Origin of the sequence: Fodinibius sp. (assembly GCF_034521915.1) — a bacterium.
Taxonomy (GTDB): domain Bacteria; phylum Bacteroidota; class Rhodothermia; order Balneolales; family Balneolaceae; genus Fodinibius.
Window position 1 is genome coordinate 57,672 of sequence record NZ_JAXHLU010000016.1, and the last position, 57,671, is coordinate 115,342.

The 57,671-nt window shown below is 42.6% G+C and carries 58 protein-coding genes, 1 tRNA gene and 1 other RNA gene (2 of these 60 cut by a window edge); 32 read left to right on the top strand and 28 right to left on the bottom strand.

The window, feature by feature from the left end:
• The 6 genes from U5J89_RS11455 to U5J89_RS11480 all read right to left on the bottom strand — a co-directional run.
• A protein-coding gene (locus U5J89_RS11455) for a hypothetical protein (protein ID WP_322575768.1) crosses the window boundary here: on the bottom strand, window positions 1-319 show its 5' end (the start). The gene continues 875 nt to the left of window position 1, outside the view; the window shows 319 of its 1,194 coding nt (coding positions 1-319); it begins with the start codon at window positions 317-319; its stop codon lies beyond the left edge, outside the window.
• A 16-nt stretch (window positions 320-335) separates the two neighbouring features.
• Window positions 336-1,004: a hypothetical protein gene (locus U5J89_RS11460; RefSeq protein ID WP_322575769.1), complete on the bottom strand. Its 669-nt coding sequence runs from the start codon at window positions 1,002-1,004 to the stop codon at window positions 336-338.
• Window positions 997-1,569 carry an RNA polymerase sigma factor gene (locus tag U5J89_RS11465; RefSeq protein ID WP_322575770.1) on the bottom strand — a complete coding sequence of 191 codons (573 nt, stop codon included), beginning with the start codon at window positions 1,567-1,569 and terminating at the stop codon, window positions 997-999. The genes U5J89_RS11460 and U5J89_RS11465 overlap by 8 nt, the downstream gene beginning before the upstream one ends.
• An 810-nt stretch (window positions 1,570-2,379) precedes the next feature.
• Window positions 2,380-4,302, bottom strand: a complete 1,923-nt coding sequence (dxs, locus tag U5J89_RS11470) for a 1-deoxy-D-xylulose-5-phosphate synthase (protein WP_322575771.1) — start codon at window positions 4,300-4,302, stop codon at window positions 2,380-2,382.
• Window positions 4,303-4,308: 6 nt separating this feature from the next.
• Entirely contained in the window at window positions 4,309-4,527 is a 219-nt protein-coding gene (gene xseB, locus U5J89_RS11475) for an exodeoxyribonuclease VII small subunit (RefSeq protein WP_322575772.1), read from the bottom strand.
• A 130-nt stretch (window positions 4,528-4,657) separates the two neighbouring features.
• The gene (locus U5J89_RS11480; protein WP_322575773.1) at window positions 4,658-7,069 is read right to left on the bottom strand and encodes a DNA internalization-related competence protein ComEC/Rec2; all 2,412 of its coding nucleotides are present in this window, start codon (window positions 7,067-7,069) and stop codon (window positions 4,658-4,660) included.
• Between the two features lie 134 nt (window positions 7,070-7,203).
• Between U5J89_RS11480 and U5J89_RS11485 the strand changes: the two genes are divergently transcribed.
• On the top strand, window positions 7,204-8,244 hold the full coding sequence (locus tag U5J89_RS11485) for an isoaspartyl peptidase/L-asparaginase (protein WP_322575774.1): 1,041 nt from the start codon (window positions 7,204-7,206) through the stop codon (window positions 8,242-8,244).
• Between the two features lie 70 nt (window positions 8,245-8,314).
• Here the strand turns inward: U5J89_RS11485 and U5J89_RS11490 are convergent, their stop codons facing one another.
• From U5J89_RS11490 to U5J89_RS11520, 7 genes are all read right to left on the bottom strand, one after another.
• Window positions 8,315-9,091 (bottom strand): hypothetical protein, encoded by a 777-nt coding sequence (locus U5J89_RS11490; protein ID WP_322575775.1) that lies wholly within the window; start codon window positions 9,089-9,091, stop codon window positions 8,315-8,317.
• Window positions 9,092-9,245: 154 nt separating this feature from the next.
• Window positions 9,246-9,650, bottom strand: coding sequence for a TonB family protein (locus tag U5J89_RS11495; protein WP_322575776.1), 405 nt, complete (start codon window positions 9,648-9,650; stop codon window positions 9,246-9,248).
• A 26-nt stretch (window positions 9,651-9,676) separates the two neighbouring features.
• Window positions 9,677-10,513, bottom strand: coding sequence for a purine-nucleoside phosphorylase (locus U5J89_RS11500; RefSeq protein WP_322575777.1), 837 nt, complete (start codon window positions 10,511-10,513; stop codon window positions 9,677-9,679).
• A gap of 120 nt (window positions 10,514-10,633) precedes the next feature.
• On the bottom strand, window positions 10,634-11,260 hold the full coding sequence (locus tag U5J89_RS11505; RefSeq protein WP_322575778.1) for a DivIVA domain-containing protein: 627 nt from the start codon (window positions 11,258-11,260) through the stop codon (window positions 10,634-10,636).
• 45 nt (window positions 11,261-11,305) lie between these two features.
• Entirely contained in the window at window positions 11,306-11,677 is a 372-nt protein-coding gene (locus U5J89_RS11510; protein WP_322575779.1) for a hypothetical protein, read from the bottom strand.
• Between the two features lie 203 nt (window positions 11,678-11,880).
• Window positions 11,881-12,198: a hypothetical protein gene (locus U5J89_RS11515; RefSeq protein ID WP_322575780.1), complete on the bottom strand. Its 318-nt coding sequence runs from the start codon at window positions 12,196-12,198 to the stop codon at window positions 11,881-11,883.
• Between the two features lie 80 nt (window positions 12,199-12,278).
• Window positions 12,279-12,983: a YggS family pyridoxal phosphate-dependent enzyme gene (locus U5J89_RS11520; protein ID WP_322575781.1), complete on the bottom strand. Its 705-nt coding sequence runs from the start codon at window positions 12,981-12,983 to the stop codon at window positions 12,279-12,281.
• 249 nt (window positions 12,984-13,232) lie between these two features.
• Between U5J89_RS11520 and U5J89_RS11525 the strand changes: the two genes are divergently transcribed.
• The 5 genes from U5J89_RS11525 to U5J89_RS11545 all read left to right on the top strand — a co-directional run bounded on the left by U5J89_RS11525 (window position 13,233) and on the right by U5J89_RS11545 (window position 16,869).
• Window positions 13,233-14,288, top strand: coding sequence for a Nif3-like dinuclear metal center hexameric protein (locus tag U5J89_RS11525; protein WP_322575782.1), 1,056 nt, complete (start codon window positions 13,233-13,235; stop codon window positions 14,286-14,288).
• Between the two features lie 17 nt (window positions 14,289-14,305).
• Window positions 14,306-15,040: a hypothetical protein gene (locus U5J89_RS11530; protein WP_322575783.1), complete on the top strand. Its 735-nt coding sequence runs from the start codon at window positions 14,306-14,308 to the stop codon at window positions 15,038-15,040.
• A 111-nt stretch (window positions 15,041-15,151) separates the two neighbouring features.
• Window positions 15,152-15,585, top strand: an RNA gene (rnpB, locus tag U5J89_RS11535) — RNase P RNA component class A.
• A gap of 185 nt (window positions 15,586-15,770) precedes the next feature.
• Entirely contained in the window at window positions 15,771-16,289 is a 519-nt protein-coding gene (locus tag U5J89_RS11540) for a c-type cytochrome (protein WP_322575784.1), read from the top strand.
• Between the two features lie 76 nt (window positions 16,290-16,365).
• Complete coding sequence (locus U5J89_RS11545; RefSeq protein WP_322575785.1) at window positions 16,366-16,869, top strand: OsmC family protein; 504 nt, start codon at window positions 16,366-16,368, stop codon at window positions 16,867-16,869.
• On the opposite strand, the gene U5J89_RS11550 is transcribed toward U5J89_RS11545, so the two are convergent.
• Window positions 16,859-17,635, bottom strand: coding sequence for a M90 family metallopeptidase (locus U5J89_RS11550; protein ID WP_322575786.1), 777 nt, complete (start codon window positions 17,633-17,635; stop codon window positions 16,859-16,861). The two genes, U5J89_RS11545 and U5J89_RS11550, sit on opposite strands and share 11 nt — an antisense overlap.
• A gap of 11 nt (window positions 17,636-17,646) precedes the next feature.
• On the bottom strand, window positions 17,647-18,117 hold the full coding sequence (smpB, locus tag U5J89_RS11555; RefSeq protein ID WP_322575787.1) for an SsrA-binding protein SmpB: 471 nt from the start codon (window positions 18,115-18,117) through the stop codon (window positions 17,647-17,649).
• 102 nt (window positions 18,118-18,219) lie between these two features.
• On the opposite strand from smpB, the gene U5J89_RS11560 reads away from it, so the two are divergent.
• On the top strand, window positions 18,220-18,579 hold the full coding sequence (locus U5J89_RS11560) for a four helix bundle protein (protein WP_322575788.1): 360 nt from the start codon (window positions 18,220-18,222) through the stop codon (window positions 18,577-18,579).
• A 17-nt stretch (window positions 18,580-18,596) separates the two neighbouring features.
• Here the strand turns inward: U5J89_RS11560 and U5J89_RS11565 are convergent, their stop codons facing one another.
• Genes U5J89_RS11565 through U5J89_RS11575 form a run of 3 tightly spaced genes read right to left on the bottom strand, consistent with a single transcriptional unit; the run spans window position 18,597 to window position 21,536 of the window.
• Window positions 18,597-19,016 (bottom strand): hypothetical protein, encoded by a 420-nt coding sequence (locus U5J89_RS11565; RefSeq protein WP_322575789.1) that lies wholly within the window; start codon window positions 19,014-19,016, stop codon window positions 18,597-18,599.
• Window positions 19,017-19,067: 51 nt separating this feature from the next.
• Complete coding sequence (locus U5J89_RS11570) at window positions 19,068-20,297, bottom strand: site-2 protease family protein (RefSeq protein WP_322575790.1); 1,230 nt, start codon at window positions 20,295-20,297, stop codon at window positions 19,068-19,070.
• Window positions 20,298-20,312: 15 nt separating this feature from the next.
• Window positions 20,313-21,536, bottom strand: a complete 1,224-nt coding sequence (locus tag U5J89_RS11575) for an arginine deiminase family protein (RefSeq protein ID WP_322575791.1) — start codon at window positions 21,534-21,536, stop codon at window positions 20,313-20,315.
• Between the two features lie 200 nt (window positions 21,537-21,736).
• Here U5J89_RS11575 and U5J89_RS11580 point away from each other — a divergent pair, with 200 nt between their 5' ends.
• Window positions 21,737-22,594 carry a transglutaminase-like domain-containing protein gene (locus U5J89_RS11580; protein WP_322575792.1) on the top strand — a complete coding sequence of 286 codons (858 nt, stop codon included), beginning with the start codon at window positions 21,737-21,739 and terminating at the stop codon, window positions 22,592-22,594.
• A 167-nt stretch (window positions 22,595-22,761) separates the two neighbouring features.
• Here the strand turns inward: U5J89_RS11580 and U5J89_RS11585 are convergent, their stop codons facing one another.
• Window positions 22,762-25,059 (bottom strand): glycosyltransferase, encoded by a 2,298-nt coding sequence (locus tag U5J89_RS11585; RefSeq protein ID WP_322575793.1) that lies wholly within the window; start codon window positions 25,057-25,059, stop codon window positions 22,762-22,764.
• Between the two features lie 228 nt (window positions 25,060-25,287).
• Between U5J89_RS11585 and U5J89_RS11590 the strand changes: the two genes are divergently transcribed.
• The 8 genes from U5J89_RS11590 (at window position 25,288) to U5J89_RS11625 (ending at window position 34,613) form a co-directional block, all read left to right on the top strand.
• The gene (locus tag U5J89_RS11590) at window positions 25,288-25,659 is read left to right on the top strand and encodes a hypothetical protein (RefSeq protein WP_322575794.1); all 372 of its coding nucleotides are present in this window, start codon (window positions 25,288-25,290) and stop codon (window positions 25,657-25,659) included.
• Between the two features lie 154 nt (window positions 25,660-25,813).
• Window positions 25,814-27,103, top strand: coding sequence for an efflux RND transporter periplasmic adaptor subunit (locus U5J89_RS11595; RefSeq protein WP_322575795.1), 1,290 nt, complete (start codon window positions 25,814-25,816; stop codon window positions 27,101-27,103).
• A 36-nt stretch (window positions 27,104-27,139) separates the two neighbouring features.
• Window positions 27,140-27,829, top strand: coding sequence for an ABC transporter ATP-binding protein (locus tag U5J89_RS11600; RefSeq protein ID WP_322575796.1), 690 nt, complete (start codon window positions 27,140-27,142; stop codon window positions 27,827-27,829).
• A gap of 112 nt (window positions 27,830-27,941) precedes the next feature.
• Complete coding sequence (locus U5J89_RS11605; protein ID WP_322575797.1) at window positions 27,942-28,982, top strand: serine hydrolase; 1,041 nt, start codon at window positions 27,942-27,944, stop codon at window positions 28,980-28,982.
• A gap of 119 nt (window positions 28,983-29,101) precedes the next feature.
• Complete coding sequence (locus U5J89_RS11610) at window positions 29,102-31,555, top strand: ABC transporter permease (protein WP_322575798.1); 2,454 nt, start codon at window positions 29,102-29,104, stop codon at window positions 31,553-31,555.
• 98 nt (window positions 31,556-31,653) lie between these two features.
• Window positions 31,654-31,764 carry a sterol desaturase family protein gene (locus tag U5J89_RS11615; RefSeq protein WP_322575799.1) on the top strand — a complete coding sequence of 37 codons (111 nt, stop codon included), beginning with the start codon at window positions 31,654-31,656 and terminating at the stop codon, window positions 31,762-31,764.
• A 75-nt stretch (window positions 31,765-31,839) separates the two neighbouring features.
• Window positions 31,840-32,706 (top strand): DUF72 domain-containing protein, encoded by an 867-nt coding sequence (locus tag U5J89_RS11620; RefSeq protein WP_322575800.1) that lies wholly within the window; start codon window positions 31,840-31,842, stop codon window positions 32,704-32,706.
• 290 nt (window positions 32,707-32,996) lie between these two features.
• Window positions 32,997-34,613, top strand: coding sequence for a peptide chain release factor 3 (locus tag U5J89_RS11625; protein ID WP_322575801.1), 1,617 nt, complete (start codon window positions 32,997-32,999; stop codon window positions 34,611-34,613).
• Between the two features lie 90 nt (window positions 34,614-34,703).
• Here U5J89_RS11625 and U5J89_RS11630 read toward each other — a convergent pair whose 3' ends face one another.
• From U5J89_RS11630 to U5J89_RS11640, 3 genes are all read right to left on the bottom strand, one after another.
• On the bottom strand, window positions 34,704-35,003 hold the full coding sequence (locus U5J89_RS11630) for a hypothetical protein (protein WP_322575802.1): 300 nt from the start codon (window positions 35,001-35,003) through the stop codon (window positions 34,704-34,706).
• A gap of 31 nt (window positions 35,004-35,034) precedes the next feature.
• Window positions 35,035-35,184, bottom strand: coding sequence for a hypothetical protein (locus tag U5J89_RS11635; protein WP_322575803.1), 150 nt, complete (start codon window positions 35,182-35,184; stop codon window positions 35,035-35,037).
• A gap of 387 nt (window positions 35,185-35,571) precedes the next feature.
• Window positions 35,572-36,348: a M12 family metallo-peptidase gene (locus U5J89_RS11640; protein WP_416208527.1), complete on the bottom strand. Its 777-nt coding sequence runs from the start codon at window positions 36,346-36,348 to the stop codon at window positions 35,572-35,574.
• A gap of 82 nt (window positions 36,349-36,430) precedes the next feature.
• Between U5J89_RS11640 and U5J89_RS11645 the strand changes: the two genes are divergently transcribed.
• From U5J89_RS11645 to U5J89_RS11680, 8 genes are all read left to right on the top strand, one after another.
• A complete protein-coding gene (locus tag U5J89_RS11645; protein WP_322575805.1) occupies window positions 36,431-36,910 on the top strand; it encodes a cupin domain-containing protein in 480 nt (159 codons plus the stop codon).
• A 197-nt stretch (window positions 36,911-37,107) separates the two neighbouring features.
• On the top strand, window positions 37,108-38,514 hold the full coding sequence (lpdA, locus tag U5J89_RS11650) for a dihydrolipoyl dehydrogenase (RefSeq protein ID WP_322575806.1): 1,407 nt from the start codon (window positions 37,108-37,110) through the stop codon (window positions 38,512-38,514).
• A 123-nt stretch (window positions 38,515-38,637) separates the two neighbouring features.
• Window positions 38,638-39,402, top strand: coding sequence for a lipoyl(octanoyl) transferase LipB (lipB, locus tag U5J89_RS11655; protein ID WP_322575807.1), 765 nt, complete (start codon window positions 38,638-38,640; stop codon window positions 39,400-39,402).
• A gap of 18 nt (window positions 39,403-39,420) precedes the next feature.
• Window positions 39,421-40,299: a lipoyl synthase gene (gene lipA, locus U5J89_RS11660; protein ID WP_322575808.1), complete on the top strand. Its 879-nt coding sequence runs from the start codon at window positions 39,421-39,423 to the stop codon at window positions 40,297-40,299.
• A gap of 92 nt (window positions 40,300-40,391) precedes the next feature.
• Complete coding sequence (gene plsY, locus U5J89_RS11665) at window positions 40,392-41,096, top strand: glycerol-3-phosphate 1-O-acyltransferase PlsY (RefSeq protein ID WP_322575809.1); 705 nt, start codon at window positions 40,392-40,394, stop codon at window positions 41,094-41,096.
• Window positions 41,097-41,101: 5 nt separating this feature from the next.
• A complete protein-coding gene (locus tag U5J89_RS11670; protein WP_322575810.1) occupies window positions 41,102-42,112 on the top strand; it encodes an NAD(P)H-dependent glycerol-3-phosphate dehydrogenase in 1,011 nt (336 codons plus the stop codon).
• A gap of 95 nt (window positions 42,113-42,207) precedes the next feature.
• Entirely contained in the window at window positions 42,208-42,879 is a 672-nt protein-coding gene (locus tag U5J89_RS11675; protein WP_322575811.1) for an ATP-binding protein, read from the top strand.
• Window positions 42,880-42,909: 30 nt separating this feature from the next.
• Window positions 42,910-43,374: an iron-sulfur cluster assembly accessory protein gene (locus U5J89_RS11680; protein WP_322575812.1), complete on the top strand. Its 465-nt coding sequence runs from the start codon at window positions 42,910-42,912 to the stop codon at window positions 43,372-43,374.
• A gap of 47 nt (window positions 43,375-43,421) precedes the next feature.
• Here the strand turns inward: U5J89_RS11680 and U5J89_RS11685 are convergent, their stop codons facing one another.
• From U5J89_RS11685 to U5J89_RS11695, 3 genes are all read right to left on the bottom strand, one after another.
• On the bottom strand, window positions 43,422-44,555 hold the full coding sequence (locus U5J89_RS11685; RefSeq protein ID WP_322575813.1) for a P1 family peptidase: 1,134 nt from the start codon (window positions 44,553-44,555) through the stop codon (window positions 43,422-43,424).
• A 163-nt stretch (window positions 44,556-44,718) separates the two neighbouring features.
• Window positions 44,719-45,621, bottom strand: coding sequence for an Hsp33 family molecular chaperone HslO (gene hslO / locus U5J89_RS11690; RefSeq protein ID WP_322575814.1), 903 nt, complete (start codon window positions 45,619-45,621; stop codon window positions 44,719-44,721).
• Between the two features lie 95 nt (window positions 45,622-45,716).
• Window positions 45,717-46,889: a Glu/Leu/Phe/Val dehydrogenase dimerization domain-containing protein gene (locus U5J89_RS11695; RefSeq protein ID WP_322575815.1), complete on the bottom strand. Its 1,173-nt coding sequence runs from the start codon at window positions 46,887-46,889 to the stop codon at window positions 45,717-45,719.
• A gap of 379 nt (window positions 46,890-47,268) precedes the next feature.
• Between U5J89_RS11695 and recJ the strand changes: the two genes are divergently transcribed.
• The 3 genes from recJ to U5J89_RS11710 all read left to right on the top strand — a co-directional run bounded on the left by recJ (window position 47,269) and on the right by U5J89_RS11710 (window position 49,774).
• Window positions 47,269-48,978, top strand: a complete 1,710-nt coding sequence (gene recJ / locus U5J89_RS11700) for a single-stranded-DNA-specific exonuclease RecJ (protein WP_322575816.1) — start codon at window positions 47,269-47,271, stop codon at window positions 48,976-48,978.
• 77 nt (window positions 48,979-49,055) lie between these two features.
• Window positions 49,056-49,128 (top strand) — tRNA-Phe (locus U5J89_RS11705).
• Between the two features lie 223 nt (window positions 49,129-49,351).
• On the top strand, window positions 49,352-49,774 hold the full coding sequence (locus U5J89_RS11710; protein WP_322575817.1) for a response regulator: 423 nt from the start codon (window positions 49,352-49,354) through the stop codon (window positions 49,772-49,774).
• Here the strand turns inward: U5J89_RS11710 and U5J89_RS11715 are convergent.
• The 3 genes from U5J89_RS11715 to U5J89_RS11725 are packed head-to-tail and all read right to left on the bottom strand — an operon-like array spanning window position 49,771 to window position 52,960.
• On the bottom strand, window positions 49,771-50,766 hold the full coding sequence (locus tag U5J89_RS11715) for a YhdH/YhfP family quinone oxidoreductase (RefSeq protein WP_322575818.1): 996 nt from the start codon (window positions 50,764-50,766) through the stop codon (window positions 49,771-49,773). The genes U5J89_RS11710 and U5J89_RS11715 overlap by 4 nt on opposite strands.
• On the bottom strand, window positions 50,763-52,130 hold the full coding sequence (locus U5J89_RS11720) for an aldehyde dehydrogenase (protein ID WP_322575819.1): 1,368 nt from the start codon (window positions 52,128-52,130) through the stop codon (window positions 50,763-50,765). The genes U5J89_RS11715 and U5J89_RS11720 overlap by 4 nt, the downstream gene beginning before the upstream one ends.
• Before the next feature lie 17 nt (window positions 52,131-52,147).
• The gene (locus U5J89_RS11725) at window positions 52,148-52,960 is read right to left on the bottom strand and encodes an SDR family oxidoreductase (protein WP_322575820.1); all 813 of its coding nucleotides are present in this window, start codon (window positions 52,958-52,960) and stop codon (window positions 52,148-52,150) included.
• A gap of 98 nt (window positions 52,961-53,058) precedes the next feature.
• On the opposite strand from U5J89_RS11725, the gene U5J89_RS11730 reads away from it, so the two are divergent.
• The 5 genes from U5J89_RS11730 to U5J89_RS11750 form a co-directional block, all read left to right on the top strand.
• Window positions 53,059-54,747 carry a DUF2339 domain-containing protein gene (locus U5J89_RS11730; RefSeq protein ID WP_322575821.1) on the top strand — a complete coding sequence of 563 codons (1,689 nt, stop codon included), beginning with the start codon at window positions 53,059-53,061 and terminating at the stop codon, window positions 54,745-54,747.
• A gap of 83 nt (window positions 54,748-54,830) precedes the next feature.
• Window positions 54,831-55,136, top strand: coding sequence for a hypothetical protein (locus tag U5J89_RS11735; RefSeq protein WP_322575822.1), 306 nt, complete (start codon window positions 54,831-54,833; stop codon window positions 55,134-55,136).
• Complete coding sequence (locus tag U5J89_RS11740) at window positions 55,081-56,490, top strand: M20/M25/M40 family metallo-hydrolase (protein ID WP_322575823.1); 1,410 nt, start codon at window positions 55,081-55,083, stop codon at window positions 56,488-56,490. Before U5J89_RS11735 ends, U5J89_RS11740 begins: the two co-directional genes overlap by 56 nt.
• A gap of 72 nt (window positions 56,491-56,562) precedes the next feature.
• Window positions 56,563-57,144, top strand: coding sequence for a DsbA family protein (locus tag U5J89_RS11745; protein ID WP_322575824.1), 582 nt, complete (start codon window positions 56,563-56,565; stop codon window positions 57,142-57,144).
• A 21-nt stretch (window positions 57,145-57,165) separates the two neighbouring features.
• A protein-coding gene (locus U5J89_RS11750; RefSeq protein WP_322575825.1) for a gamma carbonic anhydrase family protein crosses the window boundary here: on the top strand, window positions 57,166-57,671 show its 5' portion. Its footprint extends 43 nt past the window's final position; only the first 506 of its 549 coding nucleotides appear in the window; it begins with the start codon at window positions 57,166-57,168; its stop codon lies beyond the right edge, outside the window.

Here is a 57,671-nt window from a genome sequence, read left to right on the forward strand (position 1 = left end):
AATCTTTGCCTTTAGCATCGCTGGTCATTACAAAACCGGGAGGTCCTCCGGGAATTGTAAAAATAATGCCGTAATCTGCCAGATAAGTCCCGTTGATATCGTTACCTCGTCCAAATGAAAAAGAACCGGTGTTAACTTGTACATTGTTGCCGTGTGCGGACCAGCTTGTTTTAAACAGTTCTTCCAGCACATTTTCCATGATGTTGATATCACGGTTCATCCGATTAGTATCGATATCGGATTGGGCTGCTGTGGGTTGAAAGGTGATTATTAGCAGCAGAACCGTCGTTATTGAGAGTGTTTTTAAAACGTTTTTCATAATTTATTCCTCGGGTTTAGTTTTCGTTTTGATAACTGACGGTTTGTAACACTTGTCCCAGGTATTCGTTAGTGCGATTGATGCGGTAGTTGGTATTTTCTTGCAGTTCGTTTAGTGTTTGATTAACTAGCTTCAAATCCTGCATGCGCTGTTCCTCAAAATATGTGATTACCTGTTGTAGTTGTTCTTTGTTTTGTTGATTTATGGCCTCAGCATAATCAGCAAACATTGCAGCATTTTCTTCTTTTATTTGAGCAACAAGGGCGTTCGCCTCCTCCTGTGATAACCCCTGGTTGGCCGTAGGTGAATATCCCAGGCTTAGGGCAACGCCGTCATTTGAGGTATCAATGTGGAGTTGGGCAAGAGATCCCAAGAAAAAGAATAAAATGAGTCCCGCTGCGGCCGCAAAAACCGTTTTACCAAGCAGGGAATGCGGAAGCAAACTTTTTGCTTGGGTCCACCACTGAGTTAGCGAGCGTTCATGTGGTTCCATCACCAGCAGTTGTTGGGCAGGGTCGGGTTCCGGCATTTGCTGTAGCAGTGAACGTGTTTGATCGAGCTTGGATAGTTCTTCTTTTAATTCAGGATTTTTATCTAAATATGCTTTCAGTTTTGTTTTATCGCTTTCAGAAATCTCATCATAGAGATAATCCATAAAGAGCGATCGGGCCAGTTGATCATTCATAGCGTAATGCCTCCAGTTCAATATTCCATTGGTCAAAAAGTGTTCTTAGTTTGGTCAATCCGTAGTACATGCGTGACTTCACAGTGTTTTCTGATTCGTCAAGGATTTCTGCGATTTCGCGAAATTTAAGTCCTTGGTATTCTTTCATGATTACAACAATGCGTTGGTCAGGCGGAATTTGATTAAGCGCCAGTTGCAATATGGATTCGAGTTCTTCTTGCTGAACCTGCCGGTCTGGGTTAGCTGCAAAATCTTTTGTGGCAAGATGGTTAGGCAGTGCCTCCATAGGAGCGGACCGCCTTCTGCCAGCTCGCTTAGCTTCGTCCAGACAGAGATTGTTGGCAATACGATATATCCACGATGAAAATTTTTCAGCATCTTCAAGGGTGTTTAGTTTTTTGTATGCCCTGATAAACGTCTTCTGGGTAATTTCGGTGGCCTCATCGTGACTAGAAAAGTAACGATACGCAAAGCGATGAATGCGTTTCTGCCATCGATTAACGAGGGCGTTAAAGGCCTCGATATCGCCATTTCGAAAATTTTGTATTAGTTGTGCATCAGTCATTTAAAAGACTCCCGGGAGTTACCAACTTAGGACTGCCTTTCGACAGCATGTTACGAACCGTACATTTTAATGACGAGGCAGAGAGCAAAAAAGTTTTAAAAAACTAAAAATACTCATACCGCGACTCTGAGTCGTGGCATGAGTTGTCGAAATAATCTGTAAGTTTTTATTTAGAGAAAGATCTTACTTTAAAAACTTCTTATGAAAGTAAGGGCTAATAAGCTTTATCATTTTTATAATCAGGGGAATAATAGTGAAACTATTTTTCTACCAAACTTCTAATTATTATTACTTCCTTCGGAAGATTCGAAAATACTTGTTACCTCAAGTAGATATTCTGGCTTATTGCTTGATGCCGAATCATTTTCACTTTCTAATATATCCTAAGAAAAAGTTTAAGTCGGTTACTTTTTCGGAAAATATCAGGATTTTTCTAAGCTCATATACCAGAGGTATTAATAAGCAAGAAGGCCGATCGGGCTCTTTATTTCGCCAAAATTCGAAAGCAAAACTCGTAGATGAAATGAAGTATGCCTTGACGTGCTTTCATTATATCCATAGAAACCCAATTAGTCATGGATTCACGAATAGTATTGAAGAATGGAAGTTTGCTTCTACCAGAGATTATCTGGGATTACGTAATGGCACTTTATGTAATAGGGAATTGGCTTTGGAGCTATTGAAATTGCCAAGCAATAGAAAATTGTTGAGAAAATTTCTGGATCAAGAAATAGATCCAAATAAGTTAAAAAAGATATTTTAGTCTAATTTATCGAGATTACCTTTCACTCGTGCCACGAGTGATAAGCATTAAGCTTTTAATGATGCAGCTTCATGCACTTCGCGGATCTTCTTTTTGATACCCTCGGGATCAAGGCCAACTTCGTGTTGGAGTTCTTCCTGGGTACCATGTTCCACAATGTGGTCGGGAACGCCCATGATAGTAGTAGGAATGTGATGGGGTTTGTCAGCTAAGTATTCGGCTACAGCACTTCCGAATCCGCCCAACTTGGTACCGTCTTCGATGGTGATAATGCGTTTGTAAGTGTGACAGATTTCATCAATTAGATCCGTATCCAGCGGTTTGGCAAAGCGCATGTTAAAATGGCCCACGTTTATGCCTTCTTCAGCCAGATCATCAGCGGCTTCCATAACGTAGTTGCCAAAAGGACCAAAGCTGAGAATGGCGATCTCGTCACCATCACGCAGTTTCTGGCCTTTTCCAATATCCATTGATTTGAAGCCTTCGGGATAATCCATGCCGGTTGCTCGTCCACGCGGGTAGCGAATAGCCCAAGCGCATTCATCATATTTTGATGCCGTGTACATCATATCGCGGAGCTCCTCTTCGTTCATCGGAGAAGAAACGATCATATTTGGGACATTACGTAAATACGAAATGTCATACAAACCGTGATGTGTAGGTCCGTCAGCACCAACTAATCCTGCTCGATCAATACAAAAGACAACCGGTAACTTTTGAATGGCTACATCATGAATTACCTGGTCATAGGCACGCTGTAGGAAAGTGGAATAAATAGCAGCGAAAGCTTTTTTGCCTTCTGCTGCCAAGCCCGCTGCAAAAGTTATAGAGTGCTGCTCGGCTATTCCCACATCAAAAGCACGATCGGGATATTTATTCATGAGAGGCCATAAGCTCGATCCGCTGGGCATGGCCGGAGTAATGCCTACGATATCCTCGTCTTCATCAGCAAGCTCAACAATCGCCTCACCAAAAACATGTTGGTATTTTGGGGGCTTTGTAGTAGTATCAGGATCGATCTGCTTGCCGGTGATTTTATCGAATGGACTACTTTGCGCGTGCCATTTTGTCTGCTCGCGTTCGGCGGGTGCAAATCCTTTTCCTTTAACCGTGACGGCATGCAAGAGTTTTGGTCCGGGAATATCTTTGAGGTCTTCCAGATGTCGACGCATGGCATCCACATTGTGTCCGTCAACAGGTCCGTAATATTTAAAACCTAATGCCTGGAAAAGCCCTCCGGGCGTGATAGCTGTAGAAATGGCTTTTTCCAGTTTTGATGCAACCTTACGCATCTTTTCGCCGGCCGATTTAAAATGACCGAGCATATCGTAAATCTCGTCGCGCAGCTTATTAAATGTTTTGCTGGTGGTGATTTCTGTTAGGTACTCCTTCATTGCGCCCACATTGGGGTCGATCGACATGTTATTGTCGTTAAGGATGACCAGGATATCGGAATTCATAACGCCCGCATTGTTCATAGCTTCGTAGGCAAGTCCGCCGGTCATAGCTCCATCGCCAATAACGGAAACCACCTTTTTATCGGATTGATCAAGGTCTCGGGCAACGGCCATACCCAATCCCGCTGAGATAGAAGTGCTTGAATGGCCTACACCAAACGTATCGTATTTACTTTCGCTCCGTTTGGGAAAGCCCGAAAGTCCGCCATATTTGCGGTTGGTATGGAAGTTATCACGCCGACCGGTTAGAATCTTGTGTCCATATGCTTGGTGACCTACATCCCAAAGCAATAGATCTTTAGGTGTATCATACACATAATGAAGAGCAACCGTCATTTCTACCACACCCAAGCTTGCTCCGAAGTGTCCACCGTGAATAGATACGATATCAATAATAAAATCCCGGAGCTCATCACATACGTCAACAAGCTGTTCTGGATCCAGTTTTTTTAGGTCATCAGGCGAATCAATCTCTGCTAAAAGAGGACCAGGAGTTACTTTTTCAAATTCCATACTTGGTTATTCTTTTTCGTTATCATCGTCATGTTGATCCGCTACTTTCTTGATGCGAAGCTCTGCTTCTTCCAGTGTTTCTGTGCAAATTTTGGATAGTTTGATTCCTTCTTCGTAGAGATCAATAGACTTTTCCAGTGAAATAGACTCGTCTTCAAGTTGATTAACGATGTCTTCCAGTCTTTGTAAAGCCTCTTCGAAGCTTGGTCGTTCCTTTTTGGACATAAAAATTGCCTAAAAAGTAAATATATGTTCACTCAAACCATATAAATAAAAAGTTTTAGCGGTCAGATTCCAACTCTTTTTCCTGTATGACAGAAGTATAATTTGAAGTTACAGAAAGTTTTGAGAGGATTTACTGTTTGTAGATGTTTTCTCCATCGGAATAAAATTGCACTGCCCCTTCCAGGCTGGTAAAATAAAGGTTCGGAATATATTTATGTAATAGCCTGGTTGCCTGGCGATGCGGGTGTCCAAACCGGTTCCTTTTTGCCAGCGAAACAACACCTGCCTGAGGAGTTGTCGATTGCAGGAGTAAAGAACTTGAACTGGTTTTGCTGCCGTGATGCCCAACTTTAAGGAAGTCGGTGTCTATCATTTCAGGATAGTGTTTCAAGAGGTTCTCTTCTTGTCGGTGTTCGGCATCACCCATAAAAAGAAATTCCGTATCTCCATAGATTAGTTCTATAACCAGCGATCGATTATTGACATTTGATTGAGCGACAGATTCCTGCGGACCATAAACAAATATTGGTATTGCGGGATCGATATAAATTTTATCACCGGCCTTCAGAGGTTTGATAGGGATATTATTTTCAACGGCTTTTTTGTTGTACGTTTTAAAAAGCTGAGAATCATAGTCTGTACCCGAATTATAAATCGTATCCACGGGAATAGAATCAATAATTTCGAGAATGCCACCGATATGATCTGCATGGGGATGAGATAAAAATATCGCATCCAGTTTCTCAATTCCCTGTTCTTTTAGATGAGGTATGATGATGTACTTTGCGCTATTGTAATCGGGTTGCCAGCGGCCTGCATCAATCAGGAAATGCTTATTGTTTGGAGTGGTTACGAGTGCCGCATCACCCTGTCCCACATCAAAAAACGTAAGGTTAAGCGTAGCAGGAGAAAGTTTTTGAATAACTCTGTTTCCCTGATGAAGGCAGCTGACCAGTAAAAGCAAGGCTAAAAACTTCCACCGAAGTTTGGGGATGGGGAGGGAGGCAATTAAAAATATGATGGCAATCCAGATTCCAAAGAACAACAGGCTGTCAACGTGAACTTGAATCCAGCTCCAGGGGAGGCTCGCTGCAAAGTCAACAAAGTAGTGTAACCACTTTAAGAAAATATCGACGGGATAATTCAGTGTTTGTGCTAAATCTGATGCAAAGGGCGCTATTAAAAGTAGGGCCAGTCCCAAAGGTACAGCGATTCCCAGAAAGGGAATCACAAAGGCATTTGCCAAGGGACCTACGAGAGAAAACTCTCCAAAGTAATAGGCAAGCAATGGGAAAAGACCAATCTGAACGATAAAAGAAATAATGATGATCATGATGGGCTTGCCGTACCATCGGAAACGAATCCAGGCGGGTAGCCAGCGCTGAATAACGGGAGCGGTTAACAGAATAATGTAAACGGCCCCAAATGAGAGCTGGAACCCGATGGAAAACAGATCGGATGGATTTATTAAAAGAATGATTAGCGCGGCAACGGCGGTTAGGTTTTTAGAATCGCGGACCTTATGAAATAGCTTGCCATAAGCTAATAATATCCCTACTAACGAAGCCCTGGTTACGGAGGGAGAAAAATTCGTAAGACCGGCGTAAATAAATAGCATGATGATAAGCAGTGTAATCCCTATTTGCTTTCCATATTTGAGGGTCCAGAAGAATGGAATTACCAGCCAAAACGGAAACAGTAAAAACCCGACATGCAAGCCTGATACCGCCATTATATGGGAGAGTCCGGCGCGCGAAAATGAAATCTTTTCTTCCCGCGCCAGCTCGTTTTTATACCCGATTAAAAGTGCTTTGGCCAGAGAGGCACTTTCTTTACTGAAATTGGTATCGATGGCATTGAGCACCTGTTTTCTGAAATAGCTCCACCGCCAAATGTTGTTGACGGGAGTGATTGAGATAATTTGCTGTATGCCTACTTGAGTGTAGATGTCCTGAGAGGCAAGATACTGTTTGTAGTTAAATTGGGAGGGATTTCGTTTGTCTTCGAGTGGATATACGGTGGCCTCGAATGTAATGTTGTTTCCCAGGTTTAAGTCGGTAGGGATATCATGATCAGCAGGATTTAATACAGCGCGTAATTTAAATGATTTATGCCAGATAAGATCATCAGGAAAAATGGTGGTATCTACATCGACATCAACCTGATATTTACCGGTACTTGTTTGTTGGATCTGCTGGATGCTTCCGCTGAATATAAGTTCTTCCCAAGTGTAGGTATTAATAACCTGAGCCTCATGAGGAAGATCACGATAATCCCAAAGAGAGTGCCAAGTACCGCCAAAACTGATAATTATTCCTAAATAAGACAGGATAAGAATCGTATAGACCCTGCTATGCAATGATTTGTGATAGCTGATTTCTGAAATCAGATATAAGATCGTAGCGCATACGAAAATAAATGCCCAAACTGATAGGGTAGGATCGACCTGATAATCCACGATGATTCCCGCCGCCAGCAGTAATACTATTCTAACTGCAGGATAGGATGCGAAAGGAAATTGATATGTTTGATGAATGCTCACATAAGTATGACCGATAAGCAGGCTAAACCTTACAGCTATTAAATGTTGTTATAACTGATTTGGCAACTTTGAAATGAGGGCTGTGGTGCTTATTATTTTGCAAACGCAAAATAATAACTAAAAGATATAGTGATATGGGATTTGGGAAAAAGCTTATTGGTCTGTTGGCTGTGTTGATTGTAGTTGGATGCACACAATCTGATGCCCAGCAGGAAAATCAACAGAAAGAGTGGGCGCTGGCATTACATGGAGGGGCGGGAGCTATTTCTGAAGATCGTCCCGATTCGGTTAAACAAGCTTATTTTGATGATTTGGATGAAGCGTTGACTATTGGAGAAGATATTTTATCCAATGGGGGTTCTGCAGCAGATGCCGTGGAAAAAGTTATCAACTATCTGGAAGACAATCCTCGTTTTAATGCTGGGAAAGGTGCTGTATTTACCCATGATGGAGAACACGAGCTGGATGCTGCGTTTATGATTGGAAATACGCGCGAAGCCGGGGCGGTTACCGGAGTTAAAACTGTGAAGAATCCTATTACCCTTGCCCGAAAGGTGATGGAGACTTCTAAGCATGTGATGTTTGCCACGGAAGGAGCGGAACGGTATGCTGATAAAGTAGGTGTTGAACGAGTAGATCAAGATTATTTTTATACCGAATCCCGATATAAAGCATTGCAGCGAGCTTTAGAGGAAGAGAAAGAAGGAGATGGCAAACAGTCGAGTCTTATTCCCAAAGAAGATAAAACCGCACTATACGCCGATGGAGAAAAATACGGGACCGTTGGTGCTGTAGCTGTTGATAAGGATGGACAAATTGTTGCGGGGACATCTACGGGTGGTATGACGAACAAGAAGTTTGGTCGGGTTGGCGATGTGCCTATTATCGGAAGCGGTACCTATGCCAGCGATGTCGTGGCTGTTTCGATGACGGGATGGGGCGAAAAAATTATGCGAGCTGTGTCGGGACATACAGTAAGTGCATACATGAAATATAAGCCGGCATCGTTAGAGGAGGCTGGGGACTATTTACTCCAGGATGTTCTGAATCCCGGTGAGGCCGGAATGATAGCGGTGGATAAATATGGCAATATCTACACGAATATGAATACCAATGGAATGTTCCGTGGCAGCTCGGATTCAGAAGGGAACCGGGAGGTAGCCATTTGGGATTAGATTTTCGAAGTGTTGAAGTGCTTAAGTACTATAACTCTAATACTTCATCACTTTTGAACTTCAGTACTTATTAAATCCCATTGTGAAATTCTTCGCGCAACTCCTGTATATAAATGCCGATATCATTACGGAGGCTAAAGAGCTGTTCATGAAAGTAGAAATATTGCTTCTTGGTGATGTAAGAGCTTCCTTTCAGATCTCGCTGTAAAATCATAAGCGCATCATTAGAACAGTACAGGGCTTTTTTGGTGTAAGCGATATTGCCGCCCAGAAAGTCGCGATCAAAACCAAAGCTGTATCCGCCGGCAATTTTGGCTCCTATTTTTAAAATGTTGCCGACAAACTCATTAAAATCAGGAGTAATATTTTGGGGGCTGATGGTTTCGGCCCATTGTAAAACGGCTGCTGCGAGGGTTCGAGAAGTATTATATATGTATAGCGTATCTATGGAACCCATATTCGACATTGCAAAGTCGTCGCTGAGTTCTTTCCATTCTTCGCCGGCATCAAAGTCATCTTCTTCATCTTCGAAAAAGAAATCGTCTTCAAAATCATCGAATAAAAAATCTTCCCACTCCTCTTCGCCCTCGTCGTCATCGTCAATCTCTTCGTCATCTTCGCCCGGGAAATAGGCTTCGTCAATGAGCAGTTCTTCCTCAATAAAGGCGTCTACAGCATCAAACTCGTCTGAGCTTTCCTGCAGAAGCTTGAGCCAACGGGGAATATTGCCGGAGTGGTCGGGAATGATGAACTTTCTCAGGCGGGAACTTTGTCGTTCTATTTCATTCAGGTGAGATTCCCATTGATGCTCATCCCAAATATCATCATTAAAATCGCCGTTAAACATATGATTAAGATTGGGTGATATGGTTTATTGCTCGCTTATATCTTCTTAAAAGTAAAAAAGCTTCCGTAAATTAACGCTTTTCAAATTAAAATTGATATAATTTTTTATCCCTAGCCGATAAAATTTTCGGAGTGAAAAGTAAGTCCCCATTGTTTTATCGGGCATTGAACTGGATCGGAATAGTAATGAACATATCCACGGCTTCGCCATTGCGTTTGCCCGGCACAAATTTAACTGCATATATGGCTTCCCGGGCGGCTTGTTTATACTTGGGATATTTATCCTGATCGAAGGAAACTTGTGTTACCTTTCCATCGCTGCTAACCAGTATATTGGCTTGTAACGTAATGCTTGATGTTTGTTGTGACCTATTTGAGGGATAGGTCAACTGCTGATAAAGAGCTTCAAATCCGCCAATTATAGCAGGGGTGGTTTCCGTTACCACTTTAACATTCTCTTTAGATACTTCCGGCGCTGATTTTGTTTTATCAGTGGTGCTACAACTTAATAGAAGAATTGAAAGCCCAATTAGAAAAGTATAGCTGAAGGGGTGTGACATTTGAGCTGATAGTTGGGCGTTGAATATCAAAGTTGTTGCAGTACGCCGGTGATTACCGCGGTCATGTCTGGTTCTGCTTCACCGGCAGCTTCTAATACCTTTTCAATATCGACGGGCTCAAGAGAATCAGGAAAACATTCGTCAGTAATCACCGAAATGCCGAGTACATCCATCCCCATATGAACGGCAGCAATCACTTCTGGAACGGTACTCATGCCGACCACATCAGCGCCGATATTTCGAAGAAATCGATATTCGGCTTTTGTTTCCATTGTTGGCCCGCTGAGAGCTAAATAGACTCCTTCGTGCATTTTGATCCCTTCTTCTAGGGCCACGTTTTCAGCTACTTTTCGCAGACTTTCGGTATAGGGATCGCTCATATCAGGAAATCGGGGACCAAGCTCGTCATCATTGGGGCCGATTAATGGATTGTCTCCAAACATATTAATATGATCGTTAATCAGCATGATATCACCCCGGGAGTAGTTGGGATTCATGCCGCCGCTGGCATTACTGACAATAAGCGTTTTGGCACCCATAGCGTTAAGTACTCGAGGAGGGAAGGCGATCTCCTGCATGGAGTAGCCTTCGTAATAGTGAAAGCGTCCCTGCATGGCCACGACATTCTTTCCACTGAGGGTTCCAAAAAGAAGTTTTCCGGCATGACCTTCTACTGTTGAATCAGGAAAGTGTGGAATATCAGAATAGGAAATACTGTCAACAACATCGATCTCATCAGCCAGACGACCAAGACCGGTTCCGAGAATGATTAAATAATCCGGCTGTTTATCAGTTTGTTTTTTGAGAAATGAAAGGGCTTCTTCGCGTTTCTTTCGGAATTCTTCAACGGTATCTCTTTGCATAAATACAGTAAGATTAATGGTTCAAATAAGTTAAAGAAAATATAAAAAGCCTAAGTAGATAGGAAATCCCATTTGCCGAAAGATATTAATAAGCCCTATAGGATTAATTTCTAAAATGAGTTAATCGAGCTCGTCAATTAAATCATCAATATCTTCGGTGCCTGGGGGCATGCTTTGTTCTTCATCATCTAGCTGGTTGTCATCTTCATCAAAGAGAGCCTTGCTGCGGCGGCTGGCCTGCTCGCTCAATTTTTCAGAAAATTCATCCTCTTCGGGGGGCAGATCAAAAAGGGCGGCCTCATCCTTGGAAAATTGTTCCAGTGATTCCTGAGCCATTTCCAGGTAGGATCGGATGCCGCCAATAATCTCTTTGCGCCGGTCAAGCAGCCGGATGATACTCTGCCGAACCTGTTGACGCTGCTGGGTGGCTTCTCGAATAATAGATTCAGCCTCCATTTCGGCTTTTTCAATTTTATTGCGGGCATCTTTACGAGCTCCTGAAAGTTTTTGCTCTGCCGATTCTTTTGCTGTTTGCAGGGTCTCGTGAAGAGCCTCTTCAACACGCTCATAATGCTTCAGCTTTTCTTCCAGCTCGTCGATACGCTTTTCGAGCTCACGGTTTTTCGCCACCATGTGTTCCCACTCATTCGACATCAGGTTTAGAAACGCTTGTACTTCATCTTTGTCGTAGCCACGCAGCGACTTATCAAATTCCTGCTGTTTTATTTCAAGGGCTGTTAATTTCATAATATTTATAGACTATCTGTCAAATAAAGTGGTTAGTTTAACATGCTATTCCCGAAGCATGTTCCGCAAATTGTTTTTATTTCCGCCAGATTCCGACTCTTCCGATACGTTCTCAGAATCATCAAATTCTATACTTTTCTTTGGGGCCTCAATTTGGGTTGGTGATTCTTCATGCTCAAAACTTTCATCGGAACCATCCTCAGTGATAATCGCTTCCAGATTTTGAATCCGGCGTTGTGTTTCTTTTTTGTGTTCCATAAACGCTCGGGCTAAACGATTAAACTCCTCTTCGGGGACCTCGCTTGAGCCGCCAATCCAGGATCGAATCAGCTTAAAAATATTCATGAAAATATATCCCGCGAGACCAGTTCCGGTTATGATAGCCAAAGCTGCAATTAAGAATTCAGATCCTTCCATTACTTGATCCTCCGTTTATTAGTAGTCTTTTCATTTTTGATCAATGAAGTATTTCAAAACTTTTGTTTTAGGTCGAACTCGAGTTTTTAATTGAGATTGTTCGTTAACTTGCTGTCAGGATTAAGCGCTTCGATCTTGTTTAAAATCTATGTCTGTTGATATATCTGATTTTGCAACAATAGCTACAATAAACTCACGTTTACTCATGCTTTATTACGTTTTTTATCAGCAAGATTAGAAACTTCCTCTTTGTTCTCTTCAGCGGTAGACGATTCATCGATTTCAATTTCTTCCATTCCTCGTCCTGCACCTGTGGAAAAGTCATCAGGTTCACCGGCCGCAATAGCTTCGAGGTTTTCGATCCGACCTTTTAAGGAATTGACCAACTTTCGGAGATCTTCGACCTCCTCCTCATTTTGTCGGCTGCGATTCATCATCGACATCTTGTTCTTCTGATATTCGATGATGAAACCCCCAATAATTGCAACCAGCGGTATAAGTACCCAGATCCATGCTGCCATAATAAGCGTTATTTTTGTTAACCTTTTGTAATGTACTAAATCTCAATAAGATTGAAAGGTCTTTATAACGATATTTTTGTTTAGTAGTTACGTTCGCCAAATATAGCGCGGCCTACTCTTAGCATGGTAGAGCCTTCCTCTATGGCAATTTCCATATCGTTCGTCATTCCCATAGAAAGTTCATCTAGCTGTACATTGTCTGATTCATATTCGCGGTGTTCATCACGTACTTCTTTGAGCATTTTAAATTCGGGACGTACTTTTTCGACTTCTTCGGGGTCAACAAATGTTGCCATCCCCATAAGTCCGCGCACTCGCACGTGATCAAGGCCTTGTGCATATTTAAGAATCTCTTTTAAGTCTTCAGGTTCACAGCCGCTTTTTTGTTCTTCTCCGCTGATATTAATCTGTACCAGCGTGTTGATAACGCGATCGATACGAGAGGCCCGTTTTTCAATTTCACGCAGGTATTTACTCTTCTCGATGGAGTGGATCCAGTTTACCCGCTCCACCATATATTTGATTTTGTTGGTCTGCAGATTCCCAACCATGTGCCACTGGATTTCATCATTTTCATAATCATCCATCTTATCCTGTAATTCCTTGGCCCGGTTTTCACCAAAATGAATTTGTCCGCAGCTATAAGCTGTTTTTATATCTTCAAGTGGCTTTGTTTTACTGACAGCAACAAGCGTTATTTCATCTGCATCGCGTCCGACGCTTTCACAGGCTTGAGTTATTCTATTTTGTAGCTCTTTAATATTGTTACAAATGTCTTCGGACATAACTATCCAGTTTTAGGGATGTTTAATTGATTTATAGGTTGATACATGATTGTTAAAAAACCAAGTATTGCTTAAAAATAAGCTTTTAAGAAAGGTATTAAAATGGTATTTTAGGAGTCTGAATTAAAGAATAGTAGGTAAATTGATAGTTCATACACTGAGTATTTTTTATTTCGACTCTGATATATTTTTACATCGCCTCAGGTGCTATAAAATTGCAACTTTAAAGCACGGAGGCCGATAGCCCAAATGAATATTCAGGTTCGGCATATATCCACCTTCCTAAATCAATGGGCTCCGCCCAGCACAAAACTCGACTACGATAATGTGGGTTTGCTCGTCGGCGATCCGCAGCAAAAAGTTACAAAAGCGCTTACCTGTCTCGATGTTACTTTGGATGTAGTTGATGAAGCGATTGCGAATAATTGTGACCTGATTGTCGCACATCATCCCCTCATTTTTAAAAGTATTGATCGGATAAACCCTACCAATGAGCAGGGTAAGATTATTTTTAAGCTCATTAAAAATGATATAGGATTGATTGCCGCCCATACGAATCTTGATGCGGCCCTCGATGGAGTTTCTTTTGTGCTTGCAAAAGAGCTGGGACTCGATAACCTGAAGTTCCTCGATAAAAGCTACAACATCAGTCGGAAAATTGTATTGACCACCGGTCACTCCGAGACCGATTCGGTACTAAAACTATTAAACTACTACTCCGCTGAGGAGGCTCATTATTATAAGGTAGAGGGAAAAAAAGATCACCAGTATACGTATGAAGCTATTATTGATGAGCACCATGTTGCTGATTTAGAGAAAGAGCTGGAAAAGAACGGGCTGTTGCATCACGGCAATTTTCAAGTGATGGATGTTGCCAGTCCGTCGAAAAATGTAGGCATGGGAGTCGTTGGTTTTTATCGCGATAAGGGATTGACCCAGCAGCAATTTTTGGATACAGTAGCTCAGGCACTTGATGTAAAAGCCGTTCGGTTTTCGGGATCCGTTGACCGCATCAAAAAAGTAGCTGTTTGTGGCGGCGCGGGTGTTTCACTTGCCGGTAATGCAATCAGCGAAGGTGCTCAAGTATTTGTTACCGCCGATATTAAGTATCACGATTATTTTACTGACACAGAGAATTTTTTACTGGTCGATGTAGGCCATTACGAAAGTGAAGTGCCAGTGGTGACGGCCCTTCAGCAAGAACTTACCGAAGCATTTGAAGAGCTGGAAGTTCTTGAAACCGATGTAGTCACCAATCCAATGCAGGTGTATTTGCCTGATGTTAAACAAAATCCGCAGGAATAAACGACGTAATCTAATTTATGGAAGAAGTACTACAACAATTAGCGAATCTTCAATATATCGACAGCAGAATAGACGAACTAAAACAACTGCGCGGCGATTTGCCGGAAGAGATTCTGGATATTGAAACCGATATTAACCGCTTGGAAGCTAAAATCAGTCGTCTTGAGGAAGAGAAGAAGGAGCTGAAGGTAGAAAGAGATAACCTTGAGCTTGAGATCGAGGATGCTGAAAATAAAATGGAAAAATATGAAGAGCAGCAGATGTCGGTGCGCAATAATCGTGAATATGATGCGCTGACAAAAGAAATTGAATCTCAAAAGCAGGTAATTGAAAACTCAGAATCTCGATTAGAAGAGATTGAAAAGCGCCTTGAAGAGGTTGATCCTGAGATGGAAGAGCTTCAAGAAAAGCTTGATGATGTTAAAGAGCTGCACGAAGAGAAGAAAGAAGATCTCGAAGAGGTAAAGAAGAATACCCAGAAAGAGGAGGACATGCTTTTGGAGAAGCGTGAAGAGGTAGAGGAAAATATTGATGAGCGCTATCTAAAAAGCTATAAACGTCTTCGTAACGGACTTTCAAACGGTCTGGCGGTTGTACCGATGGAACGTGGTGCAGCACTGGGTATGGCATTGCCCCCGCAGACGCAAGTTGAAGTGCGCAAAAAGAATAAAATCATCATTGATGAAAATAGTGGGCGTATAGTGGTGCATCCCTCATTTTTTGAAAATGCCAAAGAGGAACTCACGTTGTAGAACGTTTTTGATTAGCTGACTGTTTATTGAGATGTACAGCATTAATTATATGATGTTGTGCATCTTTTTCATTTAAATGGGTATTACAGTTCTTTAACTTGATGGAACTATTGGGATGATCGGGCAATCGCCCACCTGCGCTGAGGCTTCGGTGGACAGGCTCACATGGCTAAATTTAGTTAGCGGGGCTTGCTCACCGAAGCTTCATGCGTAGGTGAGAGGAAAGTCCGAACACCAACGAGCACCGTGCTTCCTAACGGGAAGATCCCGAAATCTTTCGGGATAGCCAGTGCCACAGAAAACAGACTACTTCCGAGCAATCGGGAGAAAAGGTGAAACGGCGAGGTAAGAGCTCACCGCTCCGGTGGCAACATTCGGAGGCAGGGCAAACCTCACGGGGTGCAAGCTCATGCAGGCTGTGCGCCGCTCGTCGCAATACAGCCGGGTAGAGTGCTCGAGCCCCAAAGTGATTTGGGGACTAGATAAATGATTGCCGTCCCGATACAGTCGGGATACAGAATTCGGCTTACAGATCATCCCATGAAACTACATCAAAAGGCCGTCCAAGTGAGGACGGCCTTTTGTCTTTTTGAGGGAATTATTATTGAAAAATATTATTGCTCCTATTTTTCAATTTCGAGAAAATATGTAATTTAATTTTTATGGCTATCAAATAACTTTAAGAGGTTGTTTGTTAGTATAAACAGTATCTAAAAAATCAGGGGTTAAGATGAAAATTATAATAACGATGGGATTGTTGTGCGTGATAATGTTAGGATGTATTGAGAAAGAAAATGATTCGCAAAAAGATCAGCCTCATGTAGCCGCTTCAGATCAAATTACGGCTGGACGTTACCTCGTAACTATAGGTGGTTGCAATGACTGTCATACCGACGGCTATTTAATGACTGAAGGCAATATTCCCGAGGAAGATTGGCTTATGGGATCACCGGTAGGTTGGCAAGGGCCTTGGGGCACTACTTATCCTACCAATTTACGATTGCGCGTGCAAGAATGGGATGAGGAAATATGGGTGTCCACGTTAAAGAATCGAAAAGCATTGCCGCCAATGCCGTGGATGAATTTAAACAAGATGAGCGAAGAAGATATGCGTTCGATCTATGCATATATAAAATCGCTGGGAGCTAAAGGAGAACACATGCCGCTGGCGGTAGGTCCAGATATTACTCCTCAAACCCCGTATTTCTCGCTTTTTCCTCAAAATATACCGGTTGTCTCAAATGAGTAAATTGTTGGTGGGAACTGGCTGATTGAACGCTTATTTTCTGACCCGTTGTAAAGAAAAAATTGGAAAACTAGAGAAGATGGATAAGTCAGAATTACGAGCAGCACAATCCCCGCTAAAAGAGAAATATAAGACAAACCCTGAAGAGGCAGAATGGGTTCTAACAGCAGAAGGCCGAGTAGGTGATGGCATTGCTTGTTATGTATCTACGGATGCCGGCGAAGTCGAAGCTGGACTTCACCCGGCTACGGGCGGTGACGGCTCGCAGGCCTGTTCAGGCGATATGCTGCTTGAAGCGTTAGTAGCTTGCGCAGGCGTAACGCTCAAGTCGGTGGCTACGGCTATGGAAATTGATATCGAAGAGGGAACTGTAAAGGCGGAGGGCGTGCTGGATTTCAAAGGTACGCTGGCCGTATCAAAAGAGGCTCCTGTGGGTTTTAAAAGTATAACTCTTCACTTCGATTTAACGACTGATGCCGATGAGAAAAAGGTAGAGAAGCTTATCGAGCTTACCGAACGATACTGTGTTATCTATCAAACGCTGAAGAACAGCCCAATGCTCAAGACCGATATCAAGATTTGAGGTAAGCTGCCGGATCTTGCTGATAAAATTCCGTAAGCTGGCTATACAGTTGAGGATGTTTGTTTTTTAGTTGTTTCGGCTTCTCAAAAAAGAGTTCTGTGACAACGGCAAAAAACTCAGCGGGATTGGTGGCTCCATACTCATCAATCAGGCTTTGTTGATTTTGTTTTAGCTTGTTCAAGAAGTTATTGTATTCACGGCCTAACACTTTTGCCCAAGATAAATAGGAAGAATCTGCATTTTGCGATTCTATTTGTTCGGTTGCCCCGTATTCATAGTCCAGCTGGTGAGCAAATTCGTGGAATACAAGATTTTGTCCATCGCGGATATCGGAAGCACCTTGCTGAACTTCATTCCAGGCTAAAATAACATAGCCGTGCGACCACGCTTCGCCGTGACGTTGTTCAAATCCCTCCTCTACAAAAATACCGTTATTCCGCTTTTTTACTTTAGCGACATATTTTTTTGGATATACAAGCACTGATCGTAAATCCTCATAAAAGTAGGAGAGATCGTCCGTTCCCAGCAAAAGTATGGATGCTTGGGCAGCGATACTGATTCGAATCTCTTCCGTAACTTCAAGCCCGGCACATCCTTCAAAGCGTTTTTCATCCAGAAAAATTTGTGTTAGTCCTACCAACTTTTCCTGCAGATGGAGCGGCAAGTGATGGTAATAGGGGACGTTCTTTTTTAGGATGGCAAGCTGGTCATCCGTAAAACTTTTCTTTAGCAGACGTTTTCGCCGCCATTTTTTAAACCCGAACATGGCATTGCCGGTTACATATTAACTTTGTAGGTGCCTTTATACTTACGCTCCAGTTCACGTCTGGTATCGCGCTCTTTAATATCTTCGCGCTTGTCATGTTTTTGTTTACCACGTGCTATACCGAGCAGAATTTTAGCGTACCCTTTTTTGAAATAAAGCTTAAGAGGTACAATAGTGTATCCCTTTTGGGAAACGGCTTTATCGAGATCGGCAATTTCTCTTTTGTTTAGCAGTAATTTGCGTTCCCGTCGCTCATCGTGGTTGGTGTACGATGCTTCTTTGTATGGTTTGATATACATATCTCGTAGCCAAACCTCACCATCTTTTAGATATGCAAAAGACTCGCTAAGGCTGGCATTACCCTCACGGAGTGATTTTACTTCGCTTCCCCGTAAAACGATTCCGGCTTCGTAGGTTTCCTCGACATGATAATCGTGGCTTGCCTTACGGTTTTTTATAGTTGGATTGGATTTTTGGGACATGATTGAGGGTGTAAGGATTTAAAGCTTTAAAGGTCTTACTAAGTTAGCAAAACTCAAGTTGTCAGCATTCAGCTATCAGTTAACTTATCAAAAATACGTGCCATGAAAAATTTTAGAAATTTAAAAATATGGGAAAAGAGTCATAGCTTAACCTTAGATATTTATAAATATACTTCTACATATCCTAAAGAAGAATTGTATGGTTTGACAAGCCAAATGCGGAGATCCTCGGCTTCAATTCCTTCAAATATTGCGGAAGGGTGTGGCCGAAACTCGCAGCCACAGTTTGCACGGTTTTTAAATATTGCGTTTGGTTCGGCTTCGGAATTAGAATATCAATTGATACTAAGTAAGGATTTAGAATTTATTGATAAAAGAGTATTTAAAATATTGCTTGAAAAAATAACTGAAATAAAACGTATGCTAGCATCATTGGTGAAAAAGGTGCAGGCTGATAGCTGAATACTGACAGCTTCAGTCTAATAATCAAATCCCAACTTATTCAGTTCTTCAATGATATCGTTTCCGGGCGATTTATCGGGCATGGTGCTGTATATGCCCATAATTTGCCGGATCTCTTTTCGTGCTTTCTCATTATCAGGATTTAGTTTGAGCACCTCAATAAATTGTTCCAGCGCAGAGGTCATTCGGTCTCGCATGGTACTATCTTCAGGTCCCCGATACTCCAGGTACAGTCCATAATTGAGATACGTTTTTTCTTTGAGTCGGGGCAGGTCCGCATCCGTTTGTTCGGGATCAGCATTTTCTAAGATATCCAAAGCCTGAGTATAGTTATCCTCGGCGATTAGCTGGTTAACCCGATCAGAAACATTTTCAGGGGTTTCGTTTGAGCATGAAATAAAGAGCAGGGCAACGATTGAAAGAAACAAGTAACGCATTAAAATAGAGAGATTAGGTTTTGCGATTAAAGCGACTAAAGATAACGAATTTTAAATTAAATATAGTGGATTGGGACTAATGCAAAGCACGAAAATAGCCATGCTTAGCCATCCAAGGAATTTTCGGGTGGGATCAAGCTCGCGTTCGCGCAGCGCGGGGGGGTGTTCAATCCCGACAAAATAGGCGATAAAAAACGACCAGACGACCCAAATTAATGAACCAGATGTCGTGATGTTACCCACAACAAAGAATAAGTAACATGCGGTGGCCACTAATGAGGCGGTCCAGACCGGTAAAATCCATTGTATATCGTCGCGGAAGGCCTTACGGAGCAGCATCATTAATACACCACCCCAGATTACCCAGCTTAATAAGCCATAGCTGTAATCTAATTCACCAAGAGATAGATGGATAAACGGAATGGCTTCGATTCCTCCGAGAGTAATGAGTACTGCGAAAAAGATACGCGCTACGGTTTTGTGTTTTTCAAATCCGATTAGCGAGTACAGAATATGTCCACCGTCGAGCTGCCCAATAGGTGTTAGGTTAAGAGCCGTGAAGAATAGTCCCAGCCATCCCGCAAATAAGAAGGGGTAGTGATACATCTCCCACATGGGTGGTACATTTTCAAAAAAGGAAGCCAGGAAGCTATAGAGCAGAGTATCACCGACAATCAACACATTACCATTAGTTTCTTGTGGCGGATTCTCGGGGAAAATCCCGTATTGGGCGACGTATTCTTTTACGGCTTCGTGACCGGCAAAATTTTGTATGAATGAGGGATCGGGTAAGGTCGAAAATCCATAGAGTAATACGCCCAGGGAGACGACAAAACCGGCTAATGGCCCAGCGGCTCCCACATCGAACATTTTATAGGTGTCGTTAATTTTTTGTTTGATGCGGATGACAGCACCCACCGTGCCGATACCCAAAGGAATAGGAATAAAGTAGGGCAGTGTTACTTTAATTTGATGATAGAGTGCGGCGAAATAGTGCCCGAATTCGTGCACGCCCAAAAATCCCAGAAGAAGTGCTGCAAAGAGGAGTCCGCGATAAAAGTCGGATAGCGAAGGTAGGGCTATGGGAAATAATGAGGGTTCGAAACCTACAAATCCGGCGCCGGCCAGTGAAACGGTAAGCACAGTGATCAAAAATAAAGCCAGGTGCTTGGTTACCGTTTTGGGATCAAGATCGCGCTGCATGGTTTCCCAAATGGTAGGTTCGGCAGTAAAGTCGCTGATTTGAAAACGGGTTGTTTCGGTGGTAGGTTTGTTATCCAAAGGTGCTGCTGTGTTTTAGGATTCTCTTGCAATGGGCATGGTCATACATCTAGCGCCGCCCCGACCACGACAGAGTTCGTGGCCTAAAAAGCTAATGGCAATTTTTTTATCTGTAGGATCAAAGGCAGTGTCGCTATATTCCTCAATAAATTCGTATTGATCCATGAGTTGATAACCATGTTCCTTCAACTCGTTAAAGGTATTTGTGTTTCGTTCGTAGCCTATAATAACGCCGGGCGCTATTGCAAAAACGTTAGCCCCGTCGGTCCATTGCTCACGAAATTGATTGGTACGCTCAGACCCTCCGCATTCGATGAACGTTAAGTCGCGATCCAGAAGTTCCTCAAGGGCTTGTTTTAAAGAAGGTTTTGATTCCGAAATGATGGCTCCGTTTTGGGATCGCAGGGCAACCACGTTGTTACGGCGCTCGGTGATTGCCGGCGGGAAGGCTATGCATTCGGATTCGCTGGCAAAAGTAAAAATAGTATCCAGATGCATGGAGGAACGCTGTTTGGGAATATCGACGGCAAGAACATGTTCAACGCCTTGCTCAAGCAAACCTTCGGTGGCATTCATTAACCCGCTAAATGAGGTCCGTTCACTCATACCAATAAGCACCACTTTATCAGAGGCAACAAGCACATCGCCCCCCTCAATGGATTCTTGTTCCGAAATTTTTATTGTATTCTCTTTAATATCCTCAAATAGCGGATGAAACTTGATCAGTGTTTCCATAAGTACGGCTTCCCGAAAGCGGGCTTTTTTGGCCGGACGTGATAATAGAATACTTTCGTTGACAACGGCAGCCAGATCCCGGGTAAACAATAGGTTCGGGGTGGGACGCATATTAAAGTCGGGAATGGAAGGTGTTGCCCCGTCAATCACAAACCGCAAGAGTTCATCCCCAGTAAGGTTAAGTAATTCTTGGTTAATAGCCGTAAGGTTTTCTTCAGGTAATCGGTTAATAAGCTTCTCAATAAAATATCCTTGCGCATCCTCGATACTCAGGGCTTCGCTGAACAGATCCGTAATTTCATGGACTTTTCCATCCTTAGGCATGGCAGCTTTAAAAACCTTGAGCATGTCCAGGTGCTCCTTCCGAGCGTCATTTTCAAAAATAATATCATCAAAAAGGAGTTCGTCTTTGAGCTCCGGATTAACCAGCGAAACCTCTTTACCGGGAGTGTGAACAATAACGCTTTTTAATAATCCGGTTTCTGAAGTAATGGATAGCTTCATGAATATTTTATTAAATAGATTAAAAATTAGCCGATAACCTTATTACACAAGGCCAAATATACGTTTTGAGCAGGCAATATTTAAATTGAGATTTAAGTAGATAATTCGAAAACTTTTTCTCTATTTTAATCGCACGATTTGAAAGTTATTGCTGTTTCGAAATAGTAATCAGATGGTAAAAAGAATTTATCCCCTAAATAATGTCAGCTAAGAAGTCAGAAATAGAATCGCTTGTTTACCTGTTGGATGACCCCGATCCATTTGTGAAATCACAGGTGCGTAATCGTTTGTTTGAGCTCGGTGAAACAGCGGTACCGTTGCTCGATCAACAGAAAAGTGAAACCAGTGATGCAGAATCGCGGGAACTCATCAATGAGATTATTCAACATATTACCTTCGGTAGCGTAGAGCAGGATTTTATGGATGTGCTAGAAGGTGGATTCTCGAATTTAGAGCAGCTCGAGAATGCCGTATTTATTTTATCGCGATTTGATAACCCTACGCTTCGCGAAAGCGAATACAAGGAAAAGCTCGATCGATTTGCTGACATGATTGCCGATGATGTCCGTTATTCGCTTAGCGAAACTCAGAAAATGCACAAAGTTCTCAATTTTGTATTTGAGGATCTGGAATTTAGCGGCAGCACGAGTGACTATTATAATCCCCATAATTCATATTTGAATCGTGTGATCGACCGGCGGGAAGGGTTACCTATTTCGCTGGCTTTAATAGTGCTATTTATTGGACGTCGCCTGGATCTGCCGTTTTATGGGATTAATATGCCGATTCATTTTATGATGAAGTACAAAACGGCGAACGAAGAAATCTTGATTGATCCCTTTGACCACGGAAAAGTCGTCACCTATGATCAGTGTTATTACTTTTTGAAGCAGAATGGGGTAGAACCCAGGAGCGAACATTTTAAGAACAGCAGTGAGGAAGATATCCTTGCTCGCTGTATTCAGAATCTCATCAACAGCTATGAAAAAAGAGATAAGTTGGATACGGTAGAAAGCTTAAAGAAGTTATTGAATACAGTTGAGATCATGGTTCGTTGATAAACCCTGTATGAATTACCTGCATTTACATTTTGAACTCTATACATAATTTGCCATTTTACAGGGCGCCTTTTTAGGCGTCTCTCTTGATGAATAGTGGAGGCCCTACCTTGATCGGTAGGGTCTTTCCTTTTTGCACCTTTTCCTTTCTCAAAGAAGCAATAGTTTTAGAGTTCAAACCCAAACGCGTCTTTTTCTTCGTTGGCAAACTCAAAAGGATTGATTTGCTCTGCCAGATCGTAAAATGAGTCTGCCTCTTCTTTGTTGCCGCTAAATTTGTGGATATCACCGGCCAGCTTATAGAGCATCGGATTTGCCGGTGCGTGATCCATTAGTTCTTTTAACATGGGTATAGCTTGGTCGAGGTCTTTATTCTCTACAAGTATAGCCAAACGATACAAATCGGAGCGGAGCGATTCATTCTGTGGTTTAAGCTGATTGAGATAGTGTGTACAGCGCGAATAAATGTTGCGGTTAAAGTAAAAGCGCACCAGTTGATAAATGAGAGATGAAGGGATATCAACGTTGTTGAGCTTGTCTTCAAGGCGACGCATAATTTCTCGCTCCTCCATCACCATAAACAGGTGTACGAGCTTGCAAAGAGTTTCCTTATCGTGCTGGGCATTTAGGATTTCCGTTTTCAGCTCATCAGTAAAAAGCTGCTCAAATTGCTGCTGAACTTTAGGTTCGGGGAATAACGGGTTCACCAGATCGTCGAGCGCCAACAGCTGGTCGAAGGTGCTTAGTGATTTTAGTTCATCTTTGGAAAAGACTTCGATATTCCACTTTTCATTAAAATAGGATACATTTTTCCAGTACTGCTCGCTTTCGGTATCCAGATCCAGTGAAAATGTGGTGGTACCGAAGTGGTGCTTAACCTGAATGTGCGGAGCAATACCGACTCTAAAATCCTTGGAACGAGCCTGAAAACAAAGGTCAATATCCTCAAAAAATGCCAGCTGGAAGGCCTCATCCATTTTTAAATTTGCATCCGCTCGCAGCATCATACAAAAGCTGTCCAGATATTCCGCTCGAATAAGATCCGGATCGTCTTCTTGAACGTTCTGGGTTGATTGATCAGGATTGAGGGTTTTGTTCGTAGTGGGGCCGATAACAGCATACTTGGGATGAGACTCCATCAAGTCTCGAAGCTGGGTAATAGCATCATCAACAAACTCAATGTCGTTGTGGACGATACAGGCATATTCCCCGTTTACCTTCTCCATAGCCTGATTTACAGAGGCGGCAAAGCCCGCATTCTTTTTATTGGTGATTACCCGGCAGTTCAAAAAGTTCCTTTCTTTGAGCTCATCCAAATAGTCATGGGTGTTATCTAAGCTGGCGTTGTCAATGACAATGAGCTCGAGTTGAGAGGTATCGCACTGTTCTGAAACCGAAAGCAGGCAGTGTTCAAGGGCAGGTTTACCGTAGGTAGTCGTTGGAATAATCAGGCTTACCGCTACATCTTCGGGATCAGCCGGCTGGTGTGTTTCAGGGGATGGTTGTTGCTTTGTTTCCTGCTCCTGCTCTTGTTCTTTTTGAGATTTGGAAACCTGGTGCTTGAGCTCCGATGCCTCTACATATCGACGCTTTTTTTCGAGGATCTCAATTTTGAGGTTGCGTGCACCACTGTGACTTGGATTGTTCTCCAGCACCTCTTCGATTAGTTCCAGTGCCGAATTAAATCGGCCGTCCTGTTTTAACTTCACTGCTTCGTTAAGCAGGTCGTTGTCGTAAGATTTCTTTGATTTGGCCGGCAGCTTTTGAATGGTTTCAAGAATCGTTTCCCGCATTGTATCGCCGTAATCAGCCCGCCGAAGCAGAGTTAGCAGTAACTCTTGACGAAGGCTGAAGTCGGGCTCGGGGGCTTCAACAAGGCTGCTTGGGATAAACCAGCTTTTGGCGCTTTTAATTGGTGAGAGATCACCCAACCGGGCTGCAAGTTCAAGTCCATGGAATTCCTTTAAGTAGGGATTGAAGAACCTGTTGGCAGTTGAAAGGGCTGATAAATCCCAGATAAAAGATCCGTTTTGTGGCCAGTTCTTTTGTCGAGCAAGATCAATCCACTCTTTGTAACTGGTTGGCAGCGTATGATTTTGAAGCGCCAGAACACTATCGGTTGATTCGGTAAGCTGCTCTAACCGGAGACTTAATTGTTCGATGTCAATTTCAGAAATAGACTGCGGTGCCCAGAAAAGTCGTCCGTTCCTTTGTGATAATATTTCATTTAACGAGTTACCCAATCCCGATGGCTTCTCGTGGGTAAAATAGAAGGTTTGTTCGTGCTGGTAATAGTCCAGAACTGATTGAATAACTTCATCACTGTTGTCGGTAGATCCGTCATCAACAATAAAAAGTTCAAAGGGGATACCTGAAATTTCATAGAGTGATGTCAGGGTCGATTCAATAACATCCCGATGATTTTGCACAACGATGGATACCGTAAGCAGCGGCTTTTTTGGCATAAGTATGCAACCCGAAATTGATTGTTAATTCGCTGAAATATACGAGGTGAGAGATAAAAGGCGAAAAGTATTCATTGGCGAATGATCGTCAGAAATATAAAAGTTTGAGAAACGGCTCAATTTAGTGGTTATATTTTTTTATACTGAATTTTCAAAAAGCGAAAAATCCAAAGTTGTCTGATGATGAATATTCTTAAGAATCAATTGCTGATAATAATAACTATTGTAGTGATATCTTTTTTACAAGGGTGCGGACCGTTGGAATCGGTATCAGGGAATCAGTCAAAGACATACAAGCAGGATTTTAATACGATGATAAATACGGTGGAAAAAGCTATAAGAGGTCGTTCACTGGAGATAAACTTTACCCAAAAGTCGGATGACGGGAATCGATATTTTGTGACATTTCATTCTACATCTTACGTCAATACTCAAAATCAGCGTAGAGATCAAGGGGAGATAATTATTGAGCGCATTGGAGATAATGAAACAAAGATTACGATAAACAATCCAGAATATGAACCTACGACCCCTAGTCATCATCGAGAAAAATATGACAAAGAGTTAATAGAAGAGATCGAGAGAATATTGAAACAGTAACAATATCTGTTTAGGTAATACTTCATTTGCTGACATTTCTGTAACAAATAGGTTCTCAGAAACTCTTGTTTTAGTTAATGGTCAATGGATAAGTATGTTCCGGCAATTCTGGGTAAAAAAATTTTGAAAAGTTAATATAAAGTAGGGCTTATTAATGGCCACGGAGAATAATTCACGCATTTCCAGTAAGGGAATGGATAAAAAAATTGAGAAAGGCAGTTGGAGTAAGAAGCAGCTGGGAATGCTTGTCGGAGGAATGGCTATTCTTGCGATTTTTATATACAGCTTTGTATTTATGGATACACGGTCTACCCTAAATGTGGATCGGGAAATCATAAATATTAGTACGGTTCAGCAAGAATCTTTTCAAGATTTTATTCAGGTAACAGGCACAGTCCAGCCCATCCAGACAATGTATCTGGACGCGGTAGAGGGAGGCGTTGTCGATGAGATTTATAAAGAGTCAGGAGCAATGGTAGAGCGGGGAGATACGATTGTTACCCTGTCCAATTCTGATTTGCGTCTCAACGTCCTGCAACAAACTTCCGCTATTTATGATCAGATCAACCAAACGCGAAATTCTCGCCTCAATATTGAACAAAATACGCTGAGTCTGAAAGAGCGGTTGGCTCAGGCAAAAAATCAGTTAGAAATAACGAAATCGAACTATGAGCGCGAGAAGAAGTTATACGAGCAAAATCTTATTGCCGAGCAGCAGTTTCTGGAAACGCAAGAGAACTATGAATATCAGCAGAAGCGGTACGATTTGATTTATGAATCCTTTAAGCAGGATTCTATAAAGTCGAGCCAACAGCTTCGCCAGATCGATCAATCGTTGGAGCGAATGTGGACGAGCTTGGAAGCGGTGCAAAATATTTTAGATCGTCTGGTGGTGACGGCTCCAATATCGGGACAACTATCTACCATTGAGCTTAACCCGGGGCAATCCATTACATCCAGCGAGCGAATTGGTCAGGTCGATATTTTAGATAACTATAAGGTTCGTGTACAAATAGATGAGTATTACCTTTCCAGGGTTACCCAGGGATTAAAAGGTACCTTCGATTACAACGGGCAGACCCATCAGCTGGAAATTGCCAAGGTATATCCGGTTGTAGAGAATGGCCAATTTAAGGTGGATATGGAATTTACCGGTGAGGTCCCCGAGGATCTTACTCGCGGACAGACGCTTCGTATTCAGCTTATGCTGGGCAAATCAGGATCTACATTAGTATTGGACAGAGGTGGATTTTATCAAAAAACCGGTGGTAATTGGATATATAAAATTACGGAAGATGGCGATAAAGCGGTGAAGCATGACATCCGGCTGGGACGACAGAATCCTAATTATTTTGAAGTACTTTCCGGACTTGATGAGGGAGATCGCGTGATAATTTCTGATTACGGTTCTTTTGGCGAAAATGAGGTTCTAAACATTGAGTAACCATGCTAATACTTGAAAACATTAATGCGTTAGACTATGATCAAGACAAATAATCTTAAAAAGGTATATACAACTGAGGAAGTTGAAACAACAGCTCTTAATGGCATTGATCTGGAAATAAAAGAAGGAGAGTTTTGTGCTATTATGGGTCCCTCGGGATGCGGAAAATCAACCCTGCTCAATATTTTGGGACTGCTCGATAATCCCACAGAAGGAACTTATCAATTTCTGGATTATGAAGTATCCGATAAATCGGAGCGCGAGCGAGCCCGGTTGCGTAAAGGGAATATCGGTTTTGTATTTCAGAGTTTTAATCTGATTGATGAGCTTACCGTTTTCGAAAATGTAGAGCTTCCACTGCTATATTTGGGGATGCCCGAAGATGAGCGCAAAGAAAAGGCAGAAGCTGCTATCGAGCGCATGAATATGATGCATCGCCGTAATCACTTTCCCCAGCAGCTTTCCGGTGGACAGCAGCAACGCGTAGCTATAGCTCGTGCTGTTGTGGCAAATGCCAAATTAATTCTTGCCGATGAGCCTACTGGGAATCTGGATTCTGACCACGGTAATGAAGTGATGAAATTATTGGCAGAGCTTAATGATCAGGGGACGACTATTGTAATGGTGACCCACTCACCACACGACGCCGGTTACGCAGAACGAACGATTAATTTGTTTGACGGACAAATAGTACAAGAGGAAGTCAAAGAAGAATTTCATGTGTAGAACACAATGATCCGGCAGTTGTATTTATCTCACAGTTGGAACCTTATGGTTATATTTATCCTTCAATAATTTGAGATATAAGTTTAGGAGTATAAACCAAATTATTGAGATTGTGAGAGTATCAGCAAGTTTTATCAAAGCTGCTGGATATAGCCTGTTTTTATTTTTTTTGATTGGTATTTTTAATGCTGATGCCCGGTCGATATCTTCGGCGGATTCTGTATCCCTTCAGCAAATCCAGCAAAGTGCTTCCTCCATTAACTCCGTTACCAGCCTGTTGATTCAGCAAAACGGCAAGCAGTTAGCCGAATTTTATTTTAACGGGATGGAAAAAGGTGAGCCGACGAATATCAAATCTGCATCAAAAAGCATTATTTCGCTGTTGGTGGGCATAGCCGTTGAGAATGGATATATAAAAACCGTCAACCAGCCGATAGAACCCTACTTCGAAGATTACTTTAATGCCAACCCCGATTCGATAAAAGAATCCATTACGATTAAAGATTTGCTAACGATGCGATCGGGACTTGAAACTACCAGTTTCCATAATTACGGGCGCTGGGTTATCAGTGATAACTGGATCAAATTCGCCTTGGATCAGCCCCTCGAAAAACAGCCCGGTGGTGATATGGCCTACAGCACCGGAACTTCGCATCTGTTATCGGTCATTATAAGCAAGGCCACAGGGATGAGCACCAGAGCTTTTGCCGAAGAATATCTGTTTCATCCGATGAATATAAAGTTGGGCGGATGGGATCGGGATCCACAGGGATATTATATGGGAGGTAATAATATGGCGCTGGCTCCTGATGATATGATCAAAATTGGGCAAATGTTGTTGAATAGAGGCCGCTACAATGGACAAAGAATTGTATCGAAAGATTGGATTGTTGATTCCTTTAAAACCTATACCCGCAGCAATTATAATCCATACGATTATGGCTATATGTGGTGGAATAAACCGGTTGGCAATTATAAAGTTTATTTTGCCTGGGGGTATGGCGGACAATATATATTTATAATTCCAAAACTTGACGCCACTATTGTGCTAACCGGCGCACTGGATAATGCCACGCAATCGCGCAGCTACAAAGAGCCGGTTTTTGACCTGCTTGACGAACAGATTATTCCCTATCTGAAATCTTCAAAATAATACTTCAATTGTTGTAATTCGGGGTTAATTTTGTAACAAATAGGGATGTTATCACTCTTCTATACTGTTGTTGAATGTATTCTTGAGAGACAATTGGGTTTTTGACACTAATAAGGGCTATGATTAAAAATTATTTGAAGGTTGCTCTTCGCAATTTGAGCAAGCGAAAAGGATTTACATTAATTAATGTATTGGGTTTGGCAATAGGCATTGCCAGCTGTTTACTTATTGCAGCTTATGTGCTGCATGAGCTTAGCTATGATCAGTTTCACAAAAAATCTGATCGCATATATCGTGTAACGCAAACAACGCAAACTTCTTCCAAGAGCGAATCCGGTGCAACAACTCCCTTTCCCGTAGGTCCCACATTACAGAATGACTTTTCGGGTCAGATTGAAAAAACAGTTCGCTTTTTTGATATGCAGGAAGAGGTACGAACTATTATAAATGCCCAGACCGAAGAATCATTCCGTGTTAACCATTTCTATGTAGTAGATTCTACTTTTTTTGATGTTTTTTCTGCTGATCTCGTCCGCGGAAATCCAGAAACAGCACTCGATGATCCGATGTCAGCGGTTATAACCGAAGAGCAGGCCCGCCGGTTTTTTGGGGATGAGAATCCCATCGGCAAACAGCTCACTTTTAAAGGGGTCGAAGACTTTACGGTAACCGGAGTGATGAGAGCCCTGCCTAAAACCTCTCACTTTCAAGTTGATATGCTGGTATCGTTTAATAGCTTGCCCGAGTTGTATGGATCTCGTGAATTTTTGGAGCGCTGGTTTTGGAATCCCTGCTGGACGTACGTGTTACTTAAAGACGGTGTTACCCCTCAAGAATTGGAGTCGCAATTTCCGCGTTTTGTAGATAAAAACTATGCCGATCGCGAAGAGGGAGAAACAATTACGTTGAACTTACAATCGCTCACCGATATCCACCTGTATTCCAATTTGGACCAGGAGATGGAAGCCAACGGTTCTATTTTTTATGTGTATCTGTTTACTGCCGTAGCTGTGCTGATCCTTATTATTGCAGCTATAAACTTTATGAATTTAAGTACTGCTCGTTCTACCGAAAGAGCCCGGGAAGTGGGTATGCGAAAGGTGCTTGGAGCACAACGAAAGCAGCTTTTTGGGCAATTTATGGGAGAGTCGATGCTAATGACAGGATTAGGCTTTTTGGCGGCACTCTTTTTGGTGTATCTGTCATTACCATGGTTTAATGAATTTTTGGGTGTTTCGTTTGGAGCCGAGGTCATAACGAACGGGAAAGTGGTTGGCGGGTTACTTGTTTTATTTATTGTGGTAGCATTACTCGCGGGCTTATATCCGGCGTTATATTTATCCGGGTTTAATCCTACATCCATTATGCATGGATCTAAGGGTACGCAAAGTGGTGTGGGAGAAAAGTTGTTGCGAAAGGGGTTGGTGGTATTTCAGTTCACCCTTTCCGTGGTTCTGATCATTGGTACCGTAATCGTCTACTTGCAGCTGCAGCACCTCCAGAATAAAGAAATGGGTTTTGACCAAGAGCAGGTGGTAGTGATGCCGATTACACAAACGCTCATTGCCTGGGAGTTTGATCAGTTTAAGGAAAAAGCACTTCAAAGTCCTCATATTAAGGACATTTCCGGAATGAGCAAGATATTGGGATCTGACAGTCAGTTCTTCTCAAAATATTCGCCTGCCAACCAGCCGGATGCGCCGCCTACCAATATGACGCTCCACGTAAAGCACGATTTCCTTGAAACGTACGGTATTAAATTGCTGGCCGGACGTAGTTTCTCCCGAGATTATCCCGCCGATGCGGAGAATTCCATTTTGATTAACAAGGCGATGTTAAATCAAATTGATGCTGAAACACCGCGGGATGCGTTGGGAACCCGATTTTATTTTACTACCGCTGAAAACGAGCGCGAACCTTTAGAAGTGATTGGCGTCGTTGATGACTTTAATTATACCTCCATTAAAAAAGAGATATCTCCGCTGGTTATTAACTTGGTGAAGGAAGGACGTCCAACTGTTAGAAATATTGAATTTGCTACCGCAAAATTAGCTGCGGGAAGCACACAAAATGGAATAGACGATCTCAGAAAGGTTTGGAAAGAAGTCAATCATATAGATCCGTTCACATACTTTTTTCAGGATGAAAAGCTGCAAGAAATTTATAAATCCGAAGCACAAATGAGCAGTGTCTCCGGCATTTTCACCCTGTTGTGTATTTTAGTGGCCTGCTTGGGACTTTTTGGACTTGCCTCGTATACAGCCTCTCGACGAACGAAAGAAATTGGAATCCGAAAAACACTGGGTGCAACTGTGCCCAATATCGTAGCGCTTTTGTCGAAAGATTATCTAAAGCTAATTGTGATTTCAAATATCATAGCCTGGCCGGTAATCTACTATTTGGCTGTGCAGTGGTTGCAGGATTTTCCCTACCGTATAGAACTGGGATGGAATATTGCAGCAATCTTTGTAATGGTGGGAATCATAACGCTTGTAATTGGACTGTTGACAGTAAGTTATCAATCTCTGAGAGCAGCTCTTATTAATCCTGTTGAAAGCATTCAGCAAGAGTAGTTTTAATCTTTTTTATGCCGGGATTTATGACCGGATACCTTATATACGCTTCGGTAGATATAGCTGTTCATAAATGAAAAGTGCCGAAAGTGCTAAAAATGCAGTATCGTCATCATACTCTGCATCACTACAAATATCCTGATAAAGCCTTTGGGGTATCTACAACGCTATGGGATCGCGTTTTTGGAACCATGCCGCCGGAAAAGTAAATTCAAAAGAACGGTGTTTGATATTGTTCCGTTAAAGAATATAGACGGTGTTAATGTTATACCTAAATTTTTCGCATGGGAATCCGAAAATATCATCTTGGCTGTACCGGTTGGAGTTTGAAAGATTGGGTCGGGAATTTTTTTACCGACGATGCCAAACCGGATGACTTTCTAAGGCAATATTCATCGGTTTTTAATGCCGTGGAGGGAAACACGACCTTTTACAATATTCCTTCAAAAGAGACCCTGATGAAATGGAAAAAGGCTACTCCTGACGGATTCAAATTCTGTTTTAAATTCCACCGATCAATTACTCACGAAAAACGTCTGAATGATGTTGAGGATGATATTCTAAGTTTTATAGAAACTTTTGATCCAATTTCCGATCGGCTGGGACCATTTCACATTCAGCTGCCTCCAAACTTTTCTCCGGATGAGTTTCTACGGCTGGAAAATATAGCCAGCCTTTTACCCAGTTCTTATCACTATGCGGTGGAAGTGCGTCACTCCGAGTTTTTTAATCACGGCCGACAGGAACATAGATTTAATCGTTTGCTTAAAAGCTACAGCATTGATCGCGTAATTTTTGATACGCGGAAACTGCATGCCATGAAATCCGAGGAATCCTCAGTGTTGGAGGCGAAGAAAAAGAAGCCGAACGTACCCGTACGATTTGATAATACAGCGGCTCGTCCCTTTGTACGTTTTGTGGGATCTAACGATCCTGTGGGCAATGAACCCTATTTAAAAGAATGGGCGATTGTGGTGGCCGACTGGATCAAGGAAGGGCTGCATCCCTACGTGTTTATCCATACGCCTGATAAAGTGAGTCAGCCTAAAAACGCCCGACGTTTTCATCAGTTATTGTCTGATTTAGTTGATATTGATCCCATGCCCGCCTGGCCTATCGATAGACAAAGTAAACAGATGAATCTATTTTAGAAATAGAACGCGGATAAAACAGATTTATCTGATTTTATTCTTATCTCGTGACGATGCTCTGCGTCGTTACGAAAAAAAATGTCTGGTTACGATGCAGAGCATTGTGACCAGATGGTTTAGTGTTTCTGAAGTGTTATGAGCAGGTGGCAAATATAGATCCACAAAAAAGCATTTTAATCCGTGATCACATGTCTCATCTGCGTAATATGTGTTCTATAGAAAAAGTGATAAATGCCCGCAATTTCCTTATCTTTACAGGCTTTTGAATATTCAACTCTGAGATCTTTTTCATGTCCAAGACCGATACCCAAACTAAACAGCAGCAAGAGATAATCGAAGAGGCCAAGCGCCGGCGTACATTTGCGATTATTTCTCACCCCGATGCGGGTAAAACAACGCTCACCGAGAAGCTGCTTCTATACGGCGGAGCGATACATGAAGCCGGTTCTATTCGCCAGCGTAAGGCTAACCGTTATGCGGCATCCGACTGGATGGCCATTGAGAAAGAGCGTGGTATTTCGGTGACTTCATCGGTACTGCGATTCGAAAAAGACGGCATCAAATTTAACCTTTTGGATACGCCGGGTCACAAAGATTTTTCCGAGGATACGCTGCGGACACTGGTTGCCGCTGATACGGCGCTGATGGTTATCGACGTTGCCAAAGGTGTTGAGGAGCAAACTGAAAAGCTTTTTGAAGTTTGTAAGATGCGTGAAATTCCTATCATAACCTTTGTAAATAAGTGCGACCGACCGGGATTGGAGCCGCTGGAAGTTATTAGCAATATTGAAAACCAGTTGGGTATTGAGCCTATTCCCGCTTCCTGGCCATTGGGATATGGACGAGATTTTCAAGGTATTTACGATTTGATTGGCAAGAAACTGCATCTGCAGAAAAAAGAAGAGCATGGAGCAAAGAAAGCCGAAACCGAATTGTACGATTTGGAAGAGGGAATTGAGGAAGCCCGCCTCTCTGATTTTGACAAGGAGAAGTTTCGTGAAGAGGTGATGCTGACCGAAGACATGATGGAGATGATGGACGATGAGGCTTTTGCCAATGGAAAGGCAACACCCGTATTTTTCGGATCGGCGCTTAATAACTTTGGGCTGGATGTGTTTTTGGATTACTTCTCAGAGCTGGCGAACCCTCCGCAGCCTTATCAGGATGAAAATGGTGAAAGTCGTGACATCGATCGCGGATTTTCAGGTTTTGTATTTAAGATGCAGGCCAATATGAATCCCGATCACCGAGATTGTGCGGCTTTTATTCGCATTACGTCCGGCAAGTTTGAGCGTGGACTCCAGGTGACGGAAAGCAATACAGGCAATAAAGTAAAAATGTCTACCCCGCATACGCTAATGGGCGATGAGCGGAATATTCTGGAAGAAGCCTATCCCGGAGATGTAGTGTCATTGTTTAATCCTGGTTCGTTTCGCATTGGGACAACCATTTACAGCGACGATCCCGTTAAGTTTGATGTAATTCCGCTCTTTACGCCAGAGCACTTTATGAAGGTTTCTACCAAGGATCCTTTTAAGCGAAAACAGTTGCGCGAGGGACTTAAGCAGCTGGCCGAAGAGGGGGTTGTGCACGTATTTGAGGTGCCCAACGGCGTTGGAAATGAGCTGCTGCTGGGAACGGTTGGCGCTTTGCAGTTTGATGTGGTTAAGCACCGTATGTCAACCGAGTATAATACCGAGCTGCATATGAATTCAGTTTCTTATCACGCGGCGCGCTGGCTGAGTAATAATCAGGAGGTTGCTGATAAACTGGAGAGCAGCTACTCGACTCATGTTACCACGGATATGGAAGGTAATCCAATTGTATTATTTGACAGTGGTTATGCGCTAAATCAGGCTGAAGAGAAAGTCGGGGCTGAAAATCTCTTCAAGTTCAAGCAAAGTTGATTCAATGAAGAATTAAAAATTAAGAATTAGGAATGGAAAGATGAGTTGCTTCCCAATTCCTAATTCTTCATTCTAAATTTTTAATTAAGATTATTTTCCGCCGTTAGCCTGCAGATCAGTAATACAAGCTTCATCGAGAGATGGAACTTCTCCACTCAAATTTTGAAAGATGTCACCTGTTCGGACTGAGGGAGCCATCAAACACTCCTCAGTTGTGCAATGTGCACTGCCATCCGTTTTATGATCAGATTGGGTGGGCGTGCCGTTTCCGACTAATCCCATGTTATGTCCAACTTCGTGGCGAAGGACGGTACTTTCGACTTGTTCTTGGCTTGGACTTGTAGGTCCTGAGCTACTTATATTATCGATTGTTTCTCCAAATAGGGTCATTGAGGTATTCCAATATGCGATCCCTAATACATTAGAGTTGTTGGAATACTCTCCATTCAACAACTAACAATAGTAGGCATGCAAGTGTATTTTCACCTGCTTCGGTATAATTATCACGCTCCTCTTCTTCAATACGTGGATGATCATTATTAGTTGAATAATGGACCGTCATTCCGAGCATGGAATTTCGATTGGGTATTGATAGTGATATTATTGCTTGTTAAGTCGCTCTTCCAAAAATGTTTGCAAGCTGTTTATTGCTTCCTGAGTTGGGGCATAGCCCTCCATGTAATCAATTTCTAATTCCAAGTTAGCATAGTCATCATCGGCAAGATATAGCTCTGCAGAATCGCCCGGGCCTTGTTGGCTGTTAAACTCTTCTTGGGGTGGAGGTATCGCCCGGATCAGTGCTGGAATCGGAACAGTTATTGACTAATACTGCCAGGGAAAAACAAAGTATAAAAAGAGATAACTTTTTAAATAATGTCATAAGAATTTCTGATTTATTTTTTCAATATTATAAAAGTGATAAAGGATAAGACATTGTCTAAGTACTCACATCTCACTACTATTTTCCGCCGTTGGCCTGTAAATCAGCGATGCAATTTTCATCAAGCGGAGTTATTTCTTCGTTACCTACCGTATTTCCAATAAGATCTGTTGTTTGTGTGGCATAGTACATCAGGCATTGATCATTATCACAGTGGTTGCCATGTTCCTGATCTCTGTGCGGTTCCTGCATCTCAGTGCCTGAGTTGGGAATATCGACTAATCCAAAGAGATGGCCAAATTCGTGTCGAAATGAAATGGCTTCTACGCGATAACGGGAGATCGAACCGGGTCCGCTGCTGGCCTCGTCGTAGGCCGGACCAAAAAACGCATTTGACGTATTGAAGTAAGCAATTCCCATTAGCTCACGTTCATTATATTCACCGTCGACAATCATAAAATAGGCGGCCAGCGTATCACCCTCTGAAAAGGTAGAGCGTTCTTGGGATTCGATATTTCGAACATCACTGGCACTGTAGGCATCTTGGTTGCGGGATTCAATTTGAGTCGGTTCCTTGATCGTAATTGAGTTCTTGTGTAAGCGTTGTTCAAAAAATGCTTTAAGGCTGTCAAGAGCTTCAGCGTTTGGTTCATAGCTAGGCATATAATCAACTTCAACAACCAGATGAGTGAAGTTGGAATCAGCCAGAAAGTCATTGGCCGAAGTTCCCGGATTTTGAACATGGGAATAGGATTGTTCAGGTTCTTTGTTTTCAGGTCCAGTTGAATCTAAACATGACTGAAAAATAAATGCGGAAAAATCGTTATAATGATCGCTGGCAAATATGGTCCGTATTTCTTCATATAAACTTGATTATTAACAGTTTGTGAGCATTTTATTTAAATGGATCTGACAAATAAAAGTTTCATTGGTAGATATGGATGATGCAGAACAAATAATTGATAGGTTGGATTTATCTCCCCATCCGGAAGGCGGGTACTATAGAGAGACCTACAAAAGTGATCAACAAGTAGGGATGTCGGATGAGTTGAAACGATCCGCAGGAACGGGAATTTATTTTTTACTACCCGAGGGTATATTATCTGATTGGCACCGTGTACGGTGGGATGAACTCTGGCATTTTTATGACGGTGATCTGTTGATGCTGGAAATAATTGATAAGAATGGCGAGCTAAAAAAGCTTAAATTGGGTAATAAATTTGCTGATGAAGTTGAATTTCAGCAGTTGGTGCCTCAAAACTGCTGGCAGCGTGCCTACAGCATGGGTAATTATTCGTTAGTGGGATGTACGGTAAGTCCCGGTTTTGAGTTTGAGGATTTTGAGATGATCGACCCTAAAAAGTTAGCTGAAAAATATCCGCACATCAGAGAGGAGGTTCTAACAAAACCGGTATAGACTCTTATTATTGATGAGCTTTTAATATCCCAAATAATTATGAAGCAAAACCTTATATCTCTCGTCTATAATTCTTAAATTAGAGCGCTTTTGTAAATGGCCGAATGATTGATTTCGCCAATTGCTGATAAAATAATTCAAAGCTTTCAAATCAATCATTCAACCATTTTTACATAATAAATAAATCAAGTAGTCCCATGGCAAAAGAATTTGATGTCTGCGTAATTGGATCGGGCCCCGGTGGATATGTGGCCGCGATTCGCGCTTCACAATTAGGATTTAACACAGCAATTATTGAAAAGCGTCACCTTGGCGGTGTTTGTTTGAATATTGGATGTATTCCCACTAAAGCGCTATTGCGCTCGGCAGAAGTGTATGAAAGTATTGAGCATGCCGGCGATTATGGCGTCAATGTGGATGGCTTTTCTGCTGACTTTGGCAGTATGATTGAGCGAAGCCGAAATGTAGCGAATAAGATGAGCAAAGGCGTGCAATTCTTGATGAAAGCTAACAAGATTGAGGTTTTTGAGGGTAAGGGTGTGTTTGCATCCAAAGAACAGGTAAACGTATTAAATGACGATGATGAGGTTCAGGATGAGATTAAGGCTGATAACTTTATCATCGCTACGGGGGCTAGTCCGCGTGAACTGCCGAACTTAGAGATCGACGGAGAAACAATTATTGGTTATGAGCAAGCCATGAAGCTCGAAGAGCAGCCCGACAAAATGGTAATTATTGGCGCCGGGGCCATCGGTGTTGAATTTGCGTACTTCTACAATACCATCGGAACTGATGTGACGATTGTAGAACTCCAAGACTCGCTGGTGCCTGTCGAGGATAAAGACATTGGGAAGGAGCTTGGTAAGATCTACAAGAAAAAGGGTATTGATATCCGAACCGGAAGTACCGTTGATAAAGTAGAAAAAGACGGTGACGGTGTTAAGGTGACGATCAAATCCGGTGATGATGAAGAAGTCGTCGATGCCGATGTGGTGCTTTCTGCTGTTGGCGTTGTTGGTAATGTGGAAGGCATTGGTCTTGATGAAATCGGCGTTGAGTACGAAAAAGGTGCTATTCAGGTTGATAAGGAAACCTATCAGACATCCGTCGAAAATATTTACGCTATCGGGGATGTAGCCGGCGGACCGTGGTTGGCGCACAAAGCTTCGCATGAAGGTATTGTTTGTGTGGAAAATATGGCCGGTGAAGATCCACAACTCATCAATTACAACAATATTCCGGGCTGTACATACTGTGAACCGCAGATTGCTTCAGTCGGATATACCGAGGAGCAGGCTAAAGAAGAAGGATACGATATTAAAGTGGGTAAATTTCCCTTTTCTGCCAGCGGTAAGGCCGCGGGACTTGGCCACGAAGAAGGTTTTGTAAAAGTTATTTTTGATGAGAAATATGGCGAATTTCTCGGTTGCCACATGATTGGCTCGCATGTGACGGAGCTGATCGCTGAAGTGGTTGTTGCCCGCGATCTCGAAACAACGGGACACGAAATTTTTAGTGCTGTGCATCCGCACCCAACAATGTCAGAAGCAGTAATGGAAGCTGCAGCCGAAGCATACGGCGTAGGTGTGCATTTGGGCAGCTAATGACTTTCGTTTTTGGCCCCTTCTAATTATGGGAGGATTTTAATTAAAAATTAGGAATGAAGAATTAGGAATGAAGTGGATCCTTATTCCTAATTCTAAATTTTTAATTCCTAATTACTCATTATGAAAACGGTAGAATTATACGACTTAGGTCATGCTCCCTACCGACCTGTGTGGGATTTGCAAACGTCTATTCAACAACGCTTGGTTGATGAAAAACTGAGCCGACGAAAAAAGCAGGAACTCTACAAGCCGGGTGACGAAAGTAATGATGTACTTCTCTTTGTAGAACATCCCCATGTGTATACGCTGGGCAAAAGTGGGGATAAGGGGCATTTGCTGAAGGGGATGGCTGAACTCTCAAATATCGATGCCGAATTCATAGAAATTGATCGCGGTGGAGACATCACCTATCATGGACCCGGACAAATTGTTGGTTATCCTATCTTGGATCTCGACCGTTATTTCACTGATATTCACAAGTATTTGCGCTCTCTCGAAGAAGTCATTATCCGAACCTGTTCTGAGTACGGGATAGAAGCGGGGCGTATTGAAGGATTAACCGGCGTCTGGGTGGGGGAACAGAAAATATGTGCCATGGGTATTCGTTGTAGCCGGTGGGTAACAATGCATGGTTTTGCCTTTAACGTGAACGTCGATCTTAGCTATTTTAATCATATAGTACCCTGTGGTATTACGGATAAAGAAGTGACGAGTCTTGAAGATTTGCTGGGGCACCGAGTTGATGAATCCCAAGTGAAAGAACATCTGAGATACTATTTCGAGGATGTATTTAATGTATCGATATCAAAGGTAGATTCCCTGCCTGAACTGGACGATCAATTTTCGTATCTTAAGAAATCTGGTAAAAAAGCAGCATCGCAATAACCTTTTTATTTTAGTTCCATGATTAAAGAACTCAATGTCGTAGATCGTAACGAAACCACTCAGCGTCGGCCGGATTGGCTGCGCGTGAAATTGCCATCTGGCGAAAAGTTTAAAGAGGTTTCGGAGACCGTACGGAATAAGTCGTTGAATACGGTTTGCTCGGAGGCTCGTTGCCCAAATATGGGAGAGTGCTGGGGCAACGGAACGGCTACTTTTATGATTTTGGGAGATGTTTGTACGCGATCATGTTCATTTTGTGCAGTTAAAACCGGTCGGCCGGTGCAGGGGTTAGATTGGGATGAGCCTCGGCGCGTAACCGAAGCAGCTAAAGAAATGGGGCTAAAGCACGTAGTGTTAACATCTGTAAATCGCGATGAGCGAGAGGATGGCGGGGCACCTATTTTTGCAGAGTGTCATCGACAGCTTCGTGAAGCGATCGATGGCGTGACGATTGAATCTCTCATTCCTGATTTTCGCGGTGTTTGGGAGGCCCTGCAAATTGTGATTGATACTCCGCCGGATGTGTTGAGTCATAACCTGGAAACAGTACCCGATCTGTATCGTACTATTCGACCCCAGGCTAAATATGAGCGTTCACTCGAATTATTACAGCGCGTCAAGGATCAAGGTATTCGTACAAAAACCGGCATTATGGTGGGCTTTGGTGAAAAGCGTGAACAGGTTATTGAGCTGATGAAAGACTGCGTGGATCACGAAGTTGATGTCCTTACCATCGGGCAGTATATGCAGCCTACCAAAATGCATCAGCCGGTGGAAGAGTGGGTGCATCCCGACCAATTTGCGGAGTATAAAGAAATTGGAGAAGAACTTGGTATTGAACATGTTGAAAGTGGTCCGCTGGTTCGCTCTTCATATCATGCCGAGAAGCATGTATAAGATTTTTTAGATTTGTCGGAGTATTAGCCTCGAAATTTACTTGTGATCTTTTATATTTCAACGGGATAGCATTTCTCACTTAATCAAAAAATATGATTGCACTTGGAGTTGTTTTATTATTGAGTTATATGGTGGGATCCATACCCTCATCAATATGGGTTGGAAAAATTGTCAAGGGAGTTGATATTCGTGATCACGGTAGTGGAAATGCCGGGGCCACCAATACCTTTCGATTATTAGGATGGCAGCCCGGAGTTGCAGTATTGGCAATCGACTTTTTTAAGGGTTTTGCCAGTTCATTATGGATAAGTCAGATTGCTTATCAAATTGGTGCGGGACCGGTTACATTATTCGAGTATTGGAGCCTTGACCCTTTCTTGAGTATTACCTGTGGTATTGCTGCAGTAGTGGGACACATGTTTCCGCTCTATGCTAATTTTGATGGTGGGAAAGGCATGGCTACAGCTGCCGGTATGCTTTGCGGTATTGAGCCGGTATCGGTGGGAATTGCAGCTGTTTTCTTCTTGATCGTATTGCTTACAAGTCGATTTGTCTCCCTTGCGTCATTAGTTGCCGCTTTTGTCTATCCGTTGGTTCTTGTGGTTCTTAGATATGGTTACAGCTGGGATATTGATGGAAGTATTCTCATTTTTGCCGGATTTATTGGATTGGCAATAATCATCAAGCATAAGGAAAATATTAAACGGCTTTTAAATGGAACAGAAAACAAAATAAGTTCTTTTAAACCTGCTGTTGGATGGCTCAATAAAGAAGAAAAACCGCAATCGGGTAGCTAATTATTGTGAAGAAAATAACCATTATTGGCGCCGGTAGTTTTGGAACAGCCTTGTCCATTGTATTAGCGCGGGCTGGAAATAAGGTTCAGCTTTGGGCGCGCGAAAAAGAAATAGCTTACAGTATTAATAAAAGGCATCGCAATCCCGAATATATTTCTGATGTAACGTTACCGGACTCCATAGAATGTTCAACTGATCTTGAGGAATGCTTTGATGATCCGGTGATGGTTGTTTTTGCAACACCATCACATGCCATGCGCAAAGTGGCTGCAAATATAAAACCACATCTTAACGGTGACGAAATGGTGGTAAGTGTTGCCAAAGGGATCGAAAATGACACCTTTATGACGATGTCTCAAGTATTGAGTGAAGTGCTTGAAGGAACCATTGTTGACGATCATATCGGGGTATTATCGGGGCCAAGCCATGCCGAAGAGGTCAGTAAGTTTAAACCTACAACGGTAGTTGCCAGTGCTAATTCCAAGCGCACCACACAAATTATACAGGAAACCTTTTTGACGCCGATGTTCCGGGTATATCTTAACTATGATATCATAGGCGTCGAGATTGGCGGAGCCGTAAAAAATATTATGGCGATTGCCGCCGGTATTGTGGATGGTGCTGAACTTGGGGATAATGCAAAAGCAGCACTTATGACACGCGGATTGCATGAAATGAAACGCCTGGGGATGCAGCTGGGGGCTTCGCAGGATACCTTTTCTGGGTTGGCCGGCATGGGCGATTTGATCGTAACGTGTACCAGTGAGCACAGTCGCAATCGTTTTGTAGGTTATAATATTGGTCAGGGCAAAAGTCTGGATGATATTATATCAAAAATGAATATGGTTGCTGAGGGAGTAAAAACAACGCGCTCAGTTTTTGATTGGAGCAATAAGCTTGGTATTGAAATGCCGATTACCGGGGCGATATATCGTGTACTTTTTGAGCAGGAAGATCCCAAGGATATGCTGTATGACTTAATGACCCGGAATCCAAAAGAGGAAATTGTGATTTAGGGTACAAAAAAGATAGAATGTTAAATTTCGGTAAGTTCATTTGAACTTAATATTTTGTACTTATCTTCGTTTGCACTAAAAAAGATCGAGTGGCTATGTATTCTCAAAATCACAGCACGGCCTCACTTTCTGAGATGGATTACCTCGACGTGAAGAATCTTGCTCAGACGGGGGAAGGAATGTACCTTGAATTTAAGCGAACGATTCCATCAGCCTATAAGATTGCACGAGAAATTGCCGCTTTTGCAAACACCAAAGGGGGAACCCTGCTTATTGGGGTGGATGATGACAAGTCTCTCGTAGGCGTAATGGGATATCAGGAAGAAGAATTTTTACTTGATAAAGCTGCCCAAAAGCTATGTGAGCCTGCTGTGGATATCAAAATTGAGATTGTGCACTTTGGCGATCGCGATCTTCTGGTTATTAAAGTTCCGGAAGTAATTAATAAACCGGTGTACGTAAAGGGGGATGATGAATGGGTCGTGTTTATGCGCGAGAAGGATCAGAATAGGGTGGCCAGTAAAGAACTTATTGAGATTATTAAGAAGCGAAATTCGGATAAAGGGGTAACTTTTGAGTATGGTCCCGTTGAGCAAAAATTGTTTCGTTACTTGAATGAATATGGCGAAATAACCGTTAAAAAATTTGCACAAATTGTTGATATCCCCCGGGAACGAGCTTCAACAACCTTGGTGAACTTGGTTGCAGCTGAAATATTAAATTTGAGCCGGAAGGATAACACAGATTATTTTACTTATTCACAGTAAAGCGAAGGTTAATTTTTAAGTATCACTACAATGCCTGCAGAAAAGGAAGACAATTTAGATAGTGTCATCGCTGATCTCGTTGATGATGATGAAGATGAGAGTACTGAACAGAATGGTACTTCTCCGTTAGAAGAAATGCAGGCTTCTGCCGAGGTAGAGTTCAGTGGTCCTGCCGTACAACTTACAGAGCGGGCTGCTGATCAGGTACGTCATATTCGGGAGGATGAAGATCTGGACGGTGATCTCTATTTGCGTGTTGCTGTAGAGGGCGGTGGTTGTTCGGGATTGAGTTACAAGCTTGGATTCGACTATGAATCTGAAGAGGACGAAGTGATTATCAGTCAGGGAATTAAGATTATCGTTGATCCCAAACACATGATGTATTTGAAAGGTATTACTGTGGATTATCCCGATGGATTGGATGCCCGGGGATTTACCTTTGATAATCCCAATGCCAGCGAAACCTGCGGTTGCGGCAGTTCTTTTGCGACATAGGTTTTTTCAGATTTACTAAACTTCAAAAGTTTAGTAAATCTATTGGATTAATCTTTTCGACCGTACCTTTTTATGATACTTAGCACTTCATCTACCGGCAGTTCCTCAACGGTATGTCCATCGCGGCCTGTCATCGTTTCGGCATGAAAGAGTGCGTTGATAATGGCTTCCTCAGTAGCTTCGTTAACTGCCATAAAAAGTGGAGACATTGCACTATTACGAAGTACATTTTGCTGTTTTAGATCTTGATCTGAACGATAGGAGATTCGAACGGATTTAGCTGTTGAGAAAGCAATTACATAGTCACCACTTCCGTTTGATGCTATACCACCTGTTTTTCCTAAGCCGAGCATTGCGCGTTTGGCCAGTCGTTTTAAATTGCGAGCATCAAGCGGAGCGTCAGTAGCAACAATAATCATGCAGGAACCGTCGGGTGTATCATTGAGTTCATCACTGAGATAATATTTGTCGAGTTCTTTCCCGACGGGAACGCCGGCAATTTGAAGCACACCTCCAAAATTTGTTTGTGCTAAAACACCGACCGAGTATCCTCCTAAATCTTTCGGAAGCTGGCGGGAAGAGGTGCCAATTCCGCCTTTAAAACCAAATGCAATAGTTCCTGTTCCGGCTCCCACATTGCCCTGCTCAACTTTTCCTGATTTTGCATTATTAATAGCATTGAGGACATCTTTTTTTGATACATGTCGTCCACGTATATCATTTAAATAGCCGTCGTTAGTTTCGCCCACAACGGGATTTACTGAATGGACATTCTCGTTTTCTGAAAAGCTGAATGTGTGATCAATTAAGGCATCAGCGGCCGTAGGAACGCTCAAAGTGTTGGTCAAAATGATAGGCGTTTCGAGATTTCCCAGTTCCTCGATCTGGGTAGAGCCCGCCAGTTTCCCGAACCCATTCCCTATATAAACAGCAGCCGGTACTTTATGCTGAAAAATATTGCCGCCGTGTGGCAGAACGGCTGTCACTCCCGTGCGGATATTATTGCCCTTAATAATCGTTTGATGTCCTACTCTAACTCCTTGTACATCCGTGATCGCATTTAGTTCGCCCGGTTGCAAAACTCCGATTTCAACTCCATAATCACGAATATTTTGATCTTGTGCCATCAGGTTTAGGGGAGATAAAATGAGGAACAAAAAGAGTATGTTCAGAATTTTCATAAGGAAAAAATTATTTGCTTTAGATCCTATTTAAATTCGAGATAAGAGAGGTGAGTAGCAACAGTTAATTAAACTAAAAAGCCCTGCTAAATTTTCGAGGTTTAGCAGGGCTTAGAAAGAAGCAATATTAGAATTTAGAAAAGAATTTTTACGGAAAAGGTTTTTAGTTCATTTTAGCCTTGGTTTCCATCAACAGTTCTTCAATTTCGTCTTTTCTGATATTATAGTGCTCGTTACAATAGTGGCATACAAGTTCCTGTCCCTCGTCGCTAATTTCTTTCAGATCTTCGTAACCGAGCATAGCCAAGGCATCTTTAAAGCGTTTGCGAGTACAACGGCAGAAAAAGTCAACCGGTTGACGATCAAGCTCTTTTACCTCAATGGGATGCATTGCTTTTTCCATGATGTCATCAATATAGAGGTCATCGGCAAGCATTTGACTAATAGAATCGAATTGCAGCATTTTTTGCTGCAGCTGATCGATTACACCCTCCGGTGCGTCCGGCATGCGTTGGATCATCAATCCACCTGCTTCAGTGACTTCTCCATTTTCGTCAATACCAACATCCAGCAAAATGGCCGAGGGTATTTGTTCGGACTGTACCATATAGTAGGCCAGATCATCGGTGATGTTACCGTTGATGAGCTCAATACTGCTGTTTCGCGGTTCTGCTTCGTTATAGAGCGTTTTGCTAACAGTCATTACGCCCACACCTAATCCATCGCCAATGTCGGTATCGCCGTTATAATTAATTTCCGCCTGTGGATTTTGTACATATCCGCGAACTTCGCCGACGCGATTGGCTTCTGCAACAAGCAGTTTTACAGGACCTTGTCCCTCTACTCGCATTTTAATACGTTCTTCGCCTTTCAATTCTGAGGCCATAAGCATAGTGCCGGTAAGGGCGCGCCCGAGCAAAACGGTATTCAGCAAAGACAGTCCATGCTTTTTACGGGCTGCCTTAACTACATCTGTAGTTTTAACTACCGATATTTTAAGGGTTCCGTCTTTTGCGATGCCTTTTATAAGGCGATCTTTCTGTATAAAATCTTCTTTTGAAATCATAACCGTCTAAATTTTTTACCTGATTAATCAAGGTATAACAAAAAAGGCGGCTCAAAAATTTGAGCCGCCTCAATATACGATTTTAAATATTGGTTCTACAGGTTGGCATGTTTGTAAAGATCACCAATGTGACCTGTAAAATTACTCTGAGAGGTGTATATATTGTGAATTTGGCCCACATTGTCCATACGCTGTTCGGCAAGGATATTTGAGGCAGTAAAGGTAGGCGTATCATTTTCTTCAGAATAGTTGAGGATATCCAGGATGGTATCATAAATTTTTTCTGCCTGTCCCTGAGCTCGTTCCTCGTTGTATCCTTCCAGCTCGCTGGCAACATTAATAAGCCCACCGGCATTAATCACATAATCCGGCGCATACAGGATGCCTTTATCCAACAACATCTGCCCGTGCTTATCTTCCTCATCAAGTACGTTATTTGCACCTCCGGCAATAATATCGCAGTTGAATTGATCCATCGTATCGTCGTTAATAATACCGCCAAGAGCACAGGGACTAAAGATATCAACATCCAGTCCGTAAATATCGTCGGGATCAACAACTTCGGCACCAACTTTTTCGGCAAGATCATTTGCTTTGTCCTCATAAATATCACAAATGATTAGCTCAGCTCCTTCTTTTTCCAGAAATTCAGCAAGGTATGAGCTAACGTGACCGGCTCCCTGAATTGAAATGCGTTTGCCTTCCAAAGAATCAGATCCATAAGCCTTTTGGGCACAAGCTTTCATCCCTTGATAAACACCATAAGCGGTAACAGGTGAAGGGTCGCCGCTGCCGCCAATTGCTTTTGGTAAACCGGTTACATATTTGGTTTCCATACGAATCCATTCCATTGCTTGAACATCTGTCCCCACATCTTCGGCAGTAATATAACGTCCTCCGAGGCTGTCAACATAGCGACCAAAAGCACGAAACAGGGCTTCGCTTTTTTCTTTGCGTGGATCGCCAATAATTACAGCTTTACCGCCACCTAAGTTAAGACCCGAGATAGCCGCTTTGTAGGTCATCCCGCGAGAAAGACGAAGCACGTCACGAATGGCTTCCTGTTCATTATTATAGGGCCACATTCGTACGCCGCCCAATGCCGGTCCCAGGGTTGTATCGTGAACTGCTATAATAGCTTTGAGCCCCATCGTAGGTTCCGAGCACACAACGATTTGTTCGTGCTCGTAGCTCTGCAGTTTATCAAATAGAGGGAAATCCCCGCTTAGGTCGGTAGCTGTGTTTTTTTCTAACGTTGTTGATTCCATGGTTATATGGTTTAAATCATTAAAACTATTGTTCAAAAAATCAGTTATTTCTCAAAAACCCCCAATAGCACAAAATTTCTGTCTGTCGAATTACCACAGTGGATTATATGAAACAATGAAATCGAGATAGTCGGTTTAAACAAAGTATGGGAAGGTACAAAAAATGGCGCAAATTTAGTAGTATTTCGAGGTTGATTACTATATCCCGGTGTTACAATTAAGTTGGAATGTGTTTAGTTTTCATGATGAATTTTACTCCGGATATTGTATTTTAATTAATAATCATTGAGATCCCCTGCCTTTTATGGCCGGGCTGTATGGCTATCAGGTTTGACCGCCGGTACGCTGTTTATGACAAAAAAGAAAAAAACAGATAACTATGTCTTTTCGCTGGGTCTTTACTACGCCAGAGAACGAAGAAGCTGTATCCGATCTACAAGATCAGCTGGGAGTTCCTCCCAAAATAGCCCGCCTTCTTGCACTGCGGGGTATTGATACTTATGAGAAAGCCGAAGCATTTTTCCGTTCCGATTTGAGTCAGCTTCATGATCCTTTTTTAATGAAGGACATGGATAAAGCGACAAGCCGATTGGCGGAGGCGATTCGCAATGGAGAGCGAATCCTTATCTACGGGGATTACGATGTGGACGGCACCACTTCTACGGCTATTTTATATATTTTTCTTGAAGAATTTGGTGTTGATGTAGATTTCTATATCCCTCACCGGTTTAAGGAGGGATACGGCATTAATCAGGAGGGTATACAATACGCTATTGATACCAATACCGACTTGATCGTATCGGTGGATTGTGGAATTACCGCTGTTGAGGAGACGGAGCAGGCCAAAGAGCAGGGTATTGATGTCATTATTTGTGATCATCATAATGTGGGTGATGCCATTCCTGATGCGGTAGCGGTGCTCGACCCCAAACGCAGCGACTGTAACTATCCCTGTAAAGGGCTTTCGGGAGCGGGCGTTGGTTTTAAGCTGATCCAGGGCACCATAAAAAAACTTGGCTTGGCAGACAGTATCGCCTTTAAGCTATTGGATCTGGTGGCCATTTCTATTGCTTCGGATATCGTACCTATCGAAGATGAAAATCGAATTTTGATGCGCGAAGGGCTTAAGCGTATTAATTCTGAACCCCGAATAGGTATCAAGGCGTTGTTAGAGCTCATAAACTTAAGTGTTGGGTCTATAACAACGTCAAATATTGTGTTTTCTATCGGTCCCCGTATTAATGCGGCCGGACGCATGGGAGATGCCACAAAAGCCGTTAAGCTTCTTATTTCTGATACGCCTGCGGAAGCAAAATCCAGAGCCCATGAGCTGGAAAGCATTAATGTGGCGCGGCGTGATAAAGACTCGGAAACCATGGAGGAGGCTAAGGCCATGGTTGATAAAAATTATAACCTGGATAAAATTTCGTCGATGGTGTTGCATCATCCCGACTGGCACCTTGGCGTGATCGGTATTGTGGCCTCTCGGCTGGTAGATACCTATGGTCGCCCTGCCGTAATGTTGAGTACGGTGGATGGTAAAATTAAGGGATCGGCGCGAAGTATTGATGGCTTTAATATTTACGAAGCCTTTAAGGAATGTGAGGATTTACTCGAGCAGTTTGGCGGACATGAATATGCCGCAGGGTTAACGATCGCCAGCGAAAACCTCGAAGAATTTCGGCAACGTATTAATGATATTGCTGCTGAACGATTGTCTGATGAGGATTTTAAATCAGAATTGAAAATTGATTGTGAGCTCGATCTCAGTGATGTGAATATGCGTTTTTGGAAACTGTTAAGTCAGTTTGAGCCATTTGGTCCCGGCAATCTACGGCCCATTTTTGTAAGCCGTGATGTTGAAGTAGTAGGAGTGCCAACCATTGTGGGTAAGGGACATCTTAAGATGAAGGTCAAGCAAAACGGCTCCGGTGCGTTTGATGTAATCGGATTTAATATGCACGAATACCTGCCGGTAATTCGAAACGGAGATGATAATCAGCTAAATATTGCCTATTCGCTGGAGGAGAATGAATGGAACGGCCGGCGTACGCTGCAGATAAGATTGAGAGATGTTGAAGTAGAGTAAGATTCGATAGAAAATCCGGGATATCCTCTTTGTATAAAGTCCAAAAGATTTTATATTTGGCAACTCTTATTCGAGTTGGGACTGTAGCTCAGTAGGTAGAGCACGCGACTGAAAATCGCGGTGTCGGCGGTTCGATTCCGCCCGGTCCCACGCAAAGCCCTGTATTCCGATTTCGGGATGCAGGGCTTTTTGTTTTTACCCCCCTAAATCTTAAAGAAGGGCTATATTGGTAATGCAAGCTACTGTTTAAGGAAAGTTCTTCAAATAATTTTGATAAAGCTTCTTGGAACATTAGAATTTTTTAATTAAGTTATATTAAAGAAATTTAATATTCGTTAGAGCTTTCTTAAGCTCTTAAGGCTTAGTAATCAATATGAAAGACGGTAAAAAGGGTAAAGTACTAATAGTTGAAGATGATATGTTGCTTTCGATGGTGGAAGAGCGGCTTATCAAGCGATTGGGTTTTGAGGTGATTGGAAAAGTCACAAAAGGGAGTGATGCAATAGAAAAGCAAAAAGAGCTTAATCCCGATATTATTGTGATGGATATTTCTCTGAAGGGAGATATGGACGGTATTGAAGCAATGGAAGCTATTCGTGAAAAGTCGGATGTGCCCGTTATTTATTTATCCGGAAGCGGTGATCGTTATTCGTTGGAAAGAGCCAAGAAAACAGGTTTTGCCGATTTCTTAACAAAGCCTGTCACTGGCGGTGATTTAAAAGATCCACTCTATTCTGCGATGAATGCTCATAATGAAAAGTCTGAAAATAACAATGAGATATTAAAATCTGCTTAATCACCAATATTGACAAGTACTCTTCCTACTTGTTTTCCGTTTATAATCCGATCGATTTCATCATCCAATTCTTCTAACGAAACTTCTCTGGCTAGCCGTTCTATATTTTTTGGTTTCCAATCATTAGCCAATTTCCCCCACAATTTATTTCGCAATTCCATTTTGCAATTTCTACTGTCCATTCCCGCCAAATGAACTCCTCTCAAAATAAAGGGATAAACATTGGTATGAAGTTCATGTCCCAGTACATTGCCGCAGCAGGCCACGGTGCCATTATGTTGTGTTTGCCGCAATGTGGTGTCTAACATGATACCACCAACCGTATCGATAGCTCCGGCCCATTTGCTGCTCAAAAGGGGACGTGAAGACTCATCCTGCACTTCCTCGCGATGGATAACAGAGGCGGCACCCGTTTCGGTTAAAAACTCTTTTTGATTCATCTTTCCGGTGGCGGCCGTTACCTTGTATCCCAGCTTGGATAGAATGGCAATTGCCATAATGCCCACGCCTCCGGTAGCTCCGGTCACCAAGATATTACCACTGTCGGGATTAATATTATTGTGGCGAAGGTGATGGATACCGATTGCGGCTGTAAATCCCGCAGTACCTATCATCATACTTTCTCGCAGCGTTAGCTCCTTTGGAAGGGGGACTATCCAGTTTGCGGGCACACGAATGTATTGACCGAAACCGCCCGAAGTATTTTGGCCCAGATCGTATCCGGTTACAATTACTTTATCCTCGGTAGAAAATTGAGCATCGCTGCTTTCGACGACAACACCAGCAGCATCAATTCCCGGAATATGAGGATACTTTTTGGTAACGCCCTTGTTGCCGGTAGCCGAAAGCGCATCTTTATAATTTAGGGATGAATATTCGACTTCAATTAATACCTCATGGTCAGGTAGGTTGTCCTTGGGCCATTGTCTGACAGAGCGTTGAAATAAGCCATCAGACTTTTCTTCAACAACCAGTGCTTTAAATGTACTCATAAAAATTTAGTCAACTTTTTTAACCATTTTAGCTTTCCTTTGTAGGGCGGATACCTCAGTGGGATATCCAGCCAGTTGCTTTTCTTCATGATACTTTTGGGATGGGTAAAGGTATCAAAACTCGTTTTACCATGATACAGCCCGAAACCGCTATTGCCAATGCCACCAAAGGGGAGATTCGTATTTCCGAGGTGTGCGACAGTATCATTAATACATCCACCACCAAACTGCAGATTGCGAAAAACTTTTTTCTGATTGCTGTTATCAGTCGAGAAAAGGTAAAGTGCCAGTGGTTTCGATTTGTTCTGAAGTATTGAAATTATTTTATCCAAATCATCAAAAGATAGTATGGGAAGAATAGGACCAAAAATTTCTTCCTGCATGACAGGGTCATCCCAGGTGATTTCAGTCATAATCGTAGGCTCAATATATCGTGTACCAGGATCCGTATCGCCGCCGTAAAAAATGTTTTCAGACGTAATGAGGTTGGCAAGCCGATCGAAATGCTTGTCGTTAATGATGCGTGCATAATAATCACTCTGCTTGGGATCGTCCCCATAAAAAGAGCGAATTTCTTTCTGAATGAGATGGCAGAGCTCTGAATGCACAGAAGTATGAACATATACGTAATCGGGGCTTACGCAGGTTTGTCCGGCATTGATAAACTTGCCCCAGGTAATGCGTTTCGCCGCCAGTGATAAATCAGCGGATTGATCAACGATGGCAGGAGATTTTCCACCTAACTCGAGAGTGAGCGGAGTCAGTTGTTCAGCGGCAGATTTCATTATAATTTTGCCAACGTGGGTACTTCCGGTAAAGAAAATATAGTCCAATGGCTCAGAAAGGAGCGCTTGTGTTGTTTCTGCATCTCCCTCAACTACCTTAAAAAAACCGGGATCAAAGTTGCTGTTGATTAATTTTGCAAGAAGTTCCGAGGTATGCGGTGCGTTTTCAGAAGGTTTGAGAATGACGGTATTTCCGGCGGCAATAGCACCTAAAACAGGATTAAGAGCCAACTGAACAGGATAATTCCAGGGAGCAATTACAAGTGCAACCCCATACGGCTGAGGCTTGATATAGCTCTTTGAAGGAAAATTTATAAGAGAACTTTTAACCTTTTTTGTTTTCGCCCAGCCGTCAATATTTGACAGCAAATGATCGATTTCTTGATAGAGGACGAAGAGTTCTGTGGCATGAGATTCAAACGGAGGTTTTTGAAAATCCTGATCCAAAACTTCATAAATTTCATTTTCGTGTTCTTTTAAGATATTCTTCAATTTCCGTAGTTGTTCTTTGCGGAAAGAGATATCTAGTGTTTTTCCCGTATTGAAAAATTGTTTCTGCTTTTGAACTATGTCTTCCATTATGGGCAATGCTCTATTTATGTTCGTCCTTCAAAAGTATCCATGGAGTGATAAACTTGAAACAGGCGTCCGGCTACAAAGTCAAAAACTCTGGCGGGTAATACTCCCTTTAAGAAGGGTAAGATCTTAACCATAAAGGGCTCCCGAAGATGAATCTTATCCTTCTGTACGGCCTGAATAATCTTTTTAGCAATATCCTCTGCATCTAATAATGGGGTAAGCAGGGGTGGACTTACACCTTTAAAAAGACCGGTATTAATGTAACTGGGTTCTACCGTGGTAACATTAATATTGCTATGAGATTCGAGTTCTAATCGCAGCGATTCTGACCATCCAATAACACCCCATTTGCTGCCGGCATAGACCGACATTTTGGGATTGGCCATGCGTCCCGCTGCCGAAGCAATATTAACAATGTGCCCTTTTTCCAGATCAATCATTGTATCCAAAAAAGCTCGTGTGGTATGCATGGTGCCCAAGAGGTTAATTCGGATAAGGCGTTCGATATCAATACGACGGTGATCACTAAAATTGCCTCCGACTACGGTGCCGGCATTATTGATCAAAATATCAATATGGTGGTGATCTGCGAGGACTTGTTCGGCTGTCTGATAAACTTGGTCAGGATCAGCAATATCAACCCTGTAAGTAAAAAGGCGTTTGGTGGAGTAATCAGAAAGGGAGTCCAGGCAATTTGAAATATTATCTTCGCTTATATCCCAGATAATCAGTTTTTTTGCCTTACATTTTAAAGCCTCTCTACCCATGAGAAAGCCAATACCGCCGGCGCCGCCCGTAATTAAAATGTGTTTGTTTTTAAAAGTGCTCATAGACAAATTGTGTATTTGATAGAAGTATAGTTATAAATGTAAACGAAGGATAAAAAAATATTTGCCCTTGGAAGTTAACCTGATAAGTTATCAAACTTATGCCTGACCAAAGTTACGACAATTTACAAAATAGGATTGCGCAGTTAGAAAGCCGGGTAAAGGAGCTGGAGAAAGAGTTAAAACAAGCAGGGCAAGGCAAAATATCATCAAAAGAACAGAACGAACAGGCGGTTCAAGGGAGTAAGGATAGCAGCTGGGATGCGTTACAGTTCGGAGAAAAGTGGCTGAATAACATCGGCATTGCCTTATTGCTGATTGGTATTGTATTTCTTTTCAAGTATTCGATTGATCAGGGTTGGCTAATCCCCGAGGTGCGCAGTGCAGTGGGATTAATCTCCGGGATGCTACTTCTCGGATTTGGCCTTAGAATGGATGAGTCTTTAAATCCATTTCGGCAAATGATGATGGGAGCAGGAATAGCCGCTTTCTATATAACCGGTTTTGCAACATTTCAGCTCTTTACCTTTATGCCTTCCACCATTGTATGGGTGTTTATGATCTCGGTAACAATACTTTCGTTCTTGTTGTCGGTACAGCAAGATGAGGCAGTGCTTGCGGTTATTGGTACGATTGGCGCACTGGGTACGCCTTTTATGCTTTACTCGGGCGATGGAGATATTGTTGGCCTCATGGTTTACTTTGCTATGATTATCGGTCCCGCATCTGTTCTCTACATCAGAAAGGATTGGCAATCTCTGCTTTGGAGTATAGCGGTTGGTGGAATGTTGGTGCTTGCTGCTGCGGTAATCCCAAATCTTGTTAACACGGATGATATTACCTCTTTTGAGCGATGGATGATGTTTGGCGGGATACTAGTTTGGATGTTGGCAAGCTGGCTGGTTCCTGTTTTCAAAGTGATGGAGTACAGTCGCCTATCAAAAGTCGATGAGGTGCCAGGAAGTTCGGGTGAAGATATTGGGAGTTCGATCCATCTCATGGCGTTGGGAGTACCTGTAATAGGAGTGTTGTTAAGCGCAGGAGTTTGGGAATGGACGATGAATCAGGCCGGTATGGCATCGGTGGTTATGGCGGTTTTAGGGGGCGGCGGGTTATATCCGTTGTTTAAAAATCAGAAGCTGGCGGGGCTGGCTTCAACACATGCTTTCTTGGGTTTGGTACTGGCAACGGCAGGATTATTTCTGATATTGGAAGGAAATGTACTTTTTGCAGTATTAGTCGTCGAATTAATAGCTCTTCGCTATTTAGCATATGAAACAGGTGATAAGAAAATAAGTGTAGGATCACACCTATTATTTGGAATTACTGTGTGGTGGCTTATAAACCGCTTACAGTTCGGTGGAGAGGCTGTTCATTTGCTTAATCTTTCCACGTTGACAGGGCTAACACTTATTTTGGCAGGAGGGTTATGGATCCCACAATACCTCCGGAGGAAGGACAGTCAAAATATCTATCAGGTAGTATCACATCTGCTGTTGCTTTATTGGCTATATCAGAAATTGATTTCATTTGAAAACGGTCAGGCGTGGATCAGTGTTGTTTGGGGACTGTACGCAATTTTATTGATTGTATTGGGACTTATGCGTTTTGGAAAACATGTAAGAATGGCGGGTCTTCTTACTATGTTAGCAGTAGTAATTAAATTGTTTTTGGTTGATTTAGCCCAGCTGCAGGCCATATGGCGAATTCTTTTATTTATGGGATTTGGATCGGTGCTGCTGATTGTCGGTTATCTGATCCAATCAAAATTCTTGGAAACAGACCGTTGATTTCAGCTTAGCAATCATGAAAAAAAATAGTACTTTCAAGTCAATTAAGTTTTGTTTCTGTAATTAACTTAAATAGATAAAAAATGAAGAAGTTTTTAATAACAATGCTGCTGTTAGGTGCTTTTGTGGGATGTATGAAGTCCCCTATTGATCAGGTAGCTGAAACCATTACCGAGAAAAGTTTGATGAAGCCCATTACGAAACTTTCTTCGGATGAGTTTATGGGACGTGCGACGGGAACAATCGGTGAACTAAAAACAGTTGACTACTTAGTTAGTCAATTAGAAGAATACGGTTTGCAAGGTGGGGCAGAAGATAGCGGATTCGTGCAGGATGTGCCGCTTACTTGGTCAAAAGACGGGTCAGGATGCTCAGGTGCAGATCCGTAAAAATGGGAATGTAGTACATCAGTTTGATTACTATTCTGATTTTATGGCGTGGCCGTCTAACCTGGAAGAAGAGGTGTCTATCGATGATGCCGAATTGGTTTACGTGGGATATGGAATTCAGGCTCCCGAGGAAAATTGGGATGATTTTAAAGATACTGATGTAGCAGGCAAAATACTGGTCGTAAAGAATAATGATCCCAGCGACGATCCCGATTTGTTTGGCGGAGAAACCCGCCTGTATTATGGTCGTTATGATTACAAATATGAGAAGGCTCGTGAGCTGGGAGCTGCCGGTGTGTTGATTGTGCATACTACACCTTCTGCCGGATACGGATGGGAGGTTGTTGCCAACAGCTGGAGTCGCGAGCGGTTTTATCTCCGCAACAATGAGGCTATGGAAGATTCGCCTACAAAATTTAATGGGTGGTTAACCAAAGAAGCCAGCAGTAATTTATTTGAAAGTGCCGGATTGAATCTTGAAGATCAGCTTGAAGCAGCCGAAAACCGGGATTTTGAGCCGGTGCCTTTGGAAGGATTATCGCTGAGTTTGGATTTGGAAGCAGAGTATCGCCAGCAAGATGCCAAAAATGTACTTGGTGTAATTGAAGGCAGCAGCGAAAGATTGAAAGATGAATACTTAGTGTTTACCGCTCACCATGATCATCTTGGAGTAACAAGTCCGGTGGAGGGCGATTCGATCAATAACGGAGCTCTTGACAATGCGGCAGGTGTAAGTGCTGTGTTAAATATGGCTCGGGCATATAAAGAAATACAACCCCAGCTTAAGCGCAGCATACTGTTTTTATTTGTAGGAGCTGAAGAAGTTGGGTTGCTTGGATCGCAATACTGGGCCGAAAATCCTACGGTACATCCCGGAAAGGTGACCGCAAATATCAATCTGGACGGAATGAATGTCTATGGTAAGACAAAGGATTTGGTGCTTATTGGCTACGGCCGGAATAGTGTAAGCGATATGATTGAAAAGGTCGCCGAAGAGCGGGAAAGAGTGGTGAAGCCTGACCCCCACCCCGATCGCGGATATTTTTATCGTTCGGATCATTTTTCACTTGCCAAAAAAGGAATACCGGCTATATTTCCCAACCGGGGGACTGAGTTTCTAGATAAGCCGGAAGGCTACGCCGCTATGGTTGACAGTCTACAGGATGCGAATTACCATAACGTCAACGATGAGATAAATACGCATTGGGATCTCTCGGGAATGAAGGCAGATGTCCGCCTGTTTTTTGATGCAGGTTACCGTATTGCCAATGCCGAAGAGATGCAGACGTGGCGGCAGGGCAATGAGTTTAAGCAAATTCGGTTGGATATGATTGAGGACGCCTCATCAAATTAAAGTCGGATTATTTCGTTAGTGTTAAAACAAGATTAGATTTAAAATCAATTTTTAATGTATATCCCTAATCAGATGAAGAAAGTATCTATTACCTGTGTTCTAATTGTCGGATTAATTTTTGGGATGGGAGCGTGGAGTCAAACGACCGCCCAAGAAAGTTCGAGTGATGAGCCGATAACCATTGTCGAGTACAGCGATTATCAATGTCCGGCCTGTGCCTACTTTCATCCTATAGTTGAAAAGGTAAAAGAAAAATACGGGGACCAGGTAGATTTCAAGATGAAGTATTTTCCATTGAATTCACATCAATATGCGGCACTGGCGGCGCGGGCGGCACAAGCAGCTAAAAATCAGGGCAAGTTTTACGAGATGCACAGCCTTTTGTTTGAAAATCAGAACCGGTGGTCGAGCTCGGGAAGTCCCACTTCTATTTTTGTAAATTTTGCGAAGGAGCTGGAGTTGGATATCGACCAGTTTAAGAACGATCTCAATGCTGCCGAGACCCAGAAAATTGTGATGGAACAGCGACAGGAAGGCCGCAGTGCAGGCGTTAATGCTACGCCTACCTTTTTCATCGAAGGAGAGAAGGTTGATCCCCTTCCCCGAAATTTCCAGGAATTTGATCAGCTTGTACAACAGTACATTGGAGAGTAAAAGTTATAGCGTGCTGATACAATGATTTATGAATTTCTTGACAAAACGCCGGATTATCCCGATTCGGTATTTGTGGCACCCAGCGCTGATATTATCGGGGATGTTTCAATAGGAGAAGAAAGCAGTATCTGGTTCAATGTTACCATCCGCGGGGATGTAAACTGGATTAAGATCGGAGAGCGATCCAATATTCAGGATAATACCTGTATTCATGTGAGAAATCAGACCGGACCCACAAAGATCGGAAATGAAGTAACGGTCGGGCACAACGCAATGATCCACGGATGTACAATTCATGACCGAGTACTTATTGGTATTCATGCTACGGTACTTGATGAGGTAACGATAGAATCAGATGTAATTATTGCAGCAGGGAGCTTGGTCCCGCCTGGAAAGCGACTTGAATCGGGCTATTTATATATGGGCAGTCCTGCTGAAAAGAAGCGTAAGCTTACGGATGAGGAGATTGAATCCATCAAAGAGCACTCCGATAATTATGTAAAATATGCCCGCGCCTACATGCAGAA

Coding starts and splice junctions, on each gene's coding strand:
- U5J89_RS11460 (WP_322575769.1), bottom strand. CDS start 1,004: ATGAATGATCAACTGGCCCGATCGCTCTTTATGGATTATCTCTATGAT.
- U5J89_RS11465 (WP_322575770.1), bottom strand. CDS start 1,569: ATGACTGATGCACAACTAATACAAAATTTTCGAAATGGCGATATCGAG.
- dxs (WP_322575771.1), bottom strand. CDS start 4,302: ATGGAATTTGAAAAAGTAACTCCTGGTCCTCTTTTAGCAGAGATTGAT.
- xseB (WP_322575772.1), bottom strand. CDS start 4,527: ATGTCCAAAAAGGAACGACCAAGCTTCGAAGAGGCTTTACAAAGACTG.
- U5J89_RS11485 (WP_322575774.1), top strand. CDS start 7,204: ATGGGATTTGGGAAAAAGCTTATTGGTCTGTTGGCTGTGTTGATTGTA.
- U5J89_RS11490 (WP_322575775.1), bottom strand. CDS start 9,091: ATGTTTAACGGCGATTTTAATGATGATATTTGGGATGAGCATCAATGG.
- U5J89_RS11495 (WP_322575776.1), bottom strand. CDS start 9,650: ATGTCACACCCCTTCAGCTATACTTTTCTAATTGGGCTTTCAATTCTT.
- U5J89_RS11500 (WP_322575777.1), bottom strand. CDS start 10,513: ATGCAAAGAGATACCGTTGAAGAATTCCGAAAGAAACGCGAAGAAGCC.
- U5J89_RS11505 (WP_322575778.1), bottom strand. CDS start 11,260: ATGAAATTAACAGCCCTTGAAATAAAACAGCAGGAATTTGATAAGTCG.
- U5J89_RS11510 (WP_322575779.1), bottom strand. CDS start 11,677: ATGGAAGGATCTGAATTCTTAATTGCAGCTTTGGCTATCATAACCGGA.
- U5J89_RS11515 (WP_322575780.1), bottom strand. CDS start 12,198: ATGGCAGCATGGATCTGGGTACTTATACCGCTGGTTGCAATTATTGGG.
- U5J89_RS11520 (WP_322575781.1), bottom strand. CDS start 12,983: ATGTCCGAAGACATTTGTAACAATATTAAAGAGCTACAAAATAGAATA.
- U5J89_RS11525 (WP_322575782.1), top strand. CDS start 13,233: ATGAATATTCAGGTTCGGCATATATCCACCTTCCTAAATCAATGGGCT.
- U5J89_RS11530 (WP_322575783.1), top strand. CDS start 14,306: ATGGAAGAAGTACTACAACAATTAGCGAATCTTCAATATATCGACAGC.
- U5J89_RS11540 (WP_322575784.1), top strand. CDS start 15,771: ATGAAAATTATAATAACGATGGGATTGTTGTGCGTGATAATGTTAGGA.
- U5J89_RS11545 (WP_322575785.1), top strand. CDS start 16,366: ATGGATAAGTCAGAATTACGAGCAGCACAATCCCCGCTAAAAGAGAAA.
- U5J89_RS11550 (WP_322575786.1), bottom strand. CDS start 17,635: ATGTTCGGGTTTAAAAAATGGCGGCGAAAACGTCTGCTAAAGAAAAGT.
- smpB (WP_322575787.1), bottom strand. CDS start 18,117: ATGTCCCAAAAATCCAATCCAACTATAAAAAACCGTAAGGCAAGCCAC.
- U5J89_RS11560 (WP_322575788.1), top strand. CDS start 18,220: ATGAAAAATTTTAGAAATTTAAAAATATGGGAAAAGAGTCATAGCTTA.
- U5J89_RS11565 (WP_322575789.1), bottom strand. CDS start 19,016: ATGCGTTACTTGTTTCTTTCAATCGTTGCCCTGCTCTTTATTTCATGC.
- U5J89_RS11575 (WP_322575791.1), bottom strand. CDS start 21,536: ATGAAGCTATCCATTACTTCAGAAACCGGATTATTAAAAAGCGTTATT.
- U5J89_RS11580 (WP_322575792.1), top strand. CDS start 21,737: ATGTCAGCTAAGAAGTCAGAAATAGAATCGCTTGTTTACCTGTTGGAT.
- U5J89_RS11585 (WP_322575793.1), bottom strand. CDS start 25,059: ATGCCAAAAAAGCCGCTGCTTACGGTATCCATCGTTGTGCAAAATCAT.
- U5J89_RS11595 (WP_322575795.1), top strand. CDS start 25,814: ATGGCCACGGAGAATAATTCACGCATTTCCAGTAAGGGAATGGATAAA.
- U5J89_RS11600 (WP_322575796.1), top strand. CDS start 27,140: ATGATCAAGACAAATAATCTTAAAAAGGTATATACAACTGAGGAAGTT.
- U5J89_RS11610 (WP_322575798.1), top strand. CDS start 29,102: ATGATTAAAAATTATTTGAAGGTTGCTCTTCGCAATTTGAGCAAGCGA.
- U5J89_RS11615 (WP_322575799.1), top strand. CDS start 31,654: ATGCAGTATCGTCATCATACTCTGCATCACTACAAATATCCTGATAAA.
- U5J89_RS11620 (WP_322575800.1), top strand. CDS start 31,840: ATGGGAATCCGAAAATATCATCTTGGCTGTACCGGTTGGAGTTTGAAA.
- U5J89_RS11625 (WP_322575801.1), top strand. CDS start 32,997: ATGTCCAAGACCGATACCCAAACTAAACAGCAGCAAGAGATAATCGAA.
- U5J89_RS11630 (WP_322575802.1), bottom strand. CDS start 35,003: ATGACCCTATTTGGAGAAACAATCGATAATATAAGTAGCTCAGGACCT.
- U5J89_RS11635 (WP_322575803.1), bottom strand. CDS start 35,184: ATGCTCGGAATGACGGTCCATTATTCAACTAATAATGATCATCCACGT.
- U5J89_RS11645 (WP_322575805.1), top strand. CDS start 36,431: ATGGATGATGCAGAACAAATAATTGATAGGTTGGATTTATCTCCCCAT.
- lpdA (WP_322575806.1), top strand. CDS start 37,108: ATGGCAAAAGAATTTGATGTCTGCGTAATTGGATCGGGCCCCGGTGGA.
- lipB (WP_322575807.1), top strand. CDS start 38,638: ATGAAAACGGTAGAATTATACGACTTAGGTCATGCTCCCTACCGACCT.
- lipA (WP_322575808.1), top strand. CDS start 39,421: ATGATTAAAGAACTCAATGTCGTAGATCGTAACGAAACCACTCAGCGT.
- plsY (WP_322575809.1), top strand. CDS start 40,392: ATGATTGCACTTGGAGTTGTTTTATTATTGAGTTATATGGTGGGATCC.
- U5J89_RS11675 (WP_322575811.1), top strand. CDS start 42,208: ATGTATTCTCAAAATCACAGCACGGCCTCACTTTCTGAGATGGATTAC.
- U5J89_RS11680 (WP_322575812.1), top strand. CDS start 42,910: ATGCCTGCAGAAAAGGAAGACAATTTAGATAGTGTCATCGCTGATCTC.
- U5J89_RS11685 (WP_322575813.1), bottom strand. CDS start 44,555: ATGAAAATTCTGAACATACTCTTTTTGTTCCTCATTTTATCTCCCCTA.
- hslO (WP_322575814.1), bottom strand. CDS start 45,621: ATGATTTCAAAAGAAGATTTTATACAGAAAGATCGCCTTATAAAAGGC.
- U5J89_RS11695 (WP_322575815.1), bottom strand. CDS start 46,889: ATGGAATCAACAACGTTAGAAAAAAACACAGCTACCGACCTAAGCGGG.
- recJ (WP_322575816.1), top strand. CDS start 47,269: ATGTCTTTTCGCTGGGTCTTTACTACGCCAGAGAACGAAGAAGCTGTA.
- U5J89_RS11710 (WP_322575817.1), top strand. CDS start 49,352: ATGAAAGACGGTAAAAAGGGTAAAGTACTAATAGTTGAAGATGATATG.
- U5J89_RS11715 (WP_322575818.1), bottom strand. CDS start 50,766: ATGAGTACATTTAAAGCACTGGTTGTTGAAGAAAAGTCTGATGGCTTA.
- U5J89_RS11720 (WP_322575819.1), bottom strand. CDS start 52,130: ATGGAAGACATAGTTCAAAAGCAGAAACAATTTTTCAATACGGGAAAA.
- U5J89_RS11725 (WP_322575820.1), bottom strand. CDS start 52,960: ATGAGCACTTTTAAAAACAAACACATTTTAATTACGGGCGGCGCCGGC.
- U5J89_RS11730 (WP_322575821.1), top strand. CDS start 53,059: ATGCCTGACCAAAGTTACGACAATTTACAAAATAGGATTGCGCAGTTA.
- U5J89_RS11735 (WP_322575822.1), top strand. CDS start 54,831: ATGAAGAAGTTTTTAATAACAATGCTGCTGTTAGGTGCTTTTGTGGGA.
- U5J89_RS11740 (WP_322575823.1), top strand. CDS start 55,081: ATGTGCCGCTTACTTGGTCAAAAGACGGGTCAGGATGCTCAGGTGCAG.
- U5J89_RS11745 (WP_322575824.1), top strand. CDS start 56,563: ATGAAGAAAGTATCTATTACCTGTGTTCTAATTGTCGGATTAATTTTT.